The organism is Subtercola lobariae (assembly GCF_014640255.1).
Lineage (GTDB): Bacteria > Actinomycetota > Actinomycetes > Actinomycetales > Microbacteriaceae > Subtercola > Subtercola lobariae.
On the sequence record NZ_BMGP01000002.1, the window covers coordinates 284,998 to 340,745 of the forward strand.

Below are 55,748 nucleotides of genomic sequence, written 5' to 3' on the forward strand. Positions count from 1 at the left end.
CGGCTTTCGCGCTGGCTATCGCCGCGGCAATCTCAGCCCCGTCAGCGAGCGAGACGCGTTTCGTCTCGACGCCGAGGGCGGGGTCGAAGACCGGTGCGGTGCGCCCGGAGGTCGAGTCGCAAATTCGTCCGTCGATCCAGTGCGAAATGACGGGCAGGTCATGAACGGGGGTCATCGAGTGTTTCTTTCTTTTTCTTTTTGGAGTATTTTTCGCCCGATTCGAGGTCGATGGCGATGAGACCTGTGGGCAGGTTCGACAGGTCACGCGCCACGACGGTGTTCTCTTCTGAATCAGGCAGGCGGATGCCCGACGGGGGCTGCTCGCCGAGCAGAATCAGGTCAGAACGCTTCTCCAAGGTCTGACCTTTGAAGAAGGCCGGCGTACGCCAGCGAACAACGAACATGAGAATGAATCCCAAGATGAGCGAGCCGATGCCGACAACGGCAACCGCGCCTACGCCGAAGATCGTCACGTTGTCACCGTTCGAGTCGGTGAGCCAGTCGGGCAGTGCGTACTGGATGAGTCCGAAGATGAACACGGCCGTCAGCATCAGCCCGCCGAGCAACGGTATGACCCCTCTCATGATGAAGTTCCGGAAATTGCTGGTCAGGGTCTTGCGGTAGAACCAGATGCAGGCGTAACCAGTGAGGCCGTAATAGAACGCGATCAGCAGTCCGACAGAACCAATCAGGGCGCTGAGCAGATTCGACGAGATGAGCGTGAAGACGACATAGAACACCGCAGAGATGACGCCCATGCCCACCGTCGACCACGTCGGAGTGAGGAACCGAGGGTGAATTTTGGCGAACTTGGCCGGCACGGCGCGGTAGACGGCCATCGAGAGCGCGGTACGTGCGGTCGGCAGAATGGTGGTCTGGGTCGACGCAGCCGCCGAAGTCAGAATCGAAATGTAGAGAAGCGCGAGCAGCACTCCACCAATAGCGGAGTCGCCGAAGAGCGCCGGACCGATCGCGCTGAACACGTCGTTCGCATTTTCGGGATTACCAAGGCCCACGCCATCGGTACCGACCCCGGCGAAAGCGATCGTAGCAACAGCGACCAAAGCGTAGGTGACCAGCAGCAACAGCGTCGAAATGATGGCGGCTCGGCCAGGAGTGCGACTGGGGTCTTTGCTCTCTTCATTCACACTGACGGCCGAATCCCAGCCCCAGTAGATGAACACGGCGGTCAGGATGGCAGGGGCGATGACGGTGCCGAAATCAAGGTTGAAGGGCAAGAACCACGAGATGTCGGGCACAAGCGAATAGCTCTCCGCATTGCCCGAGTACACCCTGACGAGTGCGAAGACAGCGAAGACAACCAGAATCAGAACTTCGACGCTGAGAAGCACCATCTGCAGTCGCGCCGAGATCTCAATGCCGCGATAGCAGATGTAGGTCATGATGGCGATCCACGCCAGACCGGCCACCGTCGACCAGAACACGTCGCTCGAGAGAGCTGCGATGTCGGGGTTGTTGAAGAGTTTTCCGACCAGGGTGAACGAGTATGAGCCTGCGATCTGGGCGAGGTTCGCCATGACAATCACGTCGGCTGCGATGATTCCCCAGCCACCCATCCAGCCTGTCTTCGGCCCGAATGCCCGCGACGCCCATGTGAACGTGGTTCCACAATCGGGCTCAGCTTTGTTGAGTTCTTGGTACGCGACAGCGATGAAGTACATCGGCACGAACGCCAACAGAATGATCCCCGGCGATTGAACCCCGGCTAACAGCGACCCTCCAGACGCGACGATGAAACCGAGGCTTGCTGCGAGCGAATACGCCGGCGCAGTCGAGGCGATTCCGACGACGACGCTGCCGGTCAGCCCGAGCACCCCTTCTTTCAGCCCTTTGCTGTTCACTGAATTCGAGGTGTCTGTCGTCGGTGGGGTGATAGTCATGTGGCACCAATCTGTCAGCGTTGACGGGTTCGGTTTGCGGCGTAGACGCCTGTCTACGAGTCAAGAGAACCCTAGTGCGTTCCTTCGATCGCCAATCAGACACTTTGGCACCTTAATCGGGGCACTTGCGACAAATTGGCAGATGCTCGAGTCAGCGAAACCTGATGGTCTGGGCATTCGACTCGATAGGACGATGATGACCGCCACGGCTTCTCCCTCGCAAGCCCCCGTTACGCCTGCCCCGCTCGGCGGCCCAGAACTTCCGCAAAAACGCCAGCTGGTGACTGCGATTCCGGGCCCCCGATCGATCGAGCTTCATGCCCGCAAGACTGCCGCAGTTGCTCGCGGAGTCGGCGTCACGCTGCCAATCTACGTGCAGGCGGCCGGCGGGGGCGTAGTGCGTGACATTGACGGGAACACGCTCATCGACCTGGGCTCCGGCATCGCCGTGACCGGCGTGGGCAACTCCGCCCCAGCAGTCGTCGCCGCAGTCACCGAGCAGGTCAACCAGTTCACTCACACGTGTTTCACCATCACCGGGTACGAAGGTTACGTCGAGGTGGCCGAACTGCTCAACGACCTGACCCCGGGCAACCACGAGAAACGCAGCGCGCTCTTCAACTCGGGGGCCGAAGCGGTCGAGAACGCGATCAAAATCGCCCGGCACTTCACCGGCAAGCAGGCCATCGTGGCCTTTGATCACGCCTATCACGGTCGAACCAACCTCACGATGGCACTCACTGCGAAGTCGATGCCATACAAGAGCGGCTTCGGGCCGTTCGCTCCCGAGGTATACCGGGCTCCGCTCTCCTACCCCTACCGTGACGGTGGCCTCTCTGGGGCCGAGGCTGCCCGCCGGGCGATCAGCCAGATCGAGAAGCAGATCGGTGCCTCGAACCTGGCCGCCCTCATCATCGAACCCATCCAGGGCGAGGGCGGGTTCATCGTTCCTGCGCCCGGCTTTCTCGGCGCGCTCGCTGACTGGGCGAGCGCAAATGGGGTGGTGTTCATCGCCGACGAGGTGCAGACCGGCTTCGCACGCACGGGCGCCTTGTTCGCGTCAGAGCACGAGGGGCTCATCCCCGACCTCATCGTCACCGCGAAGGGAATCGCCGGCGGTCTGCCGCTCTCTGCTGTCACGGGCCGCGCTGAGATTATGGATGCCGCTCACGTGGGTGGCCTTGGCGGCACCTACGGGGGCAACCCCATCGCTTGCGCGGCCGCGATCGCGACCATCCAGCGCTATCAGAACGACGGCCTCATCGAGCGGGCACGACAGATCGAAGCAGTTCTCCGTGAGGAGCTGACCGCGCTGGCACTCGATGACCAGCGCGTCGGGGAGATACGCGGCCGAGGTGCGATGCTCGCCGTCGAGCTTGTCGACCCAGCGACGAAAGAGCCAGATGCTGCCCTGACATCTCGGGTCGCGACCGGCGCGCACGCAGATGGGGTCATCGTTCTGACCTGTGGCACCTACGGCAACGTCATCCGCTTTCTCCCACCACTCACCATCTCTGACGAATTGCTGCGCGACGGAATCGCCGTGCTCCGGAAAGTATTGGCCAGCTCATGACCCTCCTCCAGACCCCGAGCCGACCGCCGGCCACCCAACACACGTCAGCGCTCGAAGACGCGCACGCCCAGTTGGCCGCCGCCGTGGCTGACCTCGGCTATGACGAAGGCACCCACGCCATGCTCTCGAAGTCGCGACGGGAACTCACCGTGAGCATTCCCTTGCGCCGAGATGATGGAAGCACGCAAGTGCTGACGGGCTATCGCGTGCAGCACAATATCTCGCGTGGGCCAGCCAAGGGCGGTTTGCGCTACAGCCCACAGGTCACCCTCGACGAAGTACGAGCTCTGGCGATGTGGATGACCTGGAAGTGCGCTCTGCTCGACGTGCCCTACGGCGGCGCGAAGGGCGGAATCGCCCTCGACCCCCGGCAGTACAGCCAGGCCGAGCTCGAACGGATCACCCGGCGGTACACCAGCGAGATTCTGCCGATCATCGGCCCGCAGCAAGACATTCCCGCCCCCGACATCGGCACCGACGAACGCACGATGGCCTGGATCATGGACACCTATTCGGTCAGCAAGGGCCACACCGTACCGGGCGTCGTGACCGGCAAACCACTCAGTCTTGGCGGGTCGCTCGGGCGCGCCAGCGCGACATCCCGCGGCGTCGTGCACATTGCGAATGCCGCTTTGCGAAGCGAAGGCATTACTGTGGCGGGCGCAACGGCGGCGATTCAGGGGTTCGGTAAGGTCGGTCGTGACGCGGCTCGGTTTCTCACTGATGACGGTGCACTGGTCGTGGCCGCGAGCGATCAATACGGCGCAGTTCACAATGCGGCCGGGCTCGACATCGATGCACTCGGCGCCCACGTCGACGCCACGGGTTCGGTCGTCGGATTCTCGTCGGCTGACCCATTGCCTGCGGGCGAACTCCTCGAACTCGACATCGATGTACTCGTGCCGGCTGCCATCGAAGGCGTCATTCACGAGGGCAATGCCGCAAACGTTCGCGCACGCATCATCGTCGAAGGCGCAAATGGCCCGACATCGCGCGACGCAGATGCGATTCTGGCCTCGAACGGCGTGCTGGTCGTACCCGACATTCTCGCCAACGCGGGCGGCGTCATCGTTTCGTACTTCGAGTGGGTGCAGGCCAACCAGTCGTACCGGTGGGAAGCCCGCGACGTCGAAACACGTCTCGAAGAACGGATGCTCGCCGGCTGGGCCTCGGTCAACTCCCACGCCGCAGCCCACGACCTCACACTGCGCGCAGCAGCTACGCGTCTCGCCGTCGCCCGGGTCACCGAGGCACACCGCCTGCGCGGCCTCTATCCCTGATCGCCCGTGCATACTTTTACTGAGGAGCATCTATGACTCTCACCGCTGAACCGTCGACGCCCGAATCTTCTCTGAGCAAATCAGCCGCAGACGAAGCTGCCCTGAGCAAATCCTCCCTGAGCAAATCCTCCCTGACGGAGTCGGCCCTTCTCGACTCCGTACCCGGCCTGCTCTACATCGGCGGCGAGTGGGTTGCGAGTGAGTCGAAGGCGACGCTGACAGTCTCTGAGCCAGCCACCGGCGAGGTGCTGAAACACATCGCCGACGCGAGCCCAACTGATGGACTGCGTGCGCTCGACGCTGCGGCCGCGTCGGCTGACGAATGGGCTGCCACCGCACCGCGGATGCGGGGCGAGTACTTGCGAAGCGCATTCGATCTGCTCCAACAACGCAAAGACCAGTTCGCGCTGCTCATGACCCTCGAGATGGGCAAGCCGCTATCCGAGGCCGCAGGCGAGGTGGCCTACGGCAGTGAATTTCTGCGCTGGTTCAGCGAGGAGGCCGTTCGCATCTCCGGTCGATACGGGCAGAACCCCGAGGGCACTGGCCAGATCGTGGTGTCGCAGCGCCCGGTCGGGCCGTCGTATCTGATCACGCCGTGGAACTTTCCCCTGGCGATGGCCACCCGCAAGATCGCCCCCGCCCTGGCCGCTGGCTGCACGGTCGTCGTCAAGCCCGCAGAACTGACGCCGCTCACCACGCTGTTCGTCGCCAAGCTCTTCGAAGAGGTCGGGTTGCCGGCCGGTGTTCTCAACGTGATCACGACTTCACGAGCATCCGACGTCTCTGCTCCGATCATCGCCGACCCGCGACTACGGAAGCTCAGCTTCACCGGCTCAACAAGCGTCGGAAAAGTACTCATCAAGCAGGCCGCCTCGAACGTGCTGCGCACCTCGATGGAACTCGGTGGCAACGCACCCTTCATCGTCTTCGGCGACGCCGACCTCGATAAGGCCGTAGAGGGCGCGCTGGCCGCCAAATTCCGCAACATCGGCCAAGCCTGCACAGCCGCGAACCGCTTCATCGTGCACAGTTCGGTCGCAGCCGAATTCGGGCACAGACTTACCGACCGGGTCAACGGCTTCGTCATCGGGCGAGGCACAGAAACCGGCGTGACCATCGGACCACTCATCAACGACCGCGCCGTCGACAAAGCCGACGACCTGGTTCAAGACGCCATCGCGCGAGGCGCGAACCTCCTCACCGGCGGTCACCGGTCGCTTCGAGCAGGCAGCTTCTACGAACCGACCGTCATCACGAACGTGCAGCCCGAAAGCACCATTCTTCGTGAAGAAATCTTCGGCCCGGTTCTCTCGATCGTAGAGTTTGATAACGAAGACGAGGCCGTTGCCATGGCCAATGACACCGAGTACGGGCTTGTCAGTTACGTGTTCACCGAGAACCTCGCTCGCGGGCAACGGATGATCGAGAAGCTCGACACCGGCATGATGGGTCTCAATGTGGGCGTCATCTCGAACGCCGCGGCTCCCTTTGGCGGAGTGAAACAGTCAGGACTTGGCCGCGAGGGCGGCGCGGAAGGCATCCACGAATACCTCTCAACCAAATACACGCTCATCCCGAACTGAAAGAATTGATGTCATGGAACGTTTAGAACGAGACGTCGTCGTCATCGGCGCAGGTGCGACGGGACTGACCGCAGCCGTACGGTTGCAGCAGGCGGGCCACTCAGTGGTCGTACTCGAGGCGCGCGACCGCGTCGGAGGCAGGCTCTGGAGCGACCACATCGACGGCCAGCTCTACGAGATCGGCGGCCAGTGGGTCTCGCCCGACCAGACTGTGCTACTCGAGACCCTCGACGAACTCGGCCTCGACACGTATGCCAGATACCGCGAAGGCGAGAGCGTCTACATCGGTGCAGACGGAGCCCCTAAGCGGTTCACCGGAGATATTTTCCCCGCGAATGAGCACACCCGGTCTGAAATCGAGCGAATGATCGGGGTGCTTGACGAGCTTGTGCAGCAGACGGATCCGGCCGCCCCGTGGGAGCAACCGCGGGCAGCCGAATTCGACCACATCTCCTTCAAAGCCTGGCTTGAGCAGCAGTGTGACGACGCTGAGGCGCGCGCGAACATCGCCCTGTTCATTGCTGATGCGATGCTGACTAAACCCGCTCATTCGTTCTCGCTGCTGCAGGCCTTGCTCATGGCGGCGAGTGCTGGCAGCTTCAGCCACCTCGTCGACGCCGATTTCATCCTCGACAAACGCGTGATCGGCGGGCTGCAGCAGGTGCCGTTGAAATTGGCCGAACAGCTCCGAGCGGGTGACCTTCGGCTCTCGCAGCCTGTTCGCCGCATCAAATGGTCGACCGCGGCCCTGGCTGCTGACGCCGTCGACGGCGAGGTAGTCGAGGTTGTTACCGACGAGCTGGTTGTCAACGCCCGCCGTGTGATCGTAGCCGTGCCGCCGAACCTCTATAACCGCATCGAGTACGCCCCGAACCTGCCGCGCCTGCGCCAGCAACTCCAGCAGCACCAATCGCTTGGGCTAGTCATCAAGGTGCACGCTACCTACGAGACCGCATTCTGGCGCGAAGACGGTTTGTCGGCGACTGCGTTCAGCCCCTACCAAATCGTGCACGAGGCATACGACAACACCAACTACGGCGAGTCGCGGGGCACGCTGGTCGGATTCATCTCCGACGAGAAGGCCGATGCCGTGTTCCAGATGCCCGCCGAAGAGCGCAAGCGGAGCATCCTGAACTCGCTGGCTTCGTACTACGGCCCCCAGGCGCTGGAACCCGTCGTCTACTACGAGAGCGACTGGGCGGCCGAGGAGTGGACCCAGGGCGCCTACGCCGCCAGCTTCGACCTCGGCGGCCTCACACGCTACGGCGCACTCCAGCTGGAGCCGGTCGGGCCGTTGCGGTTCGGTTCGAGCGACCTCGCCGCTGAAGGCTACCAGCACGTCGACGGCGCCATCCGTGTTGGTCGGCGACTCGCAGCCGAAACTGCGGATACCCTGGCCCGACAGTCAATGAGCGAACGCTCCGCGCATGGCACGTTCGTCGAAGGAGTCATCGCATGAGTCTCTTCTCAGTCATCAATCCCGCTACCGGCGAGACTGTCGCGGAGTACCCGACGATCAGTGACGAGGCGCTGCGGGAGGCGATCGGTTCGGCTTCAGCAGCCTACGAAAGCTGGTCGCGCCGGGTCGCGGTCGCCGACCGAACCGCCCTCATCGCCCGGGTGGCCGAGCTGCACACCGAGCGTCGCGTGCAGCTCGCCGAGATCGTTGTGCGCGAGATGGGCAAACCCCTCGACCAGGCGCTGGGTGAGGTCGACTTCGCGGCCGCGATCTACCAGTACTACGCCGACAACGGCCACGCTTTTCTCGCTGATGAGCCCATCGAGGTCGCAGATGGCGACGGGTCTGCATTCATCAGGCGCGGCGGGCTGGGCGTGCTGCTCGGCATTATGCCGTGGAACTTCCCTTACTACCAGGTGGCACGATTCGCGGGCCCGAACATCGTCGCGGGCAATACGATCCTGCTGAAGCATGCACCGCAGTGCCCCGAGTCGGCGGCCGCGATCGCTCAGATCTTCGACGACGCTGAAAGCCAGCTCGGCGCCCACGACTCGGTCTATGTGAACGTCTACGCCAGCAATGAGCAGATCGCCACGGTCATCGCGGATGCCCGTGTGCAGGGCGTCTCGGTCACCGGTTCTGAGCGCGCGGGAGCTGCGGTCGCCGAGCTCGCCGGCAAACACCTGAAGAAGGTCGTGCTCGAACTCGGGGGCTCAGACCCGTTCATCCTGCTGTCGACCGACGATCTCGACGCCGCGGTTCAGGATGCGGTGAACGCTCGCCTCGACAACAACGGGCAATCGTGCAACGCTGCGAAGCGGTTCATCGTGATCGATGGGCTATACGACGAGTTCGCGTCGAAGTTCACCGAATTGTTCACCGCCGCGCAGCCCGCCGACCCGATGGCCGAAGGCACGCTGCTCGGCCCGCTGTCGTCTGCCGCTGCGACCAAACGGCTCGAAGAGCAACTTGGCCGCGCCGTGTCGCAGGGCGCAACCGTGCTCGCGTCGGGCACGCCGTCAGGCAACTTCTTCCCGCCCGCGGTGCTCGCCGACGTCACCTCGTCGATGGATGCGTACCACGAAGAATTCTTCGGCCCCGTCGCGGCGATCTACCGGGTGAGATCAGAGGCCGAGGCTGTCGCGCTTGCTAACGACACCCCCTACGGGCTGGGTTCGTACGTGTACACAACCGACCCCGAACAGGCCCTGCGGGTCGCCGACTCCATCGACGCCGGCATGGTCTGGATCAACCTCGTGCTCGGCGACGCAGCCGAGTTGCCCTTCGGCGGGGTGAAGCGCTCGGGCTCCGGCCGGGAGTTGGGCCGCTTTGCCGTCGAGGAGTTCGTCAACAAAAAACTCATCCGCATTTCGTAACTATGACGAGCTAGGCCGCGTGAGAAGCGATTGAATCGACAGGCACATCCAGAGACGCGTCGGGAGTCGTATCTTCTGATGTGTCGAAGGGCGTCATAATGCCAAGCGGATCACGCGGTCGTAGCCGTGCACGATGAGCGTGTGATCGGTGCAACATGGGCCGCGCAGCTCATGCGCAGGGCTGGATTGTGTTCATGGCCACCCAGACCGACTGGCACGACAGGGGTGTCGGGATCGAGTGTCGTGCCGAGCATGGCGGCGATGGGCACGAGCTGGTCGAGGGCGATCCGCCGATGGCCTGTCTCAATGCGGCTCAGCGTGAATGCCGAATGATGGCAGCAGGCGGCTAGCGTGTCGAGGGTCGACCCCCGTGCGACTCGCAGGCCACGGATGCGCTTTCTGACGGTGCGTTCTTGCTTCAGGCTGCCCTGCTCGAGTGTGTCGAGGCCGCAATTTCCGCTGGCATCTGCGCAATCATCACCGCCGCGCCGTACAAGCCGGCCTGCTCACCCTCAGCGCCATCGTCATCGTCATCGTGCTCGTAGCGCTCTGCTACACCGTCGCGCTCTCGCTGAAGAGCGAACCGTGCTTGATCGTCGAAACAATGGTTGTCGACGCCACCCTTGGGCTCTCTCTCGGCTGGGTAGCCATCGCCACTGCCGCTTGCATCATCGGCGTGCTGCTCGCCTTCTAGAGCAGAGGTCACATCGCGCCCGCCCAGCCTCGATCGTGAGAACTTAGGCCATCAGGAATGGCAGAAGGCGGGTGAGAAGTTCTGCCGGCTGATCGAGAGGAACGATGTGTCCGCTGGAGGGAATGAGGATGTTCTCGAAGTGATCGCTGATCGGCTGCAGCTGGCCTCCTGTTGCGGCACCGACGACCTGGCCACCGATCGCGAGAGTAGGAATAGTCAGTCGGTGGTTGGCCGTCGCCTCAGCGATCTGCGCAGCGTTCGTCGGCATGGCGCGGTAGTGCTCGAAGGCGGCGCGAAGCGAGTCGCGCCCTACGTAGGCGCGAACAAAGGCGTCTCGGATCCCGACGTCGACGCCGGCCCCGTTGGCTGTTCCCTGCCGAAGGAAGAAGTCGATGTACTCGGCTTCGTGCCCCTCGAGAACCGTTTCGGCGAGACCCGGTACCGCGTGAAAGCCGAACCACCACGGCGGCCCCGCGCGGAAGAAGTCTTCGGCGCCAGGGAGTCTCCCGATCGTGGATTCCATCAGTACCAGCCGGGACACCCGCGCGGGGTGCTCCAGGCCGAGCAGGAACGCCGGCGGTGCACCAGCGTCGATGGCGACGACTGCGGCTTGGGGCTCGTCGAGCGCGTCGAGCACTCCCAGCATGTCAGTGGCCAGGTTTCGGGCGTCGTATCCCGTCGTGTCTCGTTGGCTTGCCCCCAGGCCGCGCAGGTCGGGGGCGATAACTCGGTGGGTCTCGGCCAGCACCGGAATGATCGCGCTCCAGACCCGCCAGGTGTGCGGGAACCCGTGCATCAGCAGTACCGGTGACCCGGAGCCAGCGGTCGCCACATTCAATCGAGTGCCATTCGTGCAAACGGAGATCTCGTCGATCAGCAGCGCGTTCAATTCGGTTGTCATTGCTTCCTCCACGTGGTTACTGTTAGTGACCACATAACGTTAGGAGACCGATCGTGAACTCGGAAGACGGCACCGTGACGGAACGTGGTCACCTCACGGTGACCTCCCCTACCGGCCGCGGTCGCGGTGATCTTTTTGACCCGGCGTGCCCGACTCGTCAACTGCTGGATCGTCTCGGGGGCAAGTGGACGTCAATGGCGGTGAAGGTGCTGGGGGATGCGCATCCTGGTGAGGTGCGGTTCGCCGAACTGAAGCGGCGGATGCCGGGGGTCTCCCAGAAAATGCTGGCCCAGACTCTGCGCAGCTTGGAGAGAGACTCCCTCGTCGATCGACGCGTCGAGGCAGCCACGCCGCCCCGGGTCCACTACCGGCTCACTGACCTGGGGGCCTCCCTCACCGAGCCGATAGCCGCCCTTCGAAACTGGGCAGAGGAGCACATGGCGCGGATTGACGAGGCTGGTCTCGCCTGGGACCGCGCTCGCTCCTGAATTACGCGAAGGAGGGCGGGGAGAAACCCTGGGGCACGATGATTTCGAAATGCATCGGCTACCGAAGGGCCTTTCGTTGCGCCTTGACGACGGCGGCGAGGGCAGGCTTTGCGTCTCGGGCGAAGCGCGGAAAGTTGAGGAACCCGTGCGGCATAGACGGGTAGCTGATCAGCTGCACCGGCACTCCGGCGGCTCGCAACGCGTCTGCGTACTGAACGCCGTCGTCGTGCAGAGGGTCGTGTTCGGCCACCTCGATCAGAGCTGGAGGCAATCCAGCAAGGGATTCCGAGAGCAGCGGAGACACCCGCTAGTCGTTCCGGTCTCCGGCGTAAAGCTCGTCGAACCGCTGCATGTCTGCTGCGGTGAGGATGTACGCGTCGGCGTTTGTTCGTCGTGACTCCGAGTCGTACGCACCGGTAACCGGGTAGAGCAGAGCTTGGTGCCTGATCTGCGGGCCTGCTTCGTTCCGCGCCATCAGTGCGACCACCGCGGCGAGATTGCCGCCCGCGCTTTCACCCATCACCCCCAATCTGTCGGGGTCTGCTCCGAGTTCTCCTGCATGAGCGGCCGCCCACTTCAGGCCGGCGAAGCAATCTTCGACGCCGGCGGGGAACGGATGCTGCGGTGCGAGTCTGTAGTCGACCGAGACGACTATCGCTCCCAGGCGGTGCGCTACAGTGCCGCAGATCCAATCTCCGCCACGCAGATCACCGAACACGAAACCGCCGCCGTGAAAGTACACGACGAGAGGCAACCCGGCTCTGAGACCTGCCGGCGAGTAGATACGCACCCCGAGGCCAGCGACGGTACGGTCTTCGGCAGATACGCTCCTCGGCCGGCGGCCCATCAAGATCGATGCCATCACCTCCGGAGCACCCGCCCCGCTGTTCCGCGCGATTTCTGCCGGAGTGGCCTTCGCAACCGACGCACCAGGCATCAGGCGCATGATTTTGCCGATTCGCCGCATACCAGGCGCCAGAAGCTCCATGATTACGACCCTACGCCGGGTTGTGAAGCGCGGCGGCGTCAGTCACGTGGTGAGGCCGAGTTGTTCGAGCATGCCTTTCTCATCGCTGCTGCCCCATCGTTCGACTAACTTTCCGTTTTCGAACCGGCTGATCTGCATTCCTCGTACGGAGATCGCTTTGCCCGTGGGAGCATGGCCCATCAGCGGGCCCTGATGGGTGCCCGTCAGGGTGTACGCGAAGGAAACATCGGTGTCGTTCGCAACGAGACGTTCGACTTCAATGTGCAAGTCGGGGAAGGCAGTGATCATGTCACCGAAGAACGCCTTGTAGCCCGCGGGGCCCGCCGCTTGGCCGGGAGCGGGGTCATTGTCGACCGCGTTGTCAGCGACGAGGTCGTCGAGCAGGTCGAGGTTGCCACTGTTCACGGCGTCGCCGAACTTCTGTTGTGCAGCGATGTTTGCTTCTTGACTCATCTGTTCAGCTCTTCTTCTGTTGCGGCGGATGACGTACTGGGCTGATGGTGACAGCATTCTGCAATTGCAGCCCACCGAGTGACGTCTGACCAGCGGTTGCGTTTCTGGGGTGACTATGCACACGCACGCTCACGCGCGTCGAGGCAGAGGTCTCCGCTCGGCAGAGCCCCGTTTGGCGCGGGTCAGGCGCGAAGGTGAACTTGCTCGAAGGCGACGCGGGTCTCGGTGACGAGGGTGCGCGGATTGCTTGTGCGTCGTCGTGCGGTTTGGGCGCAGGCGAGGGCGATTTGGGCGGCGAAGATGGCTACGTTTTCGGGTGTTCCGCGGGAGACGAGAAGGTCGCTCAAGGTGTCAGCGATGAGTTGCGTTTTGAGGGCATCCCGAGCCCGGAGTTCGAGATGCTTCGCGATCAGTTCATAGTGCAGCGTGTACCCAGCAGGGTCGGCGCTCGCCTGCGCGCACAACTCGAGCACGATGGGTTGCAGCTGGTCGATCGCCTCGGCGGGAGTGTAGGCGATTTCGACGGAATCGTGAGAGGCGATGTCGGTGATCGTGTCGAGCATCCGCTGTTCGTGGGCGAAAACGACTTCGGCTTTGTCGCCGAAATAACGGAAGAACGTCGTGCGGCCGACCTCGGCTCGAGCGGCGATGTCGGTGACCGAAACGTTCTCAAAGCCATGGGCGCGAAAGAGTTCGTCAGCGGCATCGACGATGCTCTGCTGCGCACGGCGTTTCTTGCGCACGGTCAACGACTCGGGTGCGGCGACGACCTCAGACATGAGGCCAGTCTATACAGAAAGGTACGTGCATCCAACAGGTTTTGAGTGTGCTACGGTACTCAGTACCATTTACCGAAGGACTCATTATGCTGACCACCGACGACCGCTACGAGATCACCGAAACTCTTGCACTGCACGCGCACATCTCCGACGAGAACCAGCTTGACCGGCTCGAAGAGCTGTTCACTCCTGACGCGGTCTACGACATGACCGCGTCAGGCATGGGCGCGTTCACGGGAATGGACGAGATTCGCGCCGCTGCAGCAGGAATGGCCCACAGCGGTCACGCCCCGCTGGCACATTTCGTGACGAACATCGTGATCACCGGCACAGACGACACCGAGGCAGCGGCGCTGTCGAAGGGGCTGATGATCATGGCCGACGGTTCGCCGCACGCCGTCACTTATGCCGACACCCTGCGCCGCCACGATGGGCGGTGGCGCATCAGCCGCCGCGTCATCACCCCGGCACGCGCATCCCGACCCGCCAACGCCTCCTGACGGCCTCGTCATTCTGCCGTTCTCGCCACACCCGAAGGCAACGTTTCACGATCGCTGACTGAGTTACTCGGCCATTCGCACTCGGGTGGTGGTTCGCTGTTCGGTCATCGACCAGAAGGTCTGAGCGATGACCGATGGCTCGATGGCCGTCGGGCTGGCTGTGGCGGTGCCTGCTACTGATCCCGCGATCGTTATTTCACCGACGTAGATTTCGAATTCGCGCAGGCGCTCAGCGAGGATGCCGACCAGTTTGGTCTTTGCCGCGTTCTCGAGGCCGACGCCGTCATTGTTGAGGTATTTGGCCAAGGAGTCCGCCTCTGAGCTGGCCTCGCCGAGGGCGCCGTTCGCGACCAGAATTGCTGATCCGGTCGACTGCTTGAGATCTTCGACGATGTCTTGAACGCAGGCGAGTAAACCCCTGACTCCGATATCGAAGACGCGCTCGATGTCTTGAGGTCTGGTTTGGAGGACGTCTTTGACGTCACCGCTGCGGAACGCGGTCCACAGCAGCGTCGACGGCGCGCCCATTTCGGTGCGGATGGCGGCCAGCGCGACGCTGAGGGAATCTGGGTCTGCCGCATCCGCTTGGAAGGCCTGGGCTTTTATGCCACTCGCCGTCAGTCGAGACACGCCTTCGGCGAGTCGCTCGCTGTTTCTCGCGACGAGGGCTACCGAATACCCTTCACGCCCGAACCGTTCGGCGGTTGCATGTGAAATGCCGGGACCGTAGCCCACAATGACGAGCACGCGCATGGAAAAACCTCTTTCAGTGATGCCAGTGATGCCGACCTCGTCGACCCTGATCGCTAATCGGAGAATGCTCCGACTTGGGAAGAGTATCCAATCGGAGTAGGCTCCGCAACGTGAGCTTGGAAAATACCGATCGGCCGCGCGCCCGCATAGCGGAAGGGCGGAGAAACCGCCAGAAGTTGATCACTGCCGCAACGGAGGCCTTCGCTGCCGGCGAGGAAAACGTTACTCTCAACGCCATAGCGAAACAGGCGGGCGTCGGAATCGGCACGCTCTATCGGCATTTTCCTTCGAAAGAAGCTCTGGTCGAGGCCGTCTACCTCGACCAAGTCGAGCGCCTCAGATCAGGCGCCGCCGAGGCTCTGGCGAACCACCAACCAGCAGAAGCATTTCGTGAATGGATGGATCTCTTCATCGAATGGGCCGCGACGAAGCACGGCATGATCGAGACGCTTCAGAAAGCACTCACCGCGGGAACACTGCAACGAAGCGACATGCGCGCCGAATTGACGACTGTGGTTTCAACCTTCCTCTCGGCCGGCGCCGAGGCCGGAGACCTGCGCAGCGACGTCGCCGCAGCAGACGTCAGCGCGACTCTCGCCGGAATTCTGGCCGTCTCCGGCGCCCCCGGCGACGACGAGCAGACAGGTCGGATGTTCGACCTGTTGCTCGACGGCCTGCGCCCACGATGACTCATCAGAACGAAGGACGTCGACTCCCTGCCCGGGATGCCCGAGGCAACCGCTAGGCAGGATGAGCGGCTCACCTACCGCACGTGCGTGAACTCTCCGGCCGGCCATCCGCGTAATCGTAATCTAGATAATTATCTAGATTACGATAGTCTGGGGGACATGGAGAAAGTCATCACATCTGCACAACTGAGGCAAAACCCCGCTGAAGCGCTGCGAGACGTTCAGAACGGTGACGAATACCACGTCACCTATCACGGCCGAGACATCGCCAGACTAATTCCGCCCGAGCGACCTCGTGGTGCCACCCGGGAGCAGGCAATGTCTCTGTACAGCACCCCCGTCGACAGTGGATGGGCCGACGAACTCAGAGATCTTCGAGCCGGGGAGAATATGGATGACCCTTGGCAATGAGCGAGTGCATCCTCGACACGAACGTGTTGATCGCAGAAGCTGGTGTGAACCTGCCAGACGACACCACCTTCCTGGTGACTTCCATCTCGTACGCTGAGCTACAGTTCGGCCTCTCAACTTCATTGGATAACGGCCGGGTACACGCCGAACGTTCCCTCCGAGTGAATCGGGCCAAAGCCATTTACGGCCCCGGTCTTCCGTTCGACGACCAAGCGTCGACGAGCTACGGCTACCTCACAGAGTTGCTGCTGATGCGCGGCAGGAGCCCGAGAGGCAGAATCGTCGACATCATGATCGCTTCGATCGCTCACTCTCGCGGAGCGTCGCTGATCACCCGAAACGTTGACGACTTCATCGGTCTCGAAGACGCTCTCGACGTGATGCCCTCCTGAATCGTCGACATCTGCTGCCAGAGTCACCGATACAAACCACAACGGCCGCGCCCGCGGCTTCGCCCATACGATCGCCGAATACCTTCGCACGTAGCGAGCGTTACTGTGGGGCGCGGGTGGCGAAGACGATGGTGTTGTCGACGTAGTGCCCGGTGGAGTCGTCGAAGACGCCGCCGCAGGTGATGAGACGCAGCTGCGCTGTCGGGGTGGGGCCGTATACCTCGTCGGTGGGAAATTGCGCCTTCGCCGCCTGCACGAGGCGGTCGACGGTGAAGGTGACCGAAGACTGGTCAGACAGGGTGACCCGCACCTGAGCCCCGACCTGAAGCTCGGCAAGCCGAGCGAAGACCGCTGGAGCGACCGCCGAGTCGATGTGGCCGGCGATGACGGCCGGCCCGATGTCGCCCGGTACGACCCCGTCGCTGTACCAGCCGGCGGAGTCGAAGTCGACGGGCGGCTGAATCCAGCCCGTCGAGTCTCGGTTGAGTGACTCGAGCCCTGAGTCGACCGCGATGGCGGGAATCTGCACGCGAACGGGAGTAATGCCCTTCTGCCGTTCTGTGGAAACGTGGGCGAGATACGGATCTTGATTTGCACCGACCGCCCCTCGCGAAGCAGACGATTGCGCCACTGCTGTGGATGAGCTGGCCACAGCGCTCGACGACGAATCCGAATTCGCGGGTGCTGCGCTGCACGCACTCAGGGGACCGGCCAATGCGGCGCCGAGAAGGGCTCCGGCAACCAGAAGTCTGCGCCGAATCGTCAGCCTCGCCGCTGAGCCGCGAACGTGCGAACGGCTCCCCATCACCGTGCGCGTTGCGCGGTCAGCTCACTGGGCACGGTCAAGAAACCTGACGGCGCGTGTGCAACGTGTACGCCCGTCGCGCCCCCGCCGGTCTGAATGCCGCCCGTGGGCAGATCTCCCACGCTTGAGGCATCGGTGACTGCCGTGACGGTTACGCCGCCGCTCGCGTTGTCGAGCACGAAGAGGGTCGAGACCGACCCCGGGGCCAGGCTCACCTCTGCCGTCGATGCGCTCGATGAATTCGATGCACCCGATGCACCCGATGCACTCGTGAGTTCGAGCATCCAGTCGCCCGCCGGCACGTTCGCGTACGGAGTCGCCGTGCCCTCTGCGGCACCCGCGGCAACCACCACGCCGGTGGTTGTTGCGATGTTGACCGTCGGAATGCTCGTCGATGCCTGCACGACCCGAACGCGTGACTGCCCGGTGCCGGGCGCAGTGAGATCATCGGTGAACACCACCGACCGCACATCAGCGTTTTTACCGTAGGCGGCAACCGTGATGGGCTGGCCTGCTGTGATGTTGATAGAGGTTTGGATGACCGGGGTTGTCATGCTCTGCCCCGTCGACGCCATCGAGACCACGTACGTGCCCTGCGGCAGGGCCAGGTAGTTCGACACCTGCCCGTAGACAACGTCGGTCAGCGACTCGACCACCTTGCCCCCGGTGAGCGCGGTCAGCTGAATATCGACGCCAGCGGTGTCGGGCGAGAGATGCGCCAGGCGCACCCAGCCCGTACCAGATGCCGCGTTCGGGGCAGAAGCGGTGGTGGTCGACCCTGAAGTGCGGGCGGCACTGGCCAGCGCCGATGCCGGTGCGGCGAAGAGCAGGCCGATGAGGGCGGCGAGAGCGACCGCCGGAGCCAGAACATTCCGAGTGTGCATGGTGATCCTTTCGTGGTTAGGGAGCTGAAGAGGCCGCCGCGGGAGTAGCCAAGAGTCCAGGCGGTTCCGGCCCGTCGACGAGGGCGAGAATTCCGTCGTCGGTCATCGTGACCTGGGTGGGCGCCACGGGCGGCGTGAACGTCAGCAATAAAGACGTGGCGTCGACGCGCGCCTGGGCGTTGCTCACCAGGTCAGAACCGTCGAGTTGGGTGATCACGACGGCGTTGCGCAAGCCGGTCACGGATTCCTCTGCCTGGGGAAAGTCGGCGACCGTGAGTGTGTGGTCTGAGAGAAGCACTGCGAGAACCAAGATGAGCCGGGCATCCACCTGGCCGTCGATCAGTTGCGTTTCTGCGCCCGAGTTCAGTCTGAGCGCTGAGTTCTCGGTCAGTTGCAGGCCAGCGGATGCCCGTGTTGGTGTGAGCGCGTCTGCGACTCCTGCGGGGTCACTCTCGCTCGGCACCGGCGGAGCCTGCTCAGCGATCGGGTCTGACGGCGAAGCGGAGGGTGGCGCCACCAGCCCTCGCAGCTCGTCGGGCCAGAAGACGATCGCCAGGGTGACGGCCACGATGAGACCCGCGATACACGCTGCGACGACAGCTGTGCGGTGGTTGGAAGGGCTGCCGGAAGCCGAGTCGTTGCCAATGGCTTCGGTTTCGTGCATCCACCGGGCGAACATGTCTGTTGTCGCGTCGCCGACGCTTTCTGACGCGAGAGGGTGGGGCGGTTTGCCTGTGGTGGGCTGTGCCATCGTCAGTCTCCGGTAAGCGCGCGCGAACGATCACGTGCGGAGGGACTGCGACCCACGGTAAGAGCGCGCGCTGTAAAGCTCACGCCAAGCTAGGAACTCACGTGAATTCTTACTCGCATTGCCACGCCGCGCAACCCCTCTGACTGGGGCTCACATCGGCCCTCGTACGGGTTCGGTCACACGGGTTCGGTCATACGGCTTCTGTCACACGGCCGTCGCGCAGATGCAGCGTTCGGTGGGCTCGTCAGCGATGAGTAGCTCGGGCTGCGTCACGAGTGCGACGCGTTGTTGCTGGCCGCCCGAAAGCTGGGGCGGGCGCTGCCGGGCGTGGTCAGACACCGAGCACCAGGCGGATGCCTGAGCCAATCTCTGACAAGAGATAGGCAGGAACATGACCAGCTGCATATGGGTCGAGAAATTCGCGCCCGACCGGCCCGACCTGCGAAACGACAGCAACCGAATCTCGCTCGAGCCCCGACGCTTCGGCCGGGATGAGCACGTTTCCTGGAAACGCCTCCAGTTGCGTATTCGACGTCATCGGAACGACCTGCACGGTAGCGATATTCGTTGCCAGAAGCCAATTCTCTTGAAGAACAATCGCTGGTCGCAGCTTCGCCGGTTCGGAGCCCCTGGGTGAGCCGAAATCAATCCAGACGATATCGCCACGAGCCGCTACCATTCGATGTTTTCGCGCAAGAGCCGTTCAGATTCGCGCACGAACAGACCTTCGCTCGCAGGCTGGTCGGCGCGCGCCAGCACCGCGTTTGCGATCGCCGTCAATTCAGACTCACCCTCGAGCTCGTCGGCGAGTCGTTGGGCGGCAACACGATAGAACTCCGACCGATTCATGCCGTGCTTGTCGGCTACACGCTCAAACCGCTCGAAGTCACCGACCGGAACAGAGATAGCTGTCTTCATGGGCCCAGTATAACCATTTATACCGCGATAATTCGCGCGATCAGTGAGAAGCGAGGGCGGACTGCCAGGAGGATACGTGCTGGGTGACCTGCGCGAGAACGTCGTGGTGCGCGGTGAGATCGGGGGCGATGGTGGCGAGTACTGCCTCGGCTACGGAGGGGGCGGGGGCGCCCGAACGGGCATCCGCTACGTCGGTGAAGAGCGCCCACGACGCGATGACGCCGCACTCCGCGGAGCCGGGCGGCAGGCCTGCGGCGATGCGACGACGGATGACGTCGGCCACGCGAATGGGCAGCTTGAGGGCGCCATCGCGCGCGATCTGTTCGAGGCGGTGCTCGATGCGGGCATTGGTGAAGCGTGAGCGCAGGGCGGCAAGCGCGGTATCGACGGTTTCGGCGTCGAAGGGCACGATCTCGCGCGCCTCTGCCCAGAGTGCTTCGAGGGCCTCTCGGCAGGAGGCGTCGTTCATCGCCTCGGCGATGGTGGCGTGACCGAGCAGAAGACCGCGGTACGCGAGCAGGGAGTGCCCGGCGTTCAGCAGCCAGAGTTTGCGCTGCTCGTACGGCTCGATGTCGGTGACGAATCGCGCTCCGACCGAACCCCAGTTCGGGCGGCCGGCCGGGAAGGCGCCGCTGAGAATCCACTCGCTGAAGGGTTCGGTGACGACCGGTACCGCGTCAGCGAGGCCGGTGAGTTCGAAGGCCGTCTGTTGGTCGAGCGGAGTGGTTGCGGGGGTGATGCGGTCGACCATGGTGGAGACGAACGAGACGGTGGCGTCGATCCAGTCGGCCAAGGCCGGGTCGAGCCGCGCCGCGAACTCGAGCACGACCTGGCGGGTGACCGCACCGTTGCCGTTGAGGTTGTCGCAGCTCACCACGGCGAGGCCGCCTGAGCCGGCCGCGCGACGTGCGCGCAGCCCGTCGACGATGCGGCCCGGTGCGGTCGTGGCGGAATCCCGCTTCGACGATGCGGCCTCGTGCTCGATTGCGGCACTGTCGCGAGCCTGCGCGGCGCGCGAGAGGGCGCCGTCAGCGCCGACGTGCGCCGATGCGGCGGCATCCCGCGAGCCCTCAGACGAAGGAGCCAGGAGAAACTCGAGGTCGGCTTGCACCGCGGGCAGGGCCCAGTCGAGCCCGCCATCGGCGCCGCGACAATAGCCGGCCTCAGTGACCGTGAGCGTCAGAACGCCCACCGCGGGGTCGGCCACAGCCTCACACCAACGGATGCCATCGCCCCCGTCACTGGCCCGAACGATGCTCTCAATGATCTGCCCGCTGTCACCCTCACTGGCGCGCTCGATGAGCGTGTACCGGCAGTCTTGAGCGGTCAGCGCGTCGGCCAGAGCAGGGCTTCGCCCGGTGAACGAGTGGATGCCCCACCCCTCCCCCGGCTGAGCGACATCATTCGCGAGCTGGGTGTACCACGCCTGATGGGCGCGGTGGAATGCCCCGAGACCCAGGTGCACGACCCGAACGGTATCAGGCCGCATGGGTCACGGCGGTTCGCGCCTCGATCGCCTTCAGGTACGAGAGGTTCTGGGCGGTTCGCTGTTCGAGCGGAAGCTCGGTAGAGAAGTCTTCGACGGTCACCCAGTCATCGTATCCGTGCCGGCTGAGCGCCTCGAAGTAGGCCTCGACGTCGCCTTGACCAGTCGGCAGCGGCGCCCATTCTTCGTGCCAGCGCACCGTGCCCTCGGCCTCGGCCTCGGCGGCGGCGCCGGCGGCGGCGGCACCGGCGCCGGCAGCAACCCATCGCACGTTCTTGACGTGCACGTGCGCGAGGTACGGCCCGAGCATCTGAAACGCCGCCGTGAAGTCTTCATGCCCCTCGATGATGAGGTTGCCGAGGTCGTGAATCACCCCGACGGCAGAAGGGTCGAGCCTATCGATCAGCCGAATCGCGGCCGAGGCTGACGACGTGATGGTGCGGTGGTGCAGCTCGATGAGCGCGCGAACTCCGTGCGCCGCGGCCCGCTCGGCCACCCACTCGAGGTCGGCCCGCGCGCTGGTGAACAACTCGCGATAGTCGGCCCCGCCCAGGGGCGGCATGGTGACGCGCACCTGGCGAGCGCCGAGAGTTGCGGTGGCCGCGAGCATCCGTTCGACATCTGCGTGGTTGTCGCAACGGGCGTAACCGCCGATTCCGGAGAACTCGAGCCCGGCCGCCGCCGTGATGTCGGAGATGCGCGCGAGCTGATCTTCGAGCCCGGTCAGCGGCCACGAAGCCCGGTTGCCCGCCCAGAAACCCGGAACGTCGGCGGCGTCTTGGTCGGTGATGCGCCATTCGATGCCATCCCAGCCCTGGGCGGCCAGAATCGTGGCTGCCTGCTCGGGGCTCCACTCGGGAGTCGAGGCGGTGAAGACAGAGAATTTCATGAGCTTGCTCCCGTGCTCACGACGACATCGTCGTGGGTTCCGTTCAGAATGTCATCGAACGCCACGGCGTGACCGAGCGTCGCCGAGACGTAGACCGCGCGCACGACTGCGAGCGAAATGAGGGCATCTCCGACGCGAACGCCAGGCTGGCGGCCGGCGCGGATGGCATCGACGATGTCGTCGTACTGCCGCAGGTGCCCCACGATGAACCGGTCTGCGGCCAGCTCGGCGCCACGGAGCTGATCGGCGGCGACCACGTCGGCGGCCTGGTTCACGGCAGACTTGCCGCTCGCATCCCACTCGCCGCCGGCACCGCCCGAGCCGGAGCCGCCGGCGCTGCCTGGAACAGACGCACCCGCATCACCGCCCGAGGCATCCGCGCCAGAGCCACCCGAACCACCCGACGCGTAGAAGTAGTCGAGCAGATTGTCGTCGATGATCGCCGACCCCCGCGACCCGTGTACCTGCACCCGCGCAGACAGCTCGGGATACGCGGCCGTCGTCGCGTGCAGCACAGCGAGAGCCCCCGACTCGAACGAAATGGTCGCCACCGCAATGTCTTCGACCTCGACCCGCTCGTGCGCCAGTAACGCGGTGCGCGCGAAAATCTCCACCGGTCGACCCAAGAACCACACCAGCAGATCGACCGTGTGCACCCCCTGGTTCATCACTGCGCCGCCGCCGTCGAGATTCCACGTTCCGCGCCACTGACCGGAGTCGTAATACTGCTGGCTGCGCCACCAGGCCACCGACGCCACCCCGCTGGTGATGCGCCCGAACGCCCCCTCCTGCGCGGCGCGCGCCACGACGACCGACGCTGGGTCGAACCGGTGCTGGCTGATCACCGACACCACCTGCCCACGCGCCTCGGCCTCAGCCGCGAGTTCGGCGATCCGCCGTGCACGAGGCATCGACACGTCGAGCGGCTTCTCGATGACAACGTGCGCCCCTGAGGCAAGCGCCTCTTCAGCGAGCGCCACATGCAGTCCGCTCGGCGTGCAGACAGCTACGAGGTCGAGCGGATGCCCGGCGAGCGCCTCGCCCAAACTCCCGTATTCGCGGGGCCGTTCACCCCCCTCGCTCTCAACCAGCTCGGCCAGCGCGGTAGCGGCTTCTGGTAGCTCGTCGACAAGCGCCACGAGCTTCAGCCCGGGCTGCCGCCCGATGGCCCTGGCGTGGTTCACACCGATGACACCGCAGCCCACAATGGCCACGGTCAGCGGCGCAGAAGCACCAGCGCCAGCACAAGAGCCCGCGCCCGCGACCGAGCCCGCGCCCGCGCCCGCGCCCGCACCCGATTCTGCGCCCGAGCCCGGCCGAGCATCCGGAGCCGCGGCCGAAGCCGCCGCATTCGTAAGGTGGCTCATACCGTCTGTACTCCCAGTTCGTCGGTCAGTCTCAACAGCGCGCGGGCTGCCCGCCCGAATTCGGCCGGCCCCGAGAAGCCGCCGAGACTATTCGTGTCGGCCAAGTGGGGCTCGAGCGACACAAAGCCCTCGTACCCATCGGCCAGCAAAGCGGCGAGCGTCTCGCGCACCTGCCCGTCACCCTCGCCAGCAGGAACGACACCGCTCGTGGCGGTCAGCGCGTCTTTCACCTGCAGATAGCGCAGATACGGCCGCAGCAGCGCATACCCCTGGTCGAAGGGATGCTCGACCCCCACCTGCACGAAATTCGCACTGTCCCACGCCGCCACCAGGTTCGGCGACCCCACCGATTCGATGATGTCGAGCACCCGCTCGGGCGTATCGCCGTAGATGTCTTTCTCGTTTTCGTGCAGCAGCGTGATGTCTTCGCGTTCTGCCAGATCGGCGAGCGCGCGCATCCTGAGCAGCACCTCGTCTCGAATGCTCGAGACGCTGACACCCTCGCCGCGAAAGAACGAGAAGATTCTGATGTACGGGGTGCCCAGCCGGTGGGCGGCCGCGATGGCGCGCCCGAGCCGCTCGACTTCGTGCTCGACCGGCAGTGTCACGTCGACCTTGCCGATGGGCGAAGCGATGGCCGAAACCTGAACGCCCCGCTCGTCGAACACCCGTGCCAACCCGTTGAGTTGGGTCGCGCTAAGGTCGACGATGTTCGTGCCCCAGGCACTGCGCACTTCGATGTGGTTGGCGCCCAGCGCCTTCAGCACGGTCACTTGTACAACGGGTTCGACGTCGATTTCGTCGCCGAACCCTGAGAGCTTCCAGCTCATTTCACTCCTCCTGCGGTCAGCCCACCAACGAGGTAGCGCTGAAAAACGAGATACAGAACAACAACCGGTAGCGCACACACAAGCGAGGCTGCCATCATCTGGCCGTAGAGCGGAATCGCTCCACCCTCTTGCGTCGCCCCGAAAACCTGCAGCGCAACGGCAGCGGTGCGGGTGTCTGAGTTGGTCAGCACCGACGCGAACAGCACGTCGTTCCAGCCGAGCAGAAAGGCGAAGATGGCCGAGACCACAATGCCGGGCCAGCTCAACGGAACCACGATGCGCGTCAGAATGCGCCACGACGATGCCCCATCGATTCTCGCCGCCTCTTCGAGCTCGCGCGGCAGACCGCGCAGGTAGGTCACCATGACCCAGGTCGAGAACGGCAGTGCGAACGTGAGGTAGGTGACGAACAGCGCGCCCCGGGTACCGATGATCGGTACCCCGAGGGCCGTGCCCACGCTGGCGAACAGCACGAACACGGGCAAAAGCATCAATGTGCCCGGGATGCTCTGCAGCCCCAACAGCGCACGAAGATACGTTGCACGCCCCCTGAACACGAACCGCACCAGCACGTAGGCGCTGCCCACCGCGACGAACGCGCAAACCACCGCCACCGCACCACAGACGATGACGCTGTTCACCAGCCCGGTACCGAGATCGACCGTGTTCCAGATCAAGAGGTAGTTGTCGAGATGAAACTCGGTGGGAAAGAACTGCCCACTGGCCACTCCGGTGTCGGAGTTCACCGACGCGAAGAAGATGTAGAGCACGGGAATGAGCACCACAGCGAGCAGTACCACGATGATGACCACCAGCAACGGCCGAGGCAGCAACCGCGTGACGTCGTCATTTCGGCGCACCGACACCCGGGCGGGGCTGCCGACTCGAGGTGTGGCAGCCGCAATGGCCGGCGGCGCGAGAACAGACTGCGTCATGCGCGTTTCCCTTCTTCTCCGGTGTCGAGCCGTACGGCTCGCAAGTAGACGAACAGCGGTATCGCCACGATGATGAGTGAGGCGACCGCCATGGCGGCACTCAGCCCGAAGCGAAAGCTCTGAAAGCTCGTGACGTAGGTGAGCACCGACAAGACCTGCACGTCTTGCGGGGCCGGCACCCCGAACATCACGAACGGCAAAGTGAAGCTGTTGATGTTGTGGAGCAACGAGATGATCAGCGCCAACGCGATGGGGCCGCGCAGGTAGGGAAAGATCACGTAGCGGAGCTTGATCCACCAGCCCGCTCCGTCGAGCGCAGCGGCCTCATGCACCTCGGAGTCGACCGACTGCAGACCAGCCAGCACGAGCAGGTAGAAGAACGGCCAGCTCGACCAGGCCTGCACGATGATCAGAGTCCAATAACTCTGCGGGCCGTTCAGCCACAGACCGGTGTGCACTCCCGCAGAGCCCAAGGCACTGTCGATCACACCGCCCTGCTGCATCATGGTGCGCCAGACGGTACCCACCACGAAGGCCGGCAGAATGTACGGAATCAAGAAGACAGAGCGAACGAGCGCCCGGCCCTTGAACCTGTTCTGCGTGGCCAACGCGGCGGCGACACCGACCGGAAGGGTGACAAGAGACACCACCACGGCGTACGAGACGCTGATCCAGATCGACCGAAGCAGCGGCGATGCGGTCACCGCCTCCACGTAGTTCTGAAGGCCGATAAATGGTGCCTGCAGCCAGCTGCGAAGCGTGTACTGGTCGAGATCGAGCAATGACATGTAGAGCGCGAGGCCGAGGGGAATGATGATGACGAGCGCCATCAGCACTAAGCCTGGGCCGAGCATCCACAGCGGTCTATTTCTCGTGCTGAGAGTGCGACGACGTTTCGCAGACTGTAATGACATCTGGTCTACTTCGCCTTATCGAGCGAGGCTTGCGATGTCGCTTGAGCGGCCTTCAGCTGCGTCTCGAGATCGGAGTCGCTGACCGAGCCGCTGGAGAGCGACGGTATCGACTGCACCACCACGTTGACCAGGGCGAGCTGAGTATCGCCCCATGCTCCGCTGAACGGCGTGCCCACCGACTGCGCCGACGAGTCGAGAATGGGTGCGAGATCGGCGTTGCCGGTTTCGAGCGCTGTTGCCGCCTCTTGGTTGGTGGGCAGCTCGCCGAACCGCTTGTAGTAATCGGTCTGGTTGTCGGCGCTCGTCAGCATCTTAATGAGGGCGAAGTCGAGGTCTTGATTCTGCGAATACTTCGCCACCACGGTGTTGTCACCCGAGATGATGCTCGTAGCCGCTTTGCCACCCGAGGGCAGGCTCGTCTGGCCGGGCGGGATGGTCGGCAGCAGTGCGTACGCATAATGGCCAGCCACAGCAGATTTGTCGAGCGTCACTTTCGACGTGGCCGAGGTCATGGGCAAGAACGCTGCCTTGCCCGCGGCGAAGGCAGCGACCGCCTGAGCGTTCTTCCAGCTCACCGAGGCCGGGTCGACCGCGTGCTGAGTGGTCAGCCAGCCGAAGTAGCTCTGGTAGGCCTTCTCGGTGACCGGGTCATCGATGCGAGCGGTCTTGCCATCGATGATGGGGTTGCCGGCCTGAATCGACATGCCCCAAATGAACTTCCACGGGTCGAAGCTGTCGGCGTAGGCCACGGCGAGGCCGTAGGTGTCGCCCGAGGTCAGCTTCTGCGCCTGCTGCGCGAGGCCGTCCCAGGTGGTGGCGGGCTTGTCGATGCCTGCCGCCGCGAGCAGGTCTTTGTTGTACGCCATGACGAAGGGCCGGCTGGCGAACGGAATGCCGATCTGGTCGTTGTCATCGGGGCCCGAGATGCCGAGCGTCGCCGGAACGAACCGGTCTCGGCCGCCGACCTTGTTCCAGTCGTCGTCGGTCATGGTAACGAAGGCGCCCGTTGAGTAGGCGGTTGGGGTGAAGGTGGTGCCGAGGTTGTAGATGTCGGGGCCCTGGCCTGAGACGACCGCGGTCTGAATCTTGGTCAGCTCGTCGTTGGTGGTCGCGAAGGTCTCGAACTTGACGGTGGCACCGGTTTCTTTCTGAAACTGGGCTGAGACATCGGAGAACCACTGCTTCTGCGCGTCGGGGTACAGCGTGTTGGCCGCGACCAGCACATCGAGTGTTTTGCCGGCGCCGTTCACCGCCCCGCCCGTCGATGACGTGTTTGAACTTGAACCGGTACAGCCCTGCAGCGCTAGGCCGAGAACCGCGATGCCCGCGATTGCGGCCAGCGTAGGTCGAACTCTCATGTCAACTCTCCCTTGAGTCAATGGGTGTGTGAACCCCTCGGCAGAGCTGTGAGCCGAGCGGGGTTGGTCGACTCTAAACACTGAGAATTCACACACGCAATCGTTTGCCATAATTTGCCATCGTGTGGTTTGATCGGCATATGAGCCCTGCCGACGACGTCAGCTGGCCCCGTGCGGCGACCCTTGCCGACGTGGCTTCGGCCGCCGGTGTGGCCATTTCGACCGTTTCGCGTGCGCTGTCGAACCCCGCCCGCGTGAACTCCGTGACCCGTGAACGCATCGAACAAGCCGCTCGCGATCTCGACTACTCACCGAATTCGCAGGCCAGAGCTCTGATCTCCGGCCGCACTCGCGCCGTCGCCGTATTCGTGGCCGACGTCACGAATCCCTTCTACTTCGACCTCATTCGAGGCACCCAGCGCCAGCTCAAGGCCGCCGGGTACACCCAGGTGCTCGTCGACACCGAAGAGTCAGACGAACTCGAAGACCTCACCCTGCAGAAGTTGCGGCGGTCGTTCGACGGCGCCATTCTCGCCGCCTCCAGGCTCACGGATGCCCGTTTGGCGGCCCTCTCGCACGAAGTACCCATGGTGACCATCAACCGCCAGACCAAGTCGGTGCCGAGCGTCTTCATCGACACCCCGAGCGGAATTCTGCAGGCCGTCGAGCATCTCATCTCGCTCGGCCATCGCAAGATCGCCTACATCTCGGGGCCCGAAACCTCGTGGCCGAACGAAGGCCGCTGGCGAGCCTTCGTTCGCGCCACCGAACGCCACGGCGTCGAGCCTCAGCGCATCGGGCCGTTCTCACCCAAGAAAGCCGCCGGTGCCGCCGCGGCCGACGCCGCGCTGAACAGCGGGGTCACCGCCTGCGTCGCCTTCAACGATCTGCTGGCCATCGGCATGCTGATGCGTTTGCGTGAACGCGGCGTCAGCGTACCCGAGCAACTCAGCATCGTAGGCTGCGACGACATCTTCGGCGCCGACTTCTGCAACCCGCCGCTGACCACACTGACGGCGCCCATCGAGCAGGCCGGGCGTGTTGCCGTGTCGATGCTGCTCGCGAGGCTCGACTCCACCACCGTTTCGGGAATGCGCGACCGCGCAACCCTGCCGACCCACCTGACCGTGCGCGCCTCCACCGGGCCGGTTCCTCACGAGAGAGGGCGCCCATGACCGCGCTGCTTCCGCACCCCGACCGCCTTTTTCCTGCCGACCCCGGCGAACGGGACATCGCTCGGCGCTTGTACGCCGAAGTTGCCGACGCACCCATCTACAGCCCGCACGGGCACGTGGATGCCCGGCTGCTGCTCGACAACAACCACTTTCCCGACCCCGCCGCCCTGCTCATCACCCCCGACCACTACGCGCTGAGACTGTTGCACGCGGTGGGCGTTCCGCTCGATCAGCTCGGGGTGCGGCCCGTCGGCGCTTCCGGGGCCGGGGCGTCGTCAGCGGCTGCGGCTGCGTCTGCGGCTGCGTCAACGGAGACATCCGTTTCGGGCCGCGAGATCTGGCGGCGGCTGTGCGAGAACTGGAACGTGTTTCTGGGAACCCCTGTGCGGTACTGGTTCGAGACAGAGTTCAGCTCGGTCTTCGGGCTCGCCGAGCATCCGTCGCCCGCATCGGCCGACGCGCTCTACGACCAGTTGGTCGAGACCCTCGCGACCGAGGAGTTCAGGCCCCGCGCATTGTTCGAGCGTTTTCGCATCGCGGTGCTCGCCACAACCGATGACCCGGCCGACGATCTGGCCGCGCATCTGGCGTTGCGAAACGACCCGACGTTCGCCGGACGGGTCGTTCCGACCTTTCGCGCCGACCGGTACATGCACGCGAACGAAACCGCTTGGCCGGCGAACCTCGAACGGCTGGGCGCGGTGAGCGGCATCGACACGTCGACGTATGCCGGGTTGCTCGAAGCGCTGCGCTCTCGGCGAGCGTATTTCGCGGCCGCGGGAGCTACGGCCACCGACACCGGGGTGGTCGACGCAGGCTCCGAACCGCTCGAGGTCGCCGATGCCGAGCGGCTGCACGCGGCGGCCCTTCGCGGTTCGCTCTCGGCTGGTGAAGCCACGGCGTACCGGCACAACATGCTCTACCAGCTCGCCGCAATGGCGAGTGAAGACGGTCTGGTGATGCAGCTGCACCCCGGGGTGTTGCGCAACCACCACCAGCCCACCTTCGACCGCTTCGGGCCAGACACCGGCCACGATCTGCCCGAGCCGACGCACTACACGCGCCCACTCACGCCGATCTTGCGTGATTTCGGCACGAACTCCACGTTTCGGCTGGTGCTGTTCACCGTCGATGAGACGGCATTCTCACGCGAGATCGCTCCGCTCGCGGGGTTCTACCCGTCGGTGTACGCGGGGGCGCCGTGGTGGTTTCTCGACTCCCCGGCCGGCATCGCCCGGTACCGTTCGGCCATCACCGACAGCGCCGGGTTCACCAAGACCTCGGGGTTCATCGACGACACCCGGGCGTTCTGCTCCATTCCCGCCCGGCACGACATGTCGCGCCGGTCAGATGCGGCGTACCTCGCGTCGCTCGTCAGCTCGCATCAGGTGAGCGAAGACAACGCCGTCGGCATTGCGCGCCGGCTCGTCGGCGAGATTCCGGTGAGCACGTTCCGGCTGGCAGAGTAACTCTCTCGAGGGCGGGGGGTGGATGATCGTTTTTTCGATACCGTCGAACAGAGTCACTGCGCGCGGCTTTCTGCCGATTGCGCCGCCGACGTTCGCCGGGCCAGCAGACGCTGCCAGTTGCCCGAACCGATGGCCTCTTTATCGTCGAGGCTCAGCGGAGCATCCTCGATGAAACGGCGTGCTGCGCCACCCGAATTGTCGACGTAGGGGTAGTCGACGGCGCTCATGATGCGGTCGACGCCCAGAACCTCGGTGCTCCAGCGGAGATAGCGCTGCGAAAGCAAGCCGCTGCCCGTCACCCAGAGGTTCTGCCGCGCGTACTCTTCCAGCGTGCGGTCGAGTTTGACACCCAATCCCGTGGCCAATTGCTGCGTGCGCTCGAGAAAGAACAGCACTACCTCGCCCCAATGACCAGTGACGACTTGCAGGTCGGGGTTGCGGTCGAAAACACCGCCGAAGATCATCCGCAGTATCTGCATGCCTGTCTCATAGTGCCAACCGATACCCGCGTTGGCGAGCAGGTAATCGACGTTGTCGCCGAGCCCCGAGTAGTACGCCTCTCGAACGCCGGCGACCGGGGTCTGCGGGTGAAAATAGAGCGGCACACCGAGGCGTGCGGCCGTCGCGTAGAGGTCGTCGAACTCTCTCGCGTCGGCGTTAGTCGTTCCCGTTCGGCCGTTGATCAACCCGCCGGCGAAGCCGAGCTGAGTGACGGCCCGTTCGAGTTCGGCCGGGGCGGCCTCAGGGTCTGGTGTCGGTACAGACGCAAACCCCTGAAAGCGATCGGGATACTTGGCGATGGCTTCGGCCAGGGCATCGTTCGCGTCGCGGGCAACCGCCACGGAGTCGGCCGCGTCGAGTGACTGCACCCCCGGTGAGGTCAACGACAGCACCTGAACGTCGACGCCCTGATCATCCATCGCCGCGAGACGCTCGTCGCCGATCTCGAGCAGCCGGCGCGAGAGCGGATCGTCGCCCGCGCCACCGGTGAACGTCATGCGCCCTGGGGGCAGCGCCTGCCATGCTTTTACAACTTCAGGAATAACGAAGTGCTCTTCGAGAGCCACGATGCGCATGAGCACCACGATACAGACGTCTCGTTAGAATTGGCTCGAAAGAACGCGAAGGAGCGGTGAGCGTGGCCACAGAACTCGAAGGGCCCACAGAACTCGAAGGTTATAGAGCGCTCGTGACGGGTGCCGCGAGCGGAATCGGCGAGGCGATCGCCAGGGAGTTCGCCGCCCATGGCGCGCACGTGATCGTGGCCGATCTGACCGGCGACGCCGCCGCACGGGTGGCCGACGACATCGGCGGCGAAGCGTGGGCCGTCGACCTCACCGACACCGAGGCGCTGGCCGACCCGTCTGTCAACGCACGCCCGCTCGACGTCGACATTCTCGTGAACAACGCCGGCATCCAGCATGTGAGCCCCATCGAAGACTTCGACCCACGGCAATTTCACACGATTCTCACGCTGATGGTCGAGGCGCCGTTTCTGTTGGTGCGCGCCGCGCTTCCCGGCATGTACTCGCGAGGATTCGGCCGGGTCATCAACGTATCGAGCGTGCACGGTCTGCGCGCGTCGGCTTTCAAGAGCGCCTATGTCACCGCGAAACACGCGCTCGAAGGTCTCTCGAAGACCATCGCGCTCGAAGGTGCCGAACACGGCGTGACCAGCAATTGCATCAACCCGGGCTACGTGAACACACCCCTGGTGCAGAAGCAACTGGCCGACCAGGCGCGCGTGCACGAAATCTCAGAATCAGAGGTGGTCGAGAAGGTGCTGCTCGAACACAACCCCATCAAGCGCATGGTCGAGCCGGCCGATGTCGCCTCGCTGGCGCTCTGGCTCGCCGGGCCGCACGCGGGCATGGTCACGGGTGCGTCGTACACGATCGATGGTGGCTGGAGCGCGCAATGACCTACCGCCTGAGCACCGTTCCGGGTTCGCTGACCGTAGGCGAATGGGGCCCGGCCGACGCACCCGTTGTGCTCGCCGTGCACGGCATCACGGCCTCGCATCAGGCGTGGCGCACAGTGGCCGCCCTGCTGCCCGAGTTTCACCTCATCGCCCCCGACCTGCGTGGCCGAGGCGGCAGCCGAACCCTGCCCGGGCCGTTCGGCATGGCACGGCACGCGGATGATCTGGCCGACGTTCTCGATCACCTCGGCGCCCGGCATGCCACCGTCGTCGGGCACTCCATGGGAGCGTTCGCGTCGCTGATCTTCGGGCTTCGGCACCCGGCCCTGGTCGAAAGCACCGAAGTGCCGAACACGAACCACTACACCATCGTCATGGGCTCGGGCGCAGCATCCGTCGCCGCCACCGCCACCCGACGAGGCTTAAGTCAATGAATTGTGAGCCCGAATACGCGCGCCGTTGACTGGAGGTCTTCGTTCGATTTCTCGATGGACTGCGCTGAGAGCTCGTCGAGCTGCGTACCCGCAAAAACAGCCCAACACTCGTAGTCTCCGAGGCGCGAGCCATAGCGAATGCCCGAGTAACAGAGCACACCATCGTCGTTCGAAGCCGCGTATGCCCACTGCGACATGGCGCGGGTCAGCAGACGATTGGCCCCGCGCACCAGTGAAACGTCGAGATTCTCAACCTGAAGCGCTTCGAGAGTTTGCGCCATGACGTCATTGAGGTGCGTGTGCGTTTCTGGAGCGTCAACGTCTAAAACGGAAGCGGGTCACGGAGCCTCAGCGAGACAAGCTGCCGCCGTGTGCGCCAATCGGCAGGCACCCCGCCGACAGCCATGAGATGTTCGTCACGTTCGATCGGAAGGCTCCGCATTCGGGTCGTCGGCCGGAATCGCGCGAGCGTCTCAGCGAATGCACCTGACGGCGATGACGCAGCGTAGAGAACGCCACCGCCCGGAACATCAAACCGATTGCCCGCGGATTGACGCGCCGCGTCGATGGGCGTGATCGAAGAAAAGTGAAGAGGAACGGGTGAGCGGCCGACACGCCACAGCGTCGATGGGCAAGTGACCGACTGAGGTTCAGCCACCATTCACAAACGCACGAGCGGCCGCCATCGCATCTCTGGCGCGACCTTCAGCGAGAGCCTCGGCCGGTGCCACGTCTTCGAGCTGCGGGTTCATTCCCATGAACCAGGCCCGAATTGTGTGGTCGCCCTCTACCCCCGAAAGAAACGCGTAAATCTGATACGCATCGCGCATACGGCGCTCGTCGTCGACACCAGGTTCGGTATCGCCGTCGACCCACCGTTGCACTGTTCTGGGTGATTTTGAAACGATCACCGCGAGAAGCTGTCTGCCGAGCACTCGAGTGAGTTCACCGCTGATGTCTTGCGCACTGATCTGAATGGATTCGCTGTGCGCAGTCGATCGAACCTGCTGGTTCGCCGCCCTCGCCTGAACTTCTGGTTGTGTAGGCAATTTCTCCTCCGTCTCCGATCAAGCGAGTCTCTCAAATGTCGCCAATTTGTCGCGCGTAATGCGCTCTAATGACACTCTACATGACCAACCACAGATCGTCTCCTGACGACGTACCGCGACCGGTTGGAAACCGACGTCAGGGAACGATGACGATTTTGCCGCGCACGTGACCCGTCTCGCTGAGGAGGTGTGCCTCGGCCGCCTCGTCGAGCGAGAACTGCTGCGAAACTTCGATCTCGAACTCGCCGGCCGCGAGCAGTTGCGCCGCTACCGCGAGGGCCTCGACGCGCAGGCGCAGCTCTTCGTCGGTGAGCGGAACGGGGCTACCGCCCGCCCACGCGCGAATGCCCAGGTCTGCGGCACGACCGCCGACCACTATCGTCGCGATGTTGTTTCGGTCGTCGACGAGCTCGAATGAGGCTTCGAGCGCTTCGTCGGTGCCCGCCGCATCGAACACCAGGTCGATTCCCTGCGGCGCGACCTCGCGCACACGCTCGGCTAGCCCCGGCCCGTAAGCCACCGGAATGGCGCCGAGCTCACGCAATCGATCGTGGTTGGAAGGGCTCGCCGTAGCGATCACCGTGGCTCCCCAGGCGGTCGCGAACTGCACCGCCGCCTGGCCCACCCCACCCGATCCGCCGTGAATCAACAGTTTCGTCTCGGGCCCGACGTCGAGCGAACGCAGCACTTGATATGCGGTGCCCACCGGCACACCGAGCGCAGCCGCTTGCGGCCAATCGAGCGACTCCGGCTTGTCGGTCAGCTGCGCCGCTGCAGCCACCACGTGGGTCGCGTACGCCGCCGATGCCCCGCGCACGACGACCTCGTCGCCGACGCTCCAGTCGGTGACACCATCGCCGACCTCGACCACGACACCGGCCGCGTCAGACCCCACACCCCGCGCCTCGGTGAGCGGCCCGGTCGAGCGCAGCCCGCGACGCAGTTTCGTATCGACCGGGTTCACCCCGGCGGCTCGCACCTCGACGACTACGTGACCAGTGGATGCCCGTGGGGTCTCCACCTCGGCGACCTCCAGCACTTCGGGCCCACCAAAACTGCGGTACTGCACAACTCTCGCCATCAGATTCCTTTCGCTCTTACGAACCGTACGACTGCCACCCTCGACCGAACTAACCGCCGCCGTCACATGCCGTCATCCAAGCCGAAACGAGCGAAAAGCGAACGAACAGCGAGCGGAATCAGGCGCGCGTCGTGATCAGACCGCGGTCGATCAGGCTCTCGGCGCAGGCGAGAATGGCCTCCACGTTCGTGCGCGGGGCCCAGCCGAGCATCCGCTTCGCCTTCGCGTTGCTCACCCGCTTCGGCGGCCCGAGCTGCGGCAGAATAGCGCCGATTTCGGGTGAGAAGGGCGATGCGATCCAGGCCATCCAGTCAGGCAGCCGGCGCGTCGACACCTTTTTCGCGTCGTCGCCGAGGCGCGATTTCAGCAGCTCGGCGATCTGCAGGTAGGTGAGCGGCGAGCCGGTCGAGGCGAGAAAACGCTCACCGCTCGCCTCGGGGTTAGTCATCGCCAGCAGATGCAGCTCGGCGACGTCACGCACATCGACGGCGGAGAGCGAAGCGTTCGGCAGGGCCGCGATGGTGCCGTTGAGGAGGTTCTTCAGCGTGGCGACCGATGTGGGCAGGCGCGGGCCGAGAAGGGGGCCGAACATGCTCACCGGGTTGATCACCGCCAGCTCGAGATCGCCGCCCTCTGCCGCCATGAACTGCCACGCAGCGCGCTCGGCAAGCGTTTTCGCCCAGATGCCCGCGCCGAGTTCGCCTTTCGTGCTCGACCAATCGGTTTCGTCATAGAGGCGACCCGCGCTGCTCGCCGGGTTCGCCTCAGCGCGGGCATTCTCGGCGTCATTCGCCGCAGTCCCATTCGCGGCGCCACTCTCCGCGACGCCTTTCGTCGCGGGCGTGCCGTACCCCACGGCACCGAACGATGAAGTGAACACGACGCGTCGCGCGCCAGCGTCGCGAGCGGCGCGCAACACGCGAATGGTGCCGTCGCGCGTCGGCGCCACGACGGTGTTCGGGTTGTCGGGTTCGGTGAGCGGGCTCGGCGCGGCCGTGTGCAGCACAAACGTGCATCCGGCAGCCGCATCGGCCCAGCCCTCGCTCGACATGAGATTCGCTGTGACGATCGAGAGCCGAGCGCCGGGGTCGACTCCCCCGGCCGCGACGAGGGCACGCACGTCTGCCTCGCGCTCGGCCGAACGCACGGTCGTTCGCACCCGATAGTCGGCCTCGAGCAGCTGCACGATGCAGTGCGCGCCCAGAAACCCTGAACCGCCGGTAACGAGAACCTCGTCGTCACCGTTCATCGTGTCCTCGAATCCACTGCTGCTGTCGCTCGCTGCTCGCCCCTTCCATCCTGCTGCCCGAGCGAGCATGCCCGCACCAGATCAGTCCCGATTTCTTAATTGATAATGAATATCATTAGTGTTAGTTGTCGGGTGCGCCACACCGACACCCCGCACATGTCACATCGAACGGAAGACTGATACCACGTCATGCGCCGCACCCCGCGTCTTGTCTCGATCACCATCGCCGCGACCGCGCTTGTCGCGCTGTCAGCATCGCTTGCCGGATGCTCGGCCGCCGCACCGACCGCAGCCGGCTCATCGGCGCAGACCAACTCGGGCGCCGCGCCCATCCAGATCGTCGCGTCGATTAACGTCTACGGCGACATCGCCGCACAAATCGGCGGCAGCGAGGTGTCAGTGACGTCGATCATCGACGACCCTGACAAAGATCCGCACGATTACCAGGCCGATGCGCAGAACCAGTTGGCGCTTTCGAAGGCGCAGATCGTCATCGAGAACGGCGGCGGATACGACGACTTCGTCGGCGCCATGCTGAGCAGCGCAAAGAACACCGAGGCAACCGTGCTGAACGCGGCCGATATCTCGGGCTTCGACCAGAACCCGGCCAGCGGCGAATTCAACGAGCACCTCTGGTACGACATGCCCACCGTCAGCAAGGTGGTCGAACAGCTCAGCACAGCGCTCACGGCTGCCAACCCCGCCTCCGCCGCGACATTCGCCGCGAACGCCGCGTCATTTCAGGCAAAGCTGACCACCATCGAAGCCGCCGAGGCCGCAGCGAAAACCGTGGCGGCCGGTGCCGGAGCGGCCATCACCGAGCCCGTTCCGCTCTACATGCTCACCGCCATGGGGCTCACGAACAAGACCCCCGACGCGTTCAGCAAGGCGATCGAAGACGGCACTGACGCCGCCCCGACCGTGCTGGCCGAGACTCTTTCGCTGTTCAGCTCGCACGCGGTCGCCGTGCTCGCCTACAACTCGCAGACCCCCGGGCCCCAGACCGACGCCGTTCTGAACGCCGCGAAGTCGGCGGGTGTGGCCGTCGTGCCGGTGACCGAGACGCTGCCCGCGGGCGACGACTTCATCAGGTGGATGACCGCCAACGTCACCGCCATCGCCGCAGCCGTCGCGGGCAGCTGACCCGGGCAGCTGACCCGGGCATCCAACCCCGACCGCAAGCCTCGCGTCGATGAGCGGATGCTCAGACAACTGTTACTCCTGCGTGGCACACCCCGTGCCGCCAGGGCTAGTCTTTTGGGTTACCAGAGCCTGCGCGAAGCGCGCAAGCCCAGGGCCTCGAGGAGACGTCATGACTGTTCGACGCGTCACAGCAACGCGAAAAAGTGCCACCGGATACATCACCCACTTCGGGTGCGAAGACCAGCCGGGGGTGCTGCTTACTGCCGCCGACGTCATTCTCGACATCGAGGTGGGCCAGTACACGTATGTGGTGTCGTGGCCCAATCAGCGGGCCACGGTCATCCACGCCACCGATGCGGGCGGTGGGTACCTTCGAGCCGACCGCGACGACTCGTCGCGCAACAACCTGCTCGATCTGCCCGACTGCTGACGCGCCGCGGCGGCTCGCGCGAAAGCGGTGCGCGCGAAACCGATGCGACGCGTTGGTAGGCTACGACTCGTGATCTCCATCTGGACGTTTCTGCTCAGCCTTGTGATCTTCTTCGCGAGCGTTGCGGCTGTGATCTACAGCTTTCGAGACGGTAACCGCATCGCCATCGTGCTGGCGCTCGACGCCGGCATCATCAGCGCCCTCGGCCTGGTGCTCAACGCCACGACTCGGGGCGAGCTGATGGGCACCGACCTTCTGGTGTTCTGCGCGCTGCCGCTCGCTTTCGCGATCGCAGCGGCGGCCCTCTGCCGGTTCGCACGCGATCGCGGCGCACTCGACCCGGCCTGACGCTTCTCGCTGGCCGCTGCCCGCCATGTCGGCCGCCTCGTGCCGCTGGCCGCGCCCGCCGCCAGCAAGGCAGTCGCGCTAGGCGCTTCGCGGCTGCCGGCGTTTCGCCCTGGGTTTCGGCGCACCGCCGCCCACAAGCTGGGTCGGGATGTTCTTCGAGAACAACAGCGACACAATCGCTATCACGGTCAGCACGAAGAACGACAACCGCAGCGCTGAAACCTGCGAGTCGCTGTACAGCGAGGTCAGCTCATCGGCCTGTGCCTGCGTGACTCCCGCTTTCTCGGCGAGCGCGGGCACACTCGCCACGGGCACGATCTCGACCCCAGCCTGAGTGCTTGCGCTCACCTGCGATTTGACCGAGTCGGGCAGATCGCTTGAACTCACCGAGCCGAGAAAACCGCTCGCGAGAGAGCCGATGAGCACCGAACCGATCAACGCTGTTCCGAGCGACGAGCCGAGGTTCTGAAACACCCCTTGCAGGCCACCCACCTCGCTGGTCTGCTCTTCGGTGACGGCCGACATGTTCACGTTGCCGAGCTGTGAGGCCAGCAGACCGAGAGCCGCACCCGCAAGGAACATGCCCACCGCGAAGGGCACCGATTTCAGGTCGAGCGATACCGAGGCCAGCAAGAAGATCGATGCGCCGACGAGAATGATCTGGCCGAGCCGAACAATTTGTCGCGGCGACCAGATCGCAGTGAGCCTGGTACCGACGATCGAGAATACAATCAGCGAAATCGACAGCGGAAAGATCTTCAGTCCGGTGCTCAGCGCGTCGAGCCCGAGTGTCATCTGCAGATACACCGGAATCATGAAGAAAATCGCCGCGGTGATCGCGTACTGGGCCGCAAGCACCGAGAGCCCGGCCCGCAACTGTGCAATGCGGAACATCGACACCTGTACCAGCGGCGCACGGCCGACCTTTATCAGGTAGCGCTGCCGAACCACGAACAACCAGAGCAGCACGGCTCCACCGATGATGAAATACGGAACCAGCGACAGACCGAGCGGTTCGATCTTCACCCCGTTGATCTCTGGTGGATGCTCGGGCAGAATCCACCCCCAGGTCTTGCTCTGGAGCATTCCGAACACCACCAGCACCAGCCCGAGCGCCGAGAGCAGCACGCTCAGCATATCGAAGCGAATCTTCTGCGGCACGCTGGTGTCGCTGACCACTCTCGACAGCACGAGAACAGCGGCCATGATGACGACTTCGCCAAAGAATACGTATCGCCAGCTGAAGTACGTGGTGACGAAGCCGCCGATCAGCGGCCCGGCAGCCACGGCACCCCCTGAGATGGCGCCGATGATGGCGTAGGCCGTCACCCGATCGCGACCCGAGTAGTTATTGGCAACAAGCGCCGCGATGGCCGGAATAACCAGAACCGCGCCGAGACCCTCGATGACCGACCAGCCGAGAAACAGCATCACGATATTCGGAGCGAGCCCCGTGATCAGCGACCCGCAGGCATAAACGATGGCGCCGATCACGAAGGCGCGCCGACGCCCCCAGATGTCGCCGAGCTTCGCGCCCAACAACATTACAGCGGCCATCGTCAGCGTGTAGAACGTGATGGCGCCCTGCATCGCGGCGACGGTCGTGTCGAGATCTTTCACGACCGTCGAAATCGACACGTTCATCACCGTGCTGTCAAGCACCATCACGAACTGAGCCATGCCCAGAATGATGACTGCTGCCCACTTCTTCACGGTAAGAGTATGGCAGCGCTCCGCCGTCAGCGGTGCGCGTTCGCGCGGGAGTCGAACGGGCGAGGGTCAGGCAGGCAGATTGGCCTCGATCAGGGCCACGAACTCAGGGTCGCGAGGCGTAATGCGAGGGCGAAGTCGCGACACCACAGTGCCGCCGGGGGCGATCAAGAACTTCTCGAAGTTCCACTGCACGTCTCCGGCCTCGCCCTGAGCATCCTGAACCTCGGTGAGCTCGGAGTAGAGGGCATGACGACCGTCGCCGTTCACCTCGATCTTGGAGTAGACCGGAAAGTCGACACCGAACGTGGTGGAACAGAACTCCTGAATTTCGGCGTCGGTGCCCGGCTCTTGCCCGTTGAATTGGTTGCACGGAAAGCCGACGACGCTGAACCCACGACCCGAGTACTCGGTCTGCAGCTGCTGAAGGTCGGCGTACTGCGGGGTGAGGCCGCACTTCGAGGCGACGTTCACCACCAGAAGCACCTGGTCACGGTACGAATCGAGGGTGACGGTATCGCCGTCGGCGGTCTGAAATTCAATGTCATACAGTGTCGACGTCATCGGGTGCCCCTCACTGGCGGCCGTCTGCCGCACTGTCACTAGTTTATTCGAAGTGGGGCGTTGAACATCTGGGAGAACGTGCACTCACTGACCCTTACGCGCGACCGGAGCGGCCCCTACGCTGAATACAAACGCAGCGACGCGATTTGAGAGACGAAAAGAGCGAACACGCCATGACCGACGAACGCACCTACAAAGCAGAACTCATCGGGCCGACCACGGTCGGCAATGCCGAGGTCATCGAATTGCCTTACGTGAACGGGGCCTACCAAGACCTCGTCGAGCTCACCTTCGAGGCTGGCGGCGCCACCTCGGTTCGCACCTGGGCCCTCGGCGAGGGCACCGTAGAGCCGATTCCCTACAACTTCGTCGGCGAGGTAGACGCCACTCCCCCGAACGTCGAGAACTAGCTCCACCAGCTCGCCCGAAAACGAGGTCTCACCCGGTGGAATGTCGTTTCGGGCGGGAAGTCAGGCGGGGCGGTGGCGGATGCCCCAGCGCACCGACCACGATTCGCCCGGGGCGAGCCAGCGGAGGCCGCGGCCCGAGTTGAAGGCGTTGGCGGGGGCCGTCATCGGCTCGATGGCGACCGCGTAGCCCGGGCCCTGCTCGCGGGGGAAGTTATTCGGCGTGTAGACCTGCACGTAGCCGAAGTTCTCATCGCCCCAGAGTTCGGTCGCCGAGCCGTCGGGTGCGGTGACTGAGTGCGTGCTGCGCCCCTCGACCACGGCGACATCTCCGTAACCGTGGTCGATGGCGAGGTCGCCCACACGGCGCCCTCGGCGAAGGTCGAAGGGTGAGCCGTCGAGGTTGACCTCGGCGGTGGGAATGGAACGGGCATCCACTTCGAACTGCGTGCCGGCGGCGACCGTCACGACCAGATCGTCGACAAGCACCCCGCCAACTCGGAGATACGGATGCGCACCGACCGCCACGGGCGCCGCGTCTGCCGAACGGTTCACGAGCGTGTGGGTCACGGTGAGACCCTCATCGCTGAGGGCGTATTCGACGCTCGTGTCGAGCAGAAACGGGTAGCCGTGCTGCGGAAAGACCCTTGCGGCGAGGGTGATGCTGCTTTCCGTTCTCTGCACGAGACGGTAGGCGGTGTTACGCAGCAACCCGTGAATGGCGTTGCCCGTCGCGGGCTCAGTGATGTCGAGCTGCTGGGTTTTGCCGTTCAACTGCCAGCGGGCATCCGCAATTCGGTTGGGCCAGGGCACGAGAACAAGGCCTGAGCCCATGAGTGGCAGCACGTCGGCCGAGTGCGTTTCGACCGAGTGGATGCCCTGCAGTACGAGTTCGCGAAGCGAGGCAGCGAGTTCGGTGACGACGGCCGTCGAGAGACCGCGCGCGCCGGCGAACCGCAGGCTGAACTGCTCGCCGGTGGCGAAATGGCCGCCGGAGGGTTCGGGTGCGGCCGAAGGAGCATCCGGGGTCGACGGCACGACCGCGGCCGCCTCTGGGGCGGACGGCTCAGCCGCAGCAGCCTCGGCCGCATCGCTCACGGAGTCACCAATTCTCGAGGCTGTCGTACAGCGGGTAGCCGTCGGTCAACTTCAGAACGCGGGCGCGCAGCGCGTCAACGTCGGGCGTGGGCTTCAAGGCCGTTGCGATGATGTCGGCCACCTCGGTGAATTCTGCGTCGCCAAAACCACGCGTCGCGAGCGCCGAGGTGCCGATGCGCAGGCCCGAAGTGACCATGGGCGGGCGCGGGTCGAACGGAATCGCGTTGCGGTTCACGGTGATGCCCACTTCGTGCAGAATGTCTTCGGCTTGCTTGCCGTCGAGCGGCGAATTGCGCAGATCGACGAGCACGAGGTGCACATCGGTACCGCCGGTGAGAACGCTCACGCCCGCAGCTACCGTGTCAGCCGCTGTCAAGCGCTCGGCGACGATCTTGGCGCCATCGATGGTGCGCTGCTGGCGGTCTCTGAACTCCGGCTCGCCCGCGAGCTTGAATGCCGTCGCCTTGGCAGCGATGACGTGCATCAACGGGCCGCCCTGCTGGCCGGGGAACACCGCCGAGTCGACCTTCTTGGCGTATTCGGCCGTGCTCAGCACCACACCGCTGCGCGGGCCGGCGAGCGTCTTGTGCACCGTGGAGGTGACGACATCGGCGTAGGGCACGGGTGATGGATGCAACCCCGCAGCCACCAGGCCGGCGAAGTGCGCCATATCGACCCAGAGCTTGGCGCCCACCTCGTCGGCAATGGAGCGGAACGCCGCGAAGTCGAGCTGACGAGGGTACGCCGACCAGCCCGCGATGAGCACCGTTGGGCGGTACTCGAGGGCCTTGGCGCGCACCACATCCATGTCGACCAGGTAGGTCTCAGGGTCGACACCGTAGGAGGTCGCGTTGTAGTTCTTGCCCGAGAAGTTGAGCTTCATACCGTGCGTGAGGTGGCCGCCGTGGGCGAGTTCTTGGCCGAGAATCGTGTCGCCGATGGTCGCGAGCGCCATCAGCGCAGCAGCGTTCGCCTGCGCGCCGGCGTGCGGCTGAACGTTGGCGTGCTCGGCACCGAACAGCGCCTTCGCGCGGTCGCGGGCGAGGTTCTCAGCGACGTCGACGAACTCGCAGCCGCCGTAGTAACGGCGACCCGGGTAGCCCTCGGCGTACTTGTTGGTAAGCACCGAACCTTGCGCCTGTAATACGGCGCGCGGCACGAAATTCTCACTCGCGATCATCTCGAGGGTGCCGCGCTGGCGGCCGAGTTCGCTCTGCAGAACGGCGGCGATCTCCGGGTCGACGCTCGAGAGCGGGTCGTTGAACGTGGTCGGTAGCGAGCTGGCTGTTGAGGGTGTGGCGGGGGCGTTGATGGTCAAGATGACTCCTCGTTCGTGACAGGGCGGAAGAAGGTTCGGTGATTCCGTAGCGACCCAGGCGAGCGGCCGAATCCGTGTCAAGTCGCTTCCCGATGGTAGCCATCTGAACGCCAGTTGCGACGAGAACAGCATAGCAGCGTTGAATTTTCTTATGAGTATGAGTATTGTTCACTGTTCGGCTAGTATGAGATGAGAATCTATCGGCGATTGCGCCAGGGGGGCAGAAAGGTAGTGGTTATCGTGTCGAACGTAGGCCCCATCGGCGCCCACGCTGTTCCTGACGTCGAATGCGGCCCCAGCGACCTCGAACTCGTGCAGCGCACCCGCGACGGCGACTCCCGTGCCTTCGGTGAACTCTGGAACAGGCATTCGCGGGCTGGGCGCACGGTCGCCCGCAGCTACGCCCTCGACCCTGACGACGTGGTCGCCGAGAGTTTTGCGAAGGTGCTGCAGGCCATCAAGGGTGGCGGCGGCCCCACTGCGGCCTTTCGCCCGTACCTCTTCAGCACCATTCGCAACGTGGCCATGCAGTGGCGAAAGGGCAACATCGTCGACGCCAGTGACGAGTTGGATGCTCTGGCAGACCCCTCTTCTGAAGACACCGAAACTCTGCTCGCCCTCGACAAAAGCCTCACGGCGCAAGCATTTCGTTCGCTGCCGACCCGCTGGCAAGAGGCGCTCTGGTACAGCGAGGTCGAACAGCTGTCATCGCAAGAGATCTCTCCGCTGCTCGGCATGACGCCGAACGCCGTCTCGGCGCTCACTTTTCGCGCCCGTGAGGGTCTGCGCCAGGCCTGGATTCAGGCGCACCTCGTTCGCTCGGCGAACAGCGACTGCTCCGGAGTGATCGAGAAGCTCGGTTCGTACACGCGGGGCAGCCTCGGCCCGCGCGAGACCAAGCGCATTCAGGCGCACCTCGAAACGTGCCCCTCGTGCAGCATCGTCGACGAAGAAGCCCGCGATGTCGGCTCGCGACTCGCGCTCGTACTCCTCCCCCTCGCCGCCGGAATCGCGGGTGCGCTCGCCTACACCGTGTGGCTCCAGGGCGGCAGCAGTGCGTCGGCCGCCACCCTCACCGCCGGTGCGGCCACCGCGCTGCCGCCGCTCACCCCCGCCCCTCGTTTCGAGCAGGCCTTCACCGGCCACGCTCCGGCGACGGCGCACGCACCCGCTGCCGCAACCGCGCACGGGTCAGGGGCCGCCACGACTGCGCAGCCAGCTGGCGCAACTGCAACCGCCCATGGCTCGGTCGCTGCGACGAGCGCGCACGCACCCGCCGCCGCAACCGCGCAGGGTGCGGGCGCCACCGCGACTGCGCAGGCAACCGGCGCGACGGCACAGGCATCCGTCACGGAGACGACTTCAGGGCAGACACGTGCTGGCGAGTCGGCGGCGCACTCCGCGCGGCGTGCGACACAGGGCACGACCCGTCGGCAGGCTGCACGAGCGGGTCACTCGAGCGACGGGGTCGTCTCCGCCCTTCCGTCGACCAGTGCACTCGTGGGCATTGCGCTGGCGGTCGCCGCAGCGGTGGGAGCCGCTTTCATTCTGGGCCCGCTCGTCGGCAGCACGCCGGCGGGGCCGCTGGCGGGGGCAGACAGTGCGCACAGTTCCAACTCCGGTGAGCGATTGCTGAATGCAGATGCGTCGGCCGGAACGCCGAAGCTCAGCGCCGCCCAACGAGCAGCCGCTGCTGCTGCGGCTGCCGCCGCCGCTGCAGGCGGGGGCGGCGGGCCTGCGGGGGCGGCCGACGGAAGCGCTGGCTCGGGTTCAGGCACGGGAGATGTCACCGGCACGGGCGGTACCAGCGGCGGGGCCGCAGCGCACTCGGGCAACGCATCTGGGGCAGGCGGCAAACCTGCGGGCGGCACCTCGGCTAGTAACCCGGCAGCTGGTAGCCCCGCGACTGGTGGCACGTCGGGCACCGACGTTCCCGTCAATCCTGCCGACCCCACTGCGCCAGGCGCACCGCCAACCGATCCACCGTCACCCGACCCCACCCCGACGCCACCCCCCACACCAACTCAAACACCGACGCCGACGCCGACGAGCACACCCGACCCGACGCCCACCCCGCCACCGGTGACCACCACGCCCGACCCCGTTCCCACGCCGACGGCGACGTTCACCGTCGACCACACCAACCGGCTCTACCCGGCGCTCTCCGGCACGGCAGACCCCGGATCCACCGTCGAAGTCGTCGACCAGAGCGACGCCGACGAACCTGTGGTCGCCGAAACGGTCGCCGACGCCGCGACGGGCTCGTTTGGGTTGAGCGACTTTCCCGGCCTCGGCTTCGGAAATCATCGACTCGCAGTGCGAGAGGTGAGTAGCGACGGCCGCCGATCGATACCGACGCCGGCGACCGGCATCGTTCTCGACGACGTGCGAATACTCTCGCCCGCAGAGGGCACGACGCTCAGCAATCTGACCTACTTTCTAGCCGCTGCCGGCGACGGTGACGCCCTCTTCGAGGCCTTCTTCAACGGAGTCGCGGTAACGTCTAACGCACTGCGACTCAACTCAGACGGCAACTTCGGGTCGACCTTCGACGTGCCTGAAGAAGTGAGTGCGGGCCCAGCGACCATCTCGGTTCGCTACTTCGACCCATCGACAGGCCAATTCAGCCCCACCAGGTCGATAACGGCAGTATTCGACCCCAACGCTTGATCGGTAGCCAACGGTTGCGGCAACCCCGGCTCCGACCCATCGGCGAGCACAACGCCACTCACCGAGCCCGCCGAGCCCACCGCACCCACTGAGCCCACCGCACCCCCCGAATCCACCGCGCCCCCCGACACCAGCCCCCGCCGACGATGAGCCATAAGCACAGACCCCAACAGCAGAACAGCAGAGACGGCCAGCACGACCAGATACGCGAACGGCAACGAACTGAGCCCGAGATTCGACAACAGCACTCCACCCAAAACCGCGCCCGCAGCGATGCCGACATTGAACGACGTGGAGAAAAACGCAACAGCGGTGTCGCGAATGCTCGCCGCCGCGACGTGCAGGAGTCGAGCCTGCAGCAACGAGGGCAACAATCCGAACGACGCCCCCCAGATCACCATGGCCACGACCGACACGACCACGTTGCCCGAGAAGAACGCCAGCACGGTGATGACTCCGCCCGTCACCAGCACCGCCAGCACGATTCCGAGCATCGGGCGGCGCCCGAACACCACGGCTACCAGCACCAGCCCGACCGCCCCGCCCAGTCCATTCGCGAACAGCACCGCGCCGATGTGATCAGGCGCGATTCCCACCTGCGTCGTCAAGAATGGCGTGATATAGGTGTACAGCGCGTAATGGCCCACCATGATGACCGCGGTCGTGACGCAGATCAGTACGACACCCCCAAGCCCCGTCGCTGAACGTTCACCCGGCGACACACGTCGGCGAGCGGATGCCCGGGGTTCGGTAGCCGAACGGCGTGCACCCGAGGCGGCCGCCGAACGGGCATCCCGTTTCACCGGGGCTGGAGCGTGCACCCGCGGCAAGAACTTCAGAATGAGCAGTGCTGCGACCACGCCGAGCCCACTCACCGCCGCGAACGGCACCCGCCAGCCGAAGTTCTGGCCCACGACCGTGGCCAGTGGCACCCCGAAGACGAACGCCAGCGTTCCACCCGAAGTGATGATGGCGACCGCACGGCCGATGTGCTCTTTCGCAACGAGGTGACCAGAGTAGGCGCCCACCACCGCCCAGAACAGGCCGTGCGCGATTCCGCCGAGAATTCGTGCACCCACCAGCCACTCGTAACTTGGCGACAGCGCCGAGCACAGGCTGGCGATCGACACGACGAAAAGCACAGCCACAATCAACCGGTGCCGAGAAAAGCGCCTGGTAAGGGCGACCAGCGGCACGCTCGTAACGACCACCGAAAGCGCGAAGAACGTGACCAGCAACCCGATCTGCGCCTCGCTGACGCCGAGTTCGGCACTCATCTGAGGCAGCAGGCCGGTGGGCATCATCTCGGCGGTCACACTGATGAAAACGGCGATGGCGAGAATGAACAACCTGGCATACGGAAAACGAGCAGAAACGGGCGAAGAAGATTTGACGAATGTCGTCACGAGAGAACCTCTAAATGAAGCGGCGGGCAACTCGTCGGCATCACGCCCGGGGCCGCACGATATCCGTCAGCCACCACCATGCTACGGCAGCAGGCTCCGCGGCGGCAGTAGCATTGCAGTCGTGAACCCGCAAGCCACCCAACCCGTACGCCTCAGCCCGAACGACGTTCTGCGTTTCTTTCTCGAACTTTTCGCGTTCTTCTCGCTCGGGCTGTGGGGTTTCGTCGCCTGGCCGACCCCGTTGAACGTCGTGTTCGGTATCGGTGCGCCCCTGTTCGCGATAGTGCTCTGGGGGTTGTTCCGTTCGCCCCGCGCGGTGATTCGGCTCGATCCGTTCGGCAAGGCGCTGGTCGAAATCGTCATCATGGGTTCGGCCGCCCTGGCCTGGCTGGTGATGGGGCAGCCCATCGTCGCGATCGTCTTCGGCGTCGTCGCCGCGGTCAGCGGCATCATTTCGGGCCGCAAAGAGTACTCGTGAGCGTCGTCATCCACGGCGCGACAAAGATCGACGCCGATGGCATTGTCGACGACTTCTGGGTGGCCTTCGGGTCGCACTCTATTCTGGCAACCGGCATTGGCACCGGCTGGCATGGCTGGGCGACTGCCGACGGCGTCTCGGTGGTCAACGCGGCCGGCCGCATTGTCACCCCGGGCTTCATCGACATTCACGGCCACGGCGGCGGGGGCCACGCGTTCGACGACGGCGCCGACGAGATTCATGCCGCCCTCGCCGTGCATCGGGCGCACGGCACGACGCGTTCTGTGATCAGCCTGGTGGCCAACCCGATCGAGACTCTCAGCGCGAGCCTTGCCGCCATCGCCGAGCTCACCGCGAGCGATGAACTCATTCTGGGCAGTCACCTCGAGGGCCCGTACCTGGCTCCCGCTCAGCGCGGAGCCCACAGCCAGAAACACCTCGGCACCCCGAACCGCGACGAGCTCGCTCAGTTGCTCTCGGCGGCCCGTGGAACCCTGCGGCAGCTCACTATCGCGCCCGAACTACCCGGAGCGCTTGACGCGATCGAACAGCTGACCGACGCCGGCGTGACAGTCGCCATCGGGCACACCGAAGCCGACTTCGCGCTGACGAAAGAGGCTTTCGATCGGGGTGCAACGCTGCTCACCCACGCCTTCAACGCCATGCCGGGCATCAAGCACCGCGAACCGGGGCCCGTGACGGCAGCGCTCGGCGACCCGAGGGTTGCGCTAGAACTCATTCTCGATGGCTTTCACGTGCATCCGGAGGTCGCGCGCATCGCCTTCTTCGCCGCCCCCCAGCGCATCGTTCTCATCACCGACGCCATGGCTGCGGCGGGCGCGAACGACGGCGAGTACACCCTCGGCGATCTCGACGTGACCGTGGCGGCTGGCCGTGCTGTGCTTTCTGGCACCGACACGATTGCCGGTTCGACGGTGACTCAGGATGCCGCACTGAGGTCAGCTCTGTTCGACTCCGGCATCGACCCCGTGCTCGCCGTTCGCGCAGTCACCGCCTCACCGGCGAGGGCACTCAGCTTCGATGAGCGGTTCGGTTACCTCGCACCCGGATTCGCCTCAGACGTGGTGCTGCTCGACGCGAATTGGTTCGTGACAGACGTTTGGGCCGCCGGCGTACCGGTGGCCCAAACGAATGCAGTGCCGTAAGAGGTGCGCGCCGGGGTCACCCGGCGGCGCGAGGCGAACTAGGCCAGGCGGGCAGCCAGATTGTCGGTCAGCGTCGCGAGAAACTCTTCGGTGGTCTGGTAGGGCTGGTCTGGCCCGACGAGCAGAGCGAGGTCTTTCGTCATGGCGCCCGACTCGACCGTCTTGATGACGACGTCTTCGAGGGTCTCTGCGAACGTGGCGAGCTCGGCGTTGTCGTCGAGCTTGGCGCGGTGCGAGAGCCCACGAGTCCAGGCGTAGATCGACGCGATAGGGTTCGTCGAGGTGGGCTTGCCGGCCTGGTGCTGGCGGTAGTGGCGGGTCACGGTGCCGTGCGCGGCCTCAGCCTCGACGGTCTTGCCGTCGGGGGTGAAGAGCACGCTGGTCATCAGGCCGAGCGAGCCGAAGCCCTGGGCCACGGTGTCGCTCTGCACGTCGCCGTCGTAGTTCTTGGCGGCCCACACGTAGCCGCCCTCCCACTTCAGCGAAGCGGCGACCATGTCGTCGATCAGGCGGTGCTCGTAGGTGATGCCGGCCTCGGCGAAGGCCGCGGCGTACTCGTCGTCGAAGACCTCTTGAAAGAGGTCTTTGAAGCGGCCGTCGTAGGCCTTCAGAATGGTGTTCTTGGTCGAAAGATAGACCGGGTACTTGCGGTTGAGGCCATAGCTGAGCGAGGCGCGGGCGAAGTCGCGAATCGAGTCGTCGAGGTTGTACATGGCCATGGCCACGCCCGAACCCGGCGACTGAAAGACCTCGAACGACTGAGCCTCGGCGTCGCTGCCCTCTTCGGGCTGGAACGAGATGGTCAGGGTTCCCTTGCCCTCGAAGCGAAAGTCAGTGGCTTTGTACTGGTCGCCGAACGCGTGACGGCCGACGATGATCGGCTTGTTCCAGCCGGGCACGAGGCGCGGGATGTTCGAGATGATGATGGGCTCGCGAAAGATGGTTCCGCCGAGGATGTTGCGGATGGTGCCGTTCGGGCTCTTCCACATCTTCTTGAGGCCGAACTCTTCGACGCGCGCCTCGTCGGGCGTAATGGTGGCGCACTTCACGCCGACGCCGTGCTTCTGAATGGCGTGTGCAGCGTCGATGGTTACCTGGTCGTCGGTGGCGTCGCGGTGCTCGATGCCGAGGTCGTAATAGTCGAGATTGATGTCGAGGTACGGGTGGATGAGGGTGTCTTTGATCGACTGCCAGATGATTCGTGTCATCTCGTCGCCGTCTAGTTCGACGACTGTTCCCTCAACATGGATTTTCGACATTCAAACTCCTTACCCGTGTAGACCTTATGGGCCCTCAAACAAAGCCAAGGAATAGCTTACTCGCTTTCCGAACTATCTTGACGTAGAGACAAACGCCTGTTGATTTTCACAGTGGATGCTCCGGATGCTCAGCTCAGCCGTGTGGCGCACCTGAGCGGTGCCCACTAACCTGTACTTCATGGGTGACTTGAGACTCGAAGAGCTGTCGGCGAACAACATCGTCGCCGCCAACACACTGACGTTGAAGCCCGGGCAAGAACAATTCGTCGCTCCTGTTTCGCACTCCATCGCCGAGGCGTACGTGAACCCGTCGACCGCCTGGCCACGCGTTGTTCTCGATGGCGACGAGGTTGTCGGCTTCATCATGGGTAACTTCGACCCCGACAGCCCGCACGATGAATTTCGGGGGTGCATCTGGCGCATGAACGTCGCTGCAACCGCTCAGGGCCGCGGTATCGGCCGATTCGCCGTCACCGCACTGGCCGAAGAGGCGCGCTCACGCGGGTTCGACCGCCTCACGGTGATGTTCGAGCCGGGCGAAGACGGCCCCGAGGCGTTCTTTCTCGCGGTGGGCTTCGAACCCATCGGCGAGACGCAGTTCGGCGAGACCATCGCCGCGCTGACGCTCTGACTGCTGAGCTCTGACTACTGAAACTCTGACTGCTGAAACTCTGACTGAGGCACGTGAACCGGTGAAGCCAGGTGCTGACACGGCTGACGTGGCTGTGCCCGCCGGAGACGACTTCGGCGCGCTCGTGCTCGAGGTCGTCGATGCGATTCCGCCCGGTCAGGTGCTCAGCTACGGTGACGTCGCGGCGTTACTGGGGTCACGAGCTGCGCGCGCGGTCGGCACGACGATGGCGCGGTCTGGGGGCGGGCACCCGTGGTGGCGCGTGGTGCGTTCGGGCGGGCATCCGCCCCGCGGCCATGAAGCGGATGCTCTGCAGCACTACGAAGCCGAGAACACCCCACTTCTAAGCTCCCCTACAGGTTGCGGCTACCGCGTCGACTACGCTGTGGCAATGTGGAAAACGTACGCGCTGTGAAGCGACGCCTGCTGATCGGCCTGACTCTCTCGGCCGCCAGCGCCTTTCTGTTATCGGGCTGCGCCGTCGCGAACGTCATTTCGCCGCCCTTCGCGGCCGCAATCTACGCGACTCCGGCTGACGCGGCTGGTGCGGCGGATGCTGTAGCGATTCCGGGATGGGTGCCTGCAGACGCAACGAACATTCGCATCAAGACAGACGAGACCAAACACGCGAGCATCGTGATGTTCACGCCCACGGCAACACCGCCCACGTTCACAGCGTGCGATCCCGCCACAGACCCGCAGGTCGATCAGAATTCGAAAGCCCCCGCGCTCGACGAAACGTGGTGGCCACAGGCGATCAACCCGGGAACTGGCGTCACGTGTTTCGGGCCCTGGCACCTGTTCGGCCAAGACGGCGCCTACTACGGGTGGACCCCTTAGACCAGCGACTGACGCCACGAGGCGTGCAGTTGCGCGAAGCGGCCGGTGCCTGCGATGAGATCGGCCGGGCTGCCGTCTTCGACGATGATGCCGTGCTCCATGACGAGTACTCGATCGGCGATGGCCACCGTCGAGAGGCGATGAGCGATGATGATCGCGGTGCGGTCGGCGAGCAGGGTCTGCAGGGCATCCTGCACCAGACGCTCGCTCGGAATGTCGAGTGAGGCCGTTGCCTCGTCGAGAATGAGCACCGCAGGGTCGGCGAGAAACGCCCTGGCAAACGAAATGAGCTGGCGCTGGCCGGCTGACACTCTGCCGCCGCGCTTGTTCACGTCGGTCTCGTAGCCGTTCGGCAGGTTCTCGATGAAGTCATGCGCTCCCACCGCCTTCGTGGCAGCGATGATCTCGTCGATGGAGGCGTCTGGTTTGCCGATGGCGATATTGTCTGCCACGGTGCCCGAGAACAGGTAGGCCTCTTGGGTGACCATCACGATGGCGCGGCGCAGGTCTTTCGGGTGCAGGTCGCGCAGGTCTATTCCGTCGAGAGTCAGTCGCCCTTCGCTGGGGTCGTAGAAGCGCGAGATGAGCTTGGCGAGCGTCGACTTTCCGGCGCCGGTCGAGCCCACCAGTGCGATCGTCTGACCTGACGGAATGCGCAACGAGAAGTTCGGCAGCACGACGCGACCGTTCTGGTATGAGAACTGCACGTCGTCGAAGTCGACCGCGCCCGTCGAACTCCACAGATCAACCGGCTTCACCGGGTCGGGCACGCTCGGCTGCTCTTCGAGCACCCCCGAGATCTTCTCCAACGCGGCCGCAGCAGACTGGTAGGAGTTGTAGAACATCGCCATCTCCTCCATCGGGTCGAAGAAACGGCGTGTGTAGAGCACTGCGGCGAGCAGCACACCCACGGCGACCTGGCCGTCGATGACGCGAAACGCGCCGACCAGCAGCACGACCGCCACGGTGACGTTGCCGATCAGCACAAGCCCGGGGTCGAAGATTCCGAACAGCCGAATGACCCGCGCGTTCGCTGATCTGTAGTCTTCGGTCAGCCCGTTGAATTCGGCGTCGTTGCTCTTCTCGGTGCGAAACGCCTGAACGGCCCGAATGCCCGTCATGGTCTCGACGAACTTCACGATCAGCTTCGCCGACGCCACCCGGGTCAGCCGGAACATCTTCTGCGAGCGCAGCTGAAACCAGCGCGTGAGAATGAGCAGCGGCACAAGCGAGACCACCAGAATGACGCCGCTCGCCCAGTCGAGCGCGAACAGCGCGATGCCGATGAACAGCATATAGAGCAGGCCCTGCACCAATTGGTTGATGCCCGAATCGAGAAGCTCGCGAATCGAGTCGAGATCGCTCGTCTGGCGCGAGATGATGCGACCAGAGGTGTAGGTCTCGTGAAACTCCAGACTGAGCTTCTGGGTCTGCACGAAGACGCGCTTGCGCAGGTCGAGCAAGATCGCCTGCGAGATGCGAGCGGTGAGTACGGTGAACCACGAGATGAGCACTGCGCCCACGATGCCAGCCAGAAGGTAGGCGACCCCGGCCAGGGCCACGGGCATCCAATCGTTCGCCAGCAGAGCGGGCAGCCCGCTGTCGATGCCGAACGCGATGAGCGCGGGGCCTGCGACTTGAGCCGCCGTGCTGATGACCACGACCACAAGGCTGACCAGCAAGCGCGAACGCTCGGGGCGCAGCAATGACCCGAGCAGCCGAAGCGAACGCTCTCTGATCTGCTGGCTTTCGGCACGGGTGAAATCGTCGCGCTCTTCGCCACCCACACCTGAAACGGTGGTCTGGCTCATGCGGGCACCTCTTCTTCGAAACTCGAAATGACAAAGCGATAGTGGTCGTTGCCGGCCAGCAGTTCGGCGTGCGTGCCGACGGCCGTCACCCTGCCCGCCTCGAGCAGCGCTACGCGGTCGGCGAGCGCCACGGTCGAGGGCCGGTGGGCCACGATCAGGGCCGTGGTCGAGGCGAGAATACGGCGCAGGGCCGCCTCGACGAGCGCCTCGGTGTCGACGTCGAGCGCCGAAAGCGGGTCGTCGAGCACAAGTACCTTCGGCTTGGCCGCAATCGCTCGCGCGAGGGCGAGGCGCTGACGTTGACCACCAGAGAGGCTCAGGCCTTCTTCGCCCACTCGCGTGTCGAGCCCGTTGGGCAGGTCGTAGACGAAGCCGGCCTGCGCAATCTCGAGCGCCTCGGCCACCTCGGCGCCTGACGCCTCTGGTCGGCCGAGCACGACGTTTTCGCGCACCGTCGCGCTGAACAGAGTGGCGTCTTCGAACGCCATGGCGACGTTCGTGCGAAGGTCGGTACGGGTGAGCGAGCGGATGTCGACACCGTCGAGCTTCACTGCTCCCGAGTCGACGTCATACAGGCGGGTGGTCAGGGCCGTCAGCGTGGTCTTGCCCGAACCTGTCAGACCGACGAGTGCCATCGTCTCGCCCGGTTCGATGACCAGGTCGATTCCGTTCAGCAGATCGGAATAGCGTTCGGGCGCATCTTGGTAGCGAAAGTGCACGTCGTCGAAGGTCAGCTGCCCACGCGGTTCGGCAATGCGCACCGGATGCTCGGGGTCGGTGATGGTGTTCACCGAGTCGAGCACATCGAAGAACCGCGCCGTGGCCGTCTTGGCGTCGAACGTCATCGCCAGAAAGTAGCCCATCGACTCGACGGGAAACAGCAGCACGGTGCCGGTGGCGAAGAAGGCCACCAACTCCCCCACCGAGGTCTGACCTGTAGAGGCGAGCCACACGCCAATGACCAGACACACGGCAAACGCCACATCGGGAATCAGGAGCAACCACAACCAGATGCTCGCGACGGCCTTCGCCTTCTCGATTTCGGTGCCACGCAGCTTTTCGGCCTGCCGTTCGAACTTCTTCAGAGCGAACGTTCCGCGACCGAACGCCTTCAGCACACGAATGCCATGCACCGACTCTTCGACGGCGGTGGCGAGATCACCCACCTGGTCTTGGCTGCGACGAGCGGCCTCAGAGTAGCGGCCCTCGAACACGTAGCTGTAGGCCAGAACGGGAATCGACGCCACCAGAAAGATGAGGCCGAGAACCCAGTTGATGCTGATCAGCACCGCGAAGCCGATGAAGATGGTGACGACGTTGACCACCATGATGACGATGCCGAACGAAAGCCACCTGCGCACCAGGTTCAGGTCGCTGATGGCGCGCGACAGGAGCTGGCCGCTCGGCCACCGATCGTGAAACGCGACGGGCAGATCTTGCAAGTGAGTGTAGAGACTGTCGCGCATCCGCGCCTCGATGTGCGTGCCGGGCGTCAGCACGAGCACCCGCCGCAGCGCGATCAGCAGCGCTTCGATCACACCGAGCCCGAGCACGATGAGCACGACCGGCCAGATCTGCGAGGAGTCGCCGTGCGCCAGCGGCCCGTCGATGAGCACCGCGAGAACCTGGGGAATGACCAGCGAGACGATGCTGGCCGTGAGAGAAACCGCCATGGCCGTGTAGATGCGCGGCATCGCCGGCTTGGCGTAGACGTAGAGGCGAGAGAGCGTGCGAAACGTCGACTGACCTTGTGAGGCAGGCATAAACGTAGAGTCCTAAACGAAAATCGGTTGCGTATGTGGGGCGCCCTTGTGGGGCTGCAGGTATTCTGGGCAGCCTTGAAGGCTACACACAGAACCAGGGTCGGCGCAACTAGCGCAGACGCACCGACAAGCAGGTGACGCAGCCTTCGAGTTTTTCGTACTCACTGATGTCGACGGCAATGACGCGGTAGCCGAGGTTCTCGATGAGCTCCGCGGTTTGCGGCGCTGACGCAGACATCAGTACGGTGTCTTCAGCGAGTTTGACCACGTGTGCACCGCCTTCTTCTGGCACGCTCAAGAAGCGGTTGAAGATCTTCGGGTCGTCGACGAGAGGCAGATACCCGATGACGGTTCCGTCGGGCAGCGCGGTGACTGCGCTCTTCAAGTGCAACACCTTCGTCAGCGGCACGGCGACGACGGTGTAGCCGAGAGAGGCGACGATGTGCCGCAGCTGGTGGATGCCCTCAGCATTCGTTCGGCCGCTGCGACCGACATACACCGTGGTTCCGACCTTGAGTACGTCTCCGCCGTCGAGGGTGCCCGGCACCGCGATGCGCGCGACTTTGAGGCCCAGCTCACGCACGGTGCGCTCAACGGCCTCGGTTTCGTCGACCCGGTGCTCGCTGCCGGGGCTGGCGATCACCGCGACATCGCCGAAGATCACGACGGCGTCTTCGACGAACACCGAATCGGCGAGATTGTCGGCCACGTCGACCTCGATGGTGTTCCAGCCCGCGTTCTCGAGAACCGAAACGTACGATTCCCACTGCTCTTCAGCCAGATCGAGGTCGATTTCGCTCTTGTCGATGTGCGTCACGTGACCGTCGGCGAGCGTAGCCGGTGGGCGACGGATGATCGCAACCCGCCGCTCGGCTACCGCGCCCCTGGCGACCCTGTCGACCTGGGCGATGCCGAAGTACACGCGGCGCCCCACGGTCACCCAGCTCAGAACGACCACCAGAATGAAG

The 55,748-nt window shown here is 64.4% G+C and carries 59 protein-coding genes, 3 pseudogenes and 1 riboswitch (2 of these 63 only partly in view); of the genes and pseudogenes, 26 read left to right on the forward strand and 36 right to left on the reverse strand.

Annotation, left to right across the window (positions count from 1 at the left end; all coding sequences use genetic code 11):
* A protein-coding gene (locus IEX24_RS05590; RefSeq protein WP_275411835.1) for a CoA-acylating methylmalonate-semialdehyde dehydrogenase crosses the window boundary here: on the reverse strand, positions 1–175 show its start. The gene continues 1,331 nt to the left of window position 1, outside the view; the window shows 175 of its 1,506 coding nt (coding positions 1–175); its start codon is at positions 173–175; the stop codon falls past the left edge of the window.
* The gene (locus IEX24_RS05595) at positions 159–1,901 is read right to left on the reverse strand and encodes an APC family permease (protein ID WP_188675080.1); all 1,743 of its coding nucleotides are present in this window, start codon (positions 1,899–1,901) and stop codon (positions 159–161) included. The genes IEX24_RS05590 and IEX24_RS05595 overlap by 17 nt, the downstream gene beginning before the upstream one ends.
* A gap of 196 nt (positions 1,902–2,097) precedes the next feature.
* Here IEX24_RS05595 and gabT point away from each other — a divergent pair, with 196 nt between their 5' ends.
* The 6 genes and pseudogenes from gabT to IEX24_RS20010 all read left to right on the forward strand — a co-directional run.
* The gene (gene gabT / locus IEX24_RS05600; RefSeq protein ID WP_372435706.1) at positions 2,098–3,474 is read left to right on the forward strand and encodes a 4-aminobutyrate--2-oxoglutarate transaminase; all 1,377 of its coding nucleotides are present in this window, start codon (positions 2,098–2,100) and stop codon (positions 3,472–3,474) included.
* Positions 3,471–4,754: a Glu/Leu/Phe/Val family dehydrogenase gene (locus IEX24_RS05605; protein ID WP_188675083.1), complete on the forward strand. Its 1,284-nt coding sequence runs from the start codon at positions 3,471–3,473 to the stop codon at positions 4,752–4,754. Before gabT ends, IEX24_RS05605 begins: the two co-directional genes overlap by 4 nt.
* 32 nt (positions 4,755–4,786) lie before the next feature.
* Entirely contained in the window at positions 4,787–6,340 is a 1,554-nt protein-coding gene (locus IEX24_RS05610) for an NAD-dependent succinate-semialdehyde dehydrogenase (RefSeq protein ID WP_188675086.1), read from the forward strand.
* 13 nt (positions 6,341–6,353) lie between these two features.
* A complete protein-coding gene (locus IEX24_RS05615; RefSeq protein ID WP_188675089.1) occupies positions 6,354–7,799 on the forward strand; it encodes a flavin monoamine oxidase family protein in 1,446 nt (481 codons plus the stop codon).
* Positions 7,796–9,175, forward strand: a complete 1,380-nt coding sequence (locus IEX24_RS05620) for an NAD-dependent succinate-semialdehyde dehydrogenase (RefSeq protein WP_188675092.1) — start codon at positions 7,796–7,798, stop codon at positions 9,173–9,175. The genes IEX24_RS05615 and IEX24_RS05620 overlap by 4 nt, the downstream gene beginning before the upstream one ends.
* Before the next feature lie 99 nt (positions 9,176–9,274).
* A pseudogene (locus IEX24_RS20010) lies at positions 9,275–9,408 on the forward strand (AAA family ATPase); the annotation flags it as partial.
* On the opposite strand, the pseudogene IEX24_RS19495 reads toward IEX24_RS20010, so the two are convergent.
* A pseudogene (locus tag IEX24_RS19495) lies at positions 9,409–9,597 on the reverse strand (helix-turn-helix domain-containing protein); the annotation flags it as partial.
* A gap of 14 nt (positions 9,598–9,611) precedes the next feature.
* Between IEX24_RS19495 and IEX24_RS05630 the strand changes: the two are divergent.
* Positions 9,612–9,869, forward strand: a complete 258-nt coding sequence (locus tag IEX24_RS05630) for a hypothetical protein (RefSeq protein ID WP_188675098.1) — start codon at positions 9,612–9,614, stop codon at positions 9,867–9,869.
* Positions 9,870–9,912: 43 nt separating this feature from the next.
* On the opposite strand, the gene IEX24_RS05635 is transcribed toward IEX24_RS05630, so the two are convergent.
* Complete coding sequence (locus IEX24_RS05635) at positions 9,913–10,770, reverse strand: alpha/beta fold hydrolase (protein WP_188675102.1); 858 nt, start codon at positions 10,768–10,770, stop codon at positions 9,913–9,915.
* 53 nt (positions 10,771–10,823) lie between these two features.
* On the opposite strand from IEX24_RS05635, the gene IEX24_RS05640 reads away from it, so the two are divergent.
* Complete coding sequence (locus IEX24_RS05640) at positions 10,824–11,258, forward strand: winged helix-turn-helix transcriptional regulator (RefSeq protein WP_229715119.1); 435 nt, start codon at positions 10,824–10,826, stop codon at positions 11,256–11,258.
* Between the two features lie 58 nt (positions 11,259–11,316).
* Here IEX24_RS05640 and IEX24_RS19500 read toward each other — a convergent pair.
* The 3 genes and pseudogenes from IEX24_RS19500 to IEX24_RS05660 form a co-directional block, all read right to left on the reverse strand.
* Positions 11,317–12,246, reverse strand: a pseudogene (locus IEX24_RS19500) (alpha/beta hydrolase).
* Between the two features lie 42 nt (positions 12,247–12,288).
* Positions 12,289–12,699, reverse strand: a complete 411-nt coding sequence (locus tag IEX24_RS05655; protein ID WP_188675110.1) for an ester cyclase — start codon at positions 12,697–12,699, stop codon at positions 12,289–12,291.
* Positions 12,700–12,881: 182 nt separating this feature from the next.
* A complete protein-coding gene (locus IEX24_RS05660) occupies positions 12,882–13,478 on the reverse strand; it encodes a TetR/AcrR family transcriptional regulator (RefSeq protein ID WP_188675113.1) in 597 nt (198 codons plus the stop codon).
* Positions 13,479–13,564: 86 nt separating this feature from the next.
* Between IEX24_RS05660 and IEX24_RS05665 the strand changes: the two genes are divergently transcribed.
* Positions 13,565–13,978, forward strand: coding sequence for a nuclear transport factor 2 family protein (locus tag IEX24_RS05665; protein ID WP_188675115.1), 414 nt, complete (start codon positions 13,565–13,567; stop codon positions 13,976–13,978).
* 63 nt (positions 13,979–14,041) lie between these two features.
* Here the strand turns inward: IEX24_RS05665 and IEX24_RS05670 are convergent, their stop codons facing one another.
* The gene (locus IEX24_RS05670) at positions 14,042–14,731 is read right to left on the reverse strand and encodes an SDR family NAD(P)-dependent oxidoreductase (protein ID WP_188675117.1); all 690 of its coding nucleotides are present in this window, start codon (positions 14,729–14,731) and stop codon (positions 14,042–14,044) included.
* 110 nt (positions 14,732–14,841) lie between these two features.
* On the opposite strand from IEX24_RS05670, the gene IEX24_RS05675 reads away from it, so the two are divergent.
* The 3 genes from IEX24_RS05675 (at position 14,842) to IEX24_RS05685 (ending at position 16,223) form a co-directional block, all read left to right on the forward strand.
* Positions 14,842–15,420, forward strand: coding sequence for a TetR/AcrR family transcriptional regulator (locus tag IEX24_RS05675; RefSeq protein WP_188675120.1), 579 nt, complete (start codon positions 14,842–14,844; stop codon positions 15,418–15,420).
* A 159-nt stretch (positions 15,421–15,579) separates the two neighbouring features.
* On the forward strand, positions 15,580–15,831 hold the full coding sequence (locus IEX24_RS05680) for a type II toxin-antitoxin system Phd/YefM family antitoxin (RefSeq protein WP_188675123.1): 252 nt from the start codon (positions 15,580–15,582) through the stop codon (positions 15,829–15,831).
* Positions 15,828–16,223 (forward strand): PIN domain-containing protein, encoded by a 396-nt coding sequence (locus IEX24_RS05685; protein ID WP_188675125.1) that lies wholly within the window; start codon positions 15,828–15,830, stop codon positions 16,221–16,223. The genes IEX24_RS05680 and IEX24_RS05685 overlap by 4 nt, the downstream gene beginning before the upstream one ends.
* Before the next feature lie 100 nt (positions 16,224–16,323).
* Here IEX24_RS05685 and IEX24_RS19835 read toward each other — a convergent pair whose 3' ends face one another.
* From IEX24_RS19835 to IEX24_RS05750, 13 genes are all read right to left on the reverse strand, one after another.
* Complete coding sequence (locus IEX24_RS19835; protein ID WP_239082785.1) at positions 16,324–17,028, reverse strand: class F sortase; 705 nt, start codon at positions 17,026–17,028, stop codon at positions 16,324–16,326.
* Entirely contained in the window at positions 17,028–17,912 is an 885-nt protein-coding gene (locus IEX24_RS05695; protein WP_188675132.1) for a DUF4397 domain-containing protein, read from the reverse strand. The genes IEX24_RS19835 and IEX24_RS05695 overlap by 1 nt, the downstream gene beginning before the upstream one ends.
* A gap of 16 nt (positions 17,913–17,928) precedes the next feature.
* Positions 17,929–18,663, reverse strand: coding sequence for a hypothetical protein (locus tag IEX24_RS05700; RefSeq protein ID WP_188675135.1), 735 nt, complete (start codon positions 18,661–18,663; stop codon positions 17,929–17,931).
* A gap of 204 nt (positions 18,664–18,867) precedes the next feature.
* On the reverse strand, positions 18,868–19,002 hold the full coding sequence (locus IEX24_RS19505) for an ATP-binding cassette domain-containing protein (protein ID WP_307821259.1): 135 nt from the start codon (positions 19,000–19,002) through the stop codon (positions 18,868–18,870).
* Positions 18,995–19,342: a type II toxin-antitoxin system PemK/MazF family toxin gene (locus IEX24_RS05710; protein WP_188675141.1), complete on the reverse strand. Its 348-nt coding sequence runs from the start codon at positions 19,340–19,342 to the stop codon at positions 18,995–18,997. The genes IEX24_RS19505 and IEX24_RS05710 overlap by 8 nt, the downstream gene beginning before the upstream one ends.
* Complete coding sequence (locus IEX24_RS05715; protein WP_188675144.1) at positions 19,336–19,581, reverse strand: CopG family transcriptional regulator; 246 nt, start codon at positions 19,579–19,581, stop codon at positions 19,336–19,338. Before IEX24_RS05715 ends, IEX24_RS05710 begins: the two co-directional genes overlap by 7 nt.
* A 40-nt stretch (positions 19,582–19,621) precedes the next feature.
* Positions 19,622–21,046, reverse strand: a complete 1,425-nt coding sequence (locus IEX24_RS05720) for a mannitol dehydrogenase family protein (protein WP_229715120.1) — start codon at positions 21,044–21,046, stop codon at positions 19,622–19,624.
* Between the two features lie 13 nt (positions 21,047–21,059).
* On the reverse strand, positions 21,060–21,956 hold the full coding sequence (locus tag IEX24_RS05725) for a sugar phosphate isomerase/epimerase family protein (RefSeq protein WP_188675147.1): 897 nt from the start codon (positions 21,954–21,956) through the stop codon (positions 21,060–21,062).
* Positions 21,953–23,323 (reverse strand): Gfo/Idh/MocA family oxidoreductase, encoded by a 1,371-nt coding sequence (locus tag IEX24_RS05730; RefSeq protein WP_188675149.1) that lies wholly within the window; start codon positions 23,321–23,323, stop codon positions 21,953–21,955. Before IEX24_RS05730 ends, IEX24_RS05725 begins: the two co-directional genes overlap by 4 nt.
* The gene (locus tag IEX24_RS05735; RefSeq protein WP_188675152.1) at positions 23,320–24,153 is read right to left on the reverse strand and encodes a sugar phosphate isomerase/epimerase family protein; all 834 of its coding nucleotides are present in this window, start codon (positions 24,151–24,153) and stop codon (positions 23,320–23,322) included. The genes IEX24_RS05730 and IEX24_RS05735 overlap by 4 nt, the downstream gene beginning before the upstream one ends.
* On the reverse strand, positions 24,150–25,088 hold the full coding sequence (locus tag IEX24_RS05740) for a carbohydrate ABC transporter permease (RefSeq protein WP_188675155.1): 939 nt from the start codon (positions 25,086–25,088) through the stop codon (positions 24,150–24,152). The genes IEX24_RS05735 and IEX24_RS05740 overlap by 4 nt, the downstream gene beginning before the upstream one ends.
* The gene (locus IEX24_RS05745; protein ID WP_188675157.1) at positions 25,085–26,002 is read right to left on the reverse strand and encodes a carbohydrate ABC transporter permease; all 918 of its coding nucleotides are present in this window, start codon (positions 26,000–26,002) and stop codon (positions 25,085–25,087) included. Before IEX24_RS05745 ends, IEX24_RS05740 begins: the two co-directional genes overlap by 4 nt.
* Positions 26,003–26,007: 5 nt before the next feature.
* Positions 26,008–27,360, reverse strand: a complete 1,353-nt coding sequence (locus IEX24_RS05750; RefSeq protein ID WP_188675160.1) for a sugar ABC transporter substrate-binding protein — start codon at positions 27,358–27,360, stop codon at positions 26,008–26,010.
* A gap of 140 nt (positions 27,361–27,500) precedes the next feature.
* On the opposite strand from IEX24_RS05750, the gene IEX24_RS05755 reads away from it, so the two are divergent.
* Positions 27,501–28,535, forward strand: coding sequence for a LacI family DNA-binding transcriptional regulator (locus tag IEX24_RS05755; protein WP_188675162.1), 1,035 nt, complete (start codon positions 27,501–27,503; stop codon positions 28,533–28,535).
* Positions 28,532–30,004 carry a glucuronate isomerase gene (gene uxaC / locus IEX24_RS05760; protein WP_188675165.1) on the forward strand — a complete coding sequence of 491 codons (1,473 nt, stop codon included), beginning with the start codon at positions 28,532–28,534 and terminating at the stop codon, positions 30,002–30,004. The genes IEX24_RS05755 and uxaC overlap by 4 nt, the downstream gene beginning before the upstream one ends.
* Before the next feature lie 53 nt (positions 30,005–30,057).
* Here uxaC and IEX24_RS05765 read toward each other — a convergent pair whose 3' ends face one another.
* Positions 30,058–31,080 (reverse strand): amidohydrolase family protein, encoded by a 1,023-nt coding sequence (locus IEX24_RS05765; RefSeq protein ID WP_229715121.1) that lies wholly within the window; start codon positions 31,078–31,080, stop codon positions 30,058–30,060.
* 62 nt (positions 31,081–31,142) lie between these two features.
* Here IEX24_RS05765 and IEX24_RS05770 point away from each other — a divergent pair, with 62 nt between their 5' ends.
* Together IEX24_RS05770 and IEX24_RS05775 are read left to right on the forward strand one after the other, a co-directional pair.
* On the forward strand, positions 31,143–31,925 hold the full coding sequence (locus IEX24_RS05770) for a 3-hydroxybutyrate dehydrogenase (protein WP_188675168.1): 783 nt from the start codon (positions 31,143–31,145) through the stop codon (positions 31,923–31,925).
* Positions 31,922–32,359 carry an alpha/beta fold hydrolase gene (locus tag IEX24_RS05775; RefSeq protein WP_188675171.1) on the forward strand — a complete coding sequence of 146 codons (438 nt, stop codon included), beginning with the start codon at positions 31,922–31,924 and terminating at the stop codon, positions 32,357–32,359. Before IEX24_RS05770 ends, IEX24_RS05775 begins: the two co-directional genes overlap by 4 nt.
* Here the strand turns inward: IEX24_RS05775 and IEX24_RS19510 are convergent.
* The 5 genes from IEX24_RS19510 to IEX24_RS05795 form a co-directional block, all read right to left on the reverse strand.
* A complete protein-coding gene (locus IEX24_RS19510; protein WP_203585883.1) occupies positions 32,353–32,640 on the reverse strand; it encodes a hypothetical protein in 288 nt (95 codons plus the stop codon). The two genes, IEX24_RS05775 and IEX24_RS19510, sit on opposite strands and share 7 nt — an antisense overlap.
* 41 nt (positions 32,641–32,681) lie before the next feature.
* The gene (locus IEX24_RS20015; RefSeq protein ID WP_203585882.1) at positions 32,682–33,020 is read right to left on the reverse strand and encodes an RES family NAD+ phosphorylase; all 339 of its coding nucleotides are present in this window, start codon (positions 33,018–33,020) and stop codon (positions 32,682–32,684) included.
* Complete coding sequence (locus IEX24_RS05785) at positions 33,010–33,408, reverse strand: hypothetical protein (RefSeq protein ID WP_188675173.1); 399 nt, start codon at positions 33,406–33,408, stop codon at positions 33,010–33,012. Before IEX24_RS05785 ends, IEX24_RS20015 begins: the two co-directional genes overlap by 11 nt.
* Positions 33,409–33,544: 136 nt before the next feature.
* Positions 33,545–34,489: an NADP-dependent oxidoreductase gene (locus tag IEX24_RS05790; RefSeq protein WP_188675176.1), complete on the reverse strand. Its 945-nt coding sequence runs from the start codon at positions 34,487–34,489 to the stop codon at positions 33,545–33,547.
* Positions 34,490–34,607: 118 nt separating this feature from the next.
* A complete protein-coding gene (locus IEX24_RS05795; protein WP_188675179.1) occupies positions 34,608–35,738 on the reverse strand; it encodes an NAD-dependent epimerase/dehydratase family protein in 1,131 nt (376 codons plus the stop codon).
* A 189-nt stretch (positions 35,739–35,927) separates the two neighbouring features.
* Here IEX24_RS05795 and IEX24_RS05800 point away from each other — a divergent pair, with 189 nt between their 5' ends.
* From IEX24_RS05800 to IEX24_RS05810, 3 genes are all read left to right on the forward strand, one after another.
* On the forward strand, positions 35,928–36,881 hold the full coding sequence (locus IEX24_RS05800; RefSeq protein ID WP_188675182.1) for a metal ABC transporter solute-binding protein, Zn/Mn family: 954 nt from the start codon (positions 35,928–35,930) through the stop codon (positions 36,879–36,881).
* A 169-nt stretch (positions 36,882–37,050) separates the two neighbouring features.
* Positions 37,051–37,311: a DUF3892 domain-containing protein gene (locus IEX24_RS05805; RefSeq protein WP_188675185.1), complete on the forward strand. Its 261-nt coding sequence runs from the start codon at positions 37,051–37,053 to the stop codon at positions 37,309–37,311.
* Positions 37,312–37,380: 69 nt separating this feature from the next.
* Positions 37,381–37,659 (forward strand): hypothetical protein, encoded by a 279-nt coding sequence (locus tag IEX24_RS05810; protein WP_188675188.1) that lies wholly within the window; start codon positions 37,381–37,383, stop codon positions 37,657–37,659.
* Positions 37,660–37,737: 78 nt separating this feature from the next.
* On the opposite strand, the gene IEX24_RS05815 is transcribed toward IEX24_RS05810, so the two are convergent.
* Together IEX24_RS05815 and IEX24_RS05820 are read right to left on the reverse strand one after the other, a co-directional pair.
* The gene (locus IEX24_RS05815; protein ID WP_188675191.1) at positions 37,738–39,372 is read right to left on the reverse strand and encodes an MFS transporter; all 1,635 of its coding nucleotides are present in this window, start codon (positions 39,370–39,372) and stop codon (positions 37,738–37,740) included.
* 66 nt (positions 39,373–39,438) lie between these two features.
* Complete coding sequence (locus tag IEX24_RS05820) at positions 39,439–39,933, reverse strand: glutathione peroxidase (RefSeq protein WP_188675193.1); 495 nt, start codon at positions 39,931–39,933, stop codon at positions 39,439–39,441.
* Between the two features lie 173 nt (positions 39,934–40,106).
* On the opposite strand from IEX24_RS05820, the gene IEX24_RS05825 reads away from it, so the two are divergent.
* A complete protein-coding gene (locus tag IEX24_RS05825; RefSeq protein WP_188675197.1) occupies positions 40,107–40,343 on the forward strand; it encodes a hypothetical protein in 237 nt (78 codons plus the stop codon).
* 60 nt (positions 40,344–40,403) lie between these two features.
* Here the strand turns inward: IEX24_RS05825 and IEX24_RS05830 are convergent, their stop codons facing one another.
* Both IEX24_RS05830 and glyA read right to left on the reverse strand, forming a co-directional pair.
* Positions 40,404–41,438, reverse strand: a complete 1,035-nt coding sequence (locus tag IEX24_RS05830) for an aldose 1-epimerase family protein (protein ID WP_229715122.1) — start codon at positions 41,436–41,438, stop codon at positions 40,404–40,406.
* Between the two features lie 4 nt (positions 41,439–41,442).
* Positions 41,443–42,750 (reverse strand): serine hydroxymethyltransferase, encoded by a 1,308-nt coding sequence (gene glyA, locus IEX24_RS05835; protein WP_203585920.1) that lies wholly within the window; start codon positions 42,748–42,750, stop codon positions 41,443–41,445.
* A gap of 51 nt (positions 42,751–42,801) precedes the next feature.
* A riboswitch (ZMP/ZTP riboswitch) is annotated at positions 42,802–42,884 on the reverse strand.
* 112 nt (positions 42,885–42,996) lie between these two features.
* Here glyA and IEX24_RS05840 point away from each other — a divergent pair.
* On the forward strand, positions 42,997–45,426 hold the full coding sequence (locus IEX24_RS05840) for a sigma-70 family RNA polymerase sigma factor (RefSeq protein WP_188675202.1): 2,430 nt from the start codon (positions 42,997–42,999) through the stop codon (positions 45,424–45,426).
* On the opposite strand, the gene IEX24_RS05845 is transcribed toward IEX24_RS05840, so the two are convergent.
* Positions 45,354–46,832 carry an MFS transporter gene (locus tag IEX24_RS05845; RefSeq protein WP_229715123.1) on the reverse strand — a complete coding sequence of 493 codons (1,479 nt, stop codon included), beginning with the start codon at positions 46,830–46,832 and terminating at the stop codon, positions 45,354–45,356. The two genes, IEX24_RS05840 and IEX24_RS05845, sit on opposite strands and share 73 nt — an antisense overlap.
* Before the next feature lie 121 nt (positions 46,833–46,953).
* Here IEX24_RS05845 and IEX24_RS05850 point away from each other — a divergent pair, with 121 nt between their 5' ends.
* Positions 46,954–47,310 (forward strand): YrdB family protein, encoded by a 357-nt coding sequence (locus tag IEX24_RS05850; protein WP_229715124.1) that lies wholly within the window; start codon positions 46,954–46,956, stop codon positions 47,308–47,310.
* Positions 47,307–48,476, forward strand: a complete 1,170-nt coding sequence (gene nagA, locus IEX24_RS05855; RefSeq protein WP_188675207.1) for an N-acetylglucosamine-6-phosphate deacetylase — start codon at positions 47,307–47,309, stop codon at positions 48,474–48,476. Before IEX24_RS05850 ends, nagA begins: the two co-directional genes overlap by 4 nt.
* 38 nt (positions 48,477–48,514) lie before the next feature.
* On the opposite strand, the gene IEX24_RS05860 is transcribed toward nagA, so the two are convergent.
* Positions 48,515–49,735: an NADP-dependent isocitrate dehydrogenase gene (locus IEX24_RS05860; RefSeq protein ID WP_188675210.1), complete on the reverse strand. Its 1,221-nt coding sequence runs from the start codon at positions 49,733–49,735 to the stop codon at positions 48,515–48,517.
* Between the two features lie 178 nt (positions 49,736–49,913).
* On the opposite strand from IEX24_RS05860, the gene IEX24_RS05865 reads away from it, so the two are divergent.
* The 3 genes from IEX24_RS05865 (at position 49,914) to IEX24_RS05875 (ending at position 51,206) form a co-directional block, all read left to right on the forward strand.
* Positions 49,914–50,366: a GNAT family N-acetyltransferase gene (locus IEX24_RS05865; protein ID WP_188675212.1), complete on the forward strand. Its 453-nt coding sequence runs from the start codon at positions 49,914–49,916 to the stop codon at positions 50,364–50,366.
* 61 nt (positions 50,367–50,427) lie between these two features.
* On the forward strand, positions 50,428–50,781 hold the full coding sequence (locus IEX24_RS05870) for an MGMT family protein (protein ID WP_307821255.1): 354 nt from the start codon (positions 50,428–50,430) through the stop codon (positions 50,779–50,781).
* Positions 50,760–51,206: a hypothetical protein gene (locus IEX24_RS05875; RefSeq protein ID WP_229715125.1), complete on the forward strand. Its 447-nt coding sequence runs from the start codon at positions 50,760–50,762 to the stop codon at positions 51,204–51,206. Before IEX24_RS05870 ends, IEX24_RS05875 begins: the two co-directional genes overlap by 22 nt.
* Here the strand turns inward: IEX24_RS05875 and IEX24_RS05880 are convergent.
* From IEX24_RS05880 to ddaH, 3 genes are all read right to left on the reverse strand, one after another.
* A complete protein-coding gene (locus IEX24_RS05880) occupies positions 51,203–53,017 on the reverse strand; it encodes an ABC transporter ATP-binding protein (RefSeq protein ID WP_188675214.1) in 1,815 nt (604 codons plus the stop codon). The two genes, IEX24_RS05875 and IEX24_RS05880, sit on opposite strands and share 4 nt — an antisense overlap.
* Positions 53,014–54,780, reverse strand: coding sequence for an ABC transporter ATP-binding protein (locus tag IEX24_RS05885; RefSeq protein ID WP_188675215.1), 1,767 nt, complete (start codon positions 54,778–54,780; stop codon positions 53,014–53,016). Before IEX24_RS05885 ends, IEX24_RS05880 begins: the two co-directional genes overlap by 4 nt.
* A 109-nt stretch (positions 54,781–54,889) precedes the next feature.
* Positions 54,890–55,748, reverse strand: partial view of a dimethylargininase gene (gene ddaH, locus IEX24_RS05890; protein ID WP_275411832.1) — the 3' portion only. 353 nt of this gene lie beyond the right edge of the window; 859 of the gene's 1,212 nt are visible here — the last part of the coding sequence; the start codon falls outside the window, past its right edge — the gene reads right to left on this strand; it ends in the stop codon at positions 54,890–54,892.

Coding starts and splice junctions, on each gene's coding strand:
- IEX24_RS05635 (WP_188675102.1), bottom strand. CDS start 10,770: ATGACAACCGAATTGAACGCGCTGCTGATCGACGAGATCTCCGTTTGC.
- IEX24_RS05795 (WP_188675179.1), bottom strand. CDS start 35,738: ATGAACGGTGACGACGAGGTTCTCGTTACCGGCGGTTCAGGGTTTCTG.
- IEX24_RS05620 (WP_188675092.1), top strand. CDS start 7,796: ATGAGTCTCTTCTCAGTCATCAATCCCGCTACCGGCGAGACTGTCGCG.
- IEX24_RS05660 (WP_188675113.1), bottom strand. CDS start 13,478: ATGTCTGAGGTCGTCGCCGCACCCGAGTCGTTGACCGTGCGCAAGAAA.
- IEX24_RS05615 (WP_188675089.1), top strand. CDS start 6,354: ATGGAACGTTTAGAACGAGACGTCGTCGTCATCGGCGCAGGTGCGACG.
- IEX24_RS05725 (WP_188675147.1), bottom strand. CDS start 21,956: ATGAAATTCTCTGTCTTCACCGCCTCGACTCCCGAGTGGAGCCCCGAG.
- IEX24_RS05755 (WP_188675162.1), top strand. CDS start 27,501: ATGAGCCCTGCCGACGACGTCAGCTGGCCCCGTGCGGCGACCCTTGCC.
- IEX24_RS05800 (WP_188675182.1), top strand. CDS start 35,928: ATGCGCCGCACCCCGCGTCTTGTCTCGATCACCATCGCCGCGACCGCG.
- IEX24_RS05790 (WP_188675176.1), bottom strand. CDS start 34,489: ATGGCGAGAGTTGTGCAGTACCGCAGTTTTGGTGGGCCCGAAGTGCTG.
- IEX24_RS05710 (WP_188675141.1), bottom strand. CDS start 19,342: ATGGTAGCGGCTCGTGGCGATATCGTCTGGATTGATTTCGGCTCACCC.
- IEX24_RS05670 (WP_188675117.1), bottom strand. CDS start 14,731: ATGCGCGTGCTCGTCATTGTGGGCTACGGTCCCGGCATTTCACATGCA.
- IEX24_RS05765 (WP_229715121.1), bottom strand. CDS start 31,080: ATGCGCATCGTGGCTCTCGAAGAGCACTTCGTTATTCCTGAAGTTGTA.
- IEX24_RS05735 (WP_188675152.1), bottom strand. CDS start 24,153: ATGAGCTGGAAGCTCTCAGGGTTCGGCGACGAAATCGACGTCGAACCC.
- IEX24_RS05865 (WP_188675212.1), top strand. CDS start 49,914: ATGGGTGACTTGAGACTCGAAGAGCTGTCGGCGAACAACATCGTCGCC.
- IEX24_RS05750 (WP_188675160.1), bottom strand. CDS start 27,360: ATGAGAGTTCGACCTACGCTGGCCGCAATCGCGGGCATCGCGGTTCTC.
- IEX24_RS05610 (WP_188675086.1), top strand. CDS start 4,787: ATGACTCTCACCGCTGAACCGTCGACGCCCGAATCTTCTCTGAGCAAA.
- IEX24_RS05685 (WP_188675125.1), top strand. CDS start 15,828: ATGAGCGAGTGCATCCTCGACACGAACGTGTTGATCGCAGAAGCTGGT.
- IEX24_RS05860 (WP_188675210.1), bottom strand. CDS start 49,735: ATGTCGAAAATCCATGTTGAGGGAACAGTCGTCGAACTAGACGGCGAC.
- IEX24_RS05730 (WP_188675149.1), bottom strand. CDS start 23,323: ATGAGCCACCTTACGAATGCGGCGGCTTCGGCCGCGGCTCCGGATGCT.
- IEX24_RS05655 (WP_188675110.1), bottom strand. CDS start 12,699: ATGAGTCAAGAAGCAAACATCGCTGCACAACAGAAGTTCGGCGACGCC.
- IEX24_RS05680 (WP_188675123.1), top strand. CDS start 15,580: ATGGAGAAAGTCATCACATCTGCACAACTGAGGCAAAACCCCGCTGAA.
- IEX24_RS05715 (WP_188675144.1), bottom strand. CDS start 19,581: ATGAAGACAGCTATCTCTGTTCCGGTCGGTGACTTCGAGCGGTTTGAG.
- IEX24_RS05740 (WP_188675155.1), bottom strand. CDS start 25,088: ATGACGCAGTCTGTTCTCGCGCCGCCGGCCATTGCGGCTGCCACACCT.
- IEX24_RS05695 (WP_188675132.1), bottom strand. CDS start 17,912: ATGCACACTCGGAATGTTCTGGCTCCGGCGGTCGCTCTCGCCGCCCTC.
- IEX24_RS05595 (WP_188675080.1), bottom strand. CDS start 1,901: ATGACTATCACCCCACCGACGACAGACACCTCGAATTCAGTGAACAGC.
- IEX24_RS05745 (WP_188675157.1), bottom strand. CDS start 26,002: ATGTCATTACAGTCTGCGAAACGTCGTCGCACTCTCAGCACGAGAAAT.
- IEX24_RS19510 (WP_203585883.1), bottom strand. CDS start 32,640: ATGGCGCAAACTCTCGAAGCGCTTCAGGTTGAGAATCTCGACGTTTCA.
- IEX24_RS20015 (WP_203585882.1), bottom strand. CDS start 33,020: ATGGTGGCTGAACCTCAGTCGGTCACTTGCCCATCGACGCTGTGGCGT.
- IEX24_RS05820 (WP_188675193.1), bottom strand. CDS start 39,933: ATGACGTCGACACTGTATGACATTGAATTTCAGACCGCCGACGGCGAT.
- IEX24_RS05825 (WP_188675197.1), top strand. CDS start 40,107: ATGACCGACGAACGCACCTACAAAGCAGAACTCATCGGGCCGACCACG.
- IEX24_RS05880 (WP_188675214.1), bottom strand. CDS start 53,017: ATGAGCCAGACCACCGTTTCAGGTGTGGGTGGCGAAGAGCGCGACGAT.
- IEX24_RS05605 (WP_188675083.1), top strand. CDS start 3,471: ATGACCCTCCTCCAGACCCCGAGCCGACCGCCGGCCACCCAACACACG.
- IEX24_RS05665 (WP_188675115.1), top strand. CDS start 13,565: ATGCTGACCACCGACGACCGCTACGAGATCACCGAAACTCTTGCACTG.
- IEX24_RS05700 (WP_188675135.1), bottom strand. CDS start 18,663: ATGGCACAGCCCACCACAGGCAAACCGCCCCACCCTCTCGCGTCAGAA.
- uxaC (WP_188675165.1), top strand. CDS start 28,532: ATGACCGCGCTGCTTCCGCACCCCGACCGCCTTTTTCCTGCCGACCCC.
- IEX24_RS05805 (WP_188675185.1), top strand. CDS start 37,051: ATGACTGTTCGACGCGTCACAGCAACGCGAAAAAGTGCCACCGGATAC.
- IEX24_RS05775 (WP_188675171.1), top strand. CDS start 31,922: ATGACCTACCGCCTGAGCACCGTTCCGGGTTCGCTGACCGTAGGCGAA.
- IEX24_RS05885 (WP_188675215.1), bottom strand. CDS start 54,780: ATGCCTGCCTCACAAGGTCAGTCGACGTTTCGCACGCTCTCTCGCCTC.
- IEX24_RS19835 (WP_239082785.1), bottom strand. CDS start 17,028: ATGGGGAGCCGTTCGCACGTTCGCGGCTCAGCGGCGAGGCTGACGATT.
- gabT (WP_372435706.1), top strand. CDS start 2,098: ATGACCGCCACGGCTTCTCCCTCGCAAGCCCCCGTTACGCCTGCCCCG.